At 50.9% G+C, this 57,454-nt stretch carries 56 protein-coding genes (1 of these 56 cut by a window edge); 35 read left to right on the top strand and 21 right to left on the bottom strand.

Features of this window, described 5'->3' with window-relative positions; all coding sequences use genetic code 11:
• Positions 1-24: 24 nt before the first annotated feature.
• Positions 25-1,239 carry an anhydro-N-acetylmuramic acid kinase gene (locus tag FN808_RS07705; protein WP_142713975.1) on the bottom strand — a complete coding sequence of 405 codons (1,215 nt, stop codon included), beginning with the start codon at positions 1,237-1,239 and terminating at the stop codon, positions 25-27.
• Positions 1,240-1,314: 75 nt separating this feature from the next.
• Here FN808_RS07705 and FN808_RS07700 point away from each other — a divergent pair, with 75 nt between their 5' ends.
• Positions 1,315-1,566 carry a hypothetical protein gene (locus FN808_RS07700; RefSeq protein ID WP_142713974.1) on the top strand — a complete coding sequence of 84 codons (252 nt, stop codon included), beginning with the start codon at positions 1,315-1,317 and terminating at the stop codon, positions 1,564-1,566.
• Between the two features lie 76 nt (positions 1,567-1,642).
• A complete protein-coding gene (locus tag FN808_RS07695; protein ID WP_142713973.1) occupies positions 1,643-3,346 on the top strand; it encodes a pyridoxal-phosphate dependent enzyme in 1,704 nt (567 codons plus the stop codon).
• 31 nt (positions 3,347-3,377) lie between these two features.
• On the opposite strand, the gene thrC is transcribed toward FN808_RS07695, so the two are convergent.
• Genes thrC through FN808_RS07665 form a run of 6 tightly spaced genes read right to left on the bottom strand, consistent with a single transcriptional unit; the run spans position 3,378 to position 10,539 of the window.
• Complete coding sequence (thrC, locus tag FN808_RS07690) at positions 3,378-4,682, bottom strand: threonine synthase (RefSeq protein WP_142713972.1); 1,305 nt, start codon at positions 4,680-4,682, stop codon at positions 3,378-3,380.
• On the bottom strand, positions 4,669-5,625 hold the full coding sequence (locus tag FN808_RS07685) for a homoserine kinase (protein WP_142713971.1): 957 nt from the start codon (positions 5,623-5,625) through the stop codon (positions 4,669-4,671). The genes thrC and FN808_RS07685 overlap by 14 nt, the downstream gene beginning before the upstream one ends.
• 4 nt (positions 5,626-5,629) lie before the next feature.
• Positions 5,630-8,101 (bottom strand): bifunctional aspartate kinase/homoserine dehydrogenase I, encoded by a 2,472-nt coding sequence (thrA, locus tag FN808_RS07680; protein WP_142713970.1) that lies wholly within the window; start codon positions 8,099-8,101, stop codon positions 5,630-5,632.
• A gap of 58 nt (positions 8,102-8,159) precedes the next feature.
• Entirely contained in the window at positions 8,160-9,002 is an 843-nt protein-coding gene (locus tag FN808_RS07675) for a 2,3,4,5-tetrahydropyridine-2,6-dicarboxylate N-succinyltransferase (RefSeq protein WP_281280765.1), read from the bottom strand.
• On the bottom strand, positions 8,981-9,865 hold the full coding sequence (gene dapA, locus FN808_RS07670) for a 4-hydroxy-tetrahydrodipicolinate synthase (protein ID WP_142713969.1): 885 nt from the start codon (positions 9,863-9,865) through the stop codon (positions 8,981-8,983). Before dapA ends, FN808_RS07675 begins: the two co-directional genes overlap by 22 nt.
• Entirely contained in the window at positions 9,862-10,539 is a 678-nt protein-coding gene (locus FN808_RS07665; RefSeq protein WP_142713968.1) for a dihydrodipicolinate reductase C-terminal domain-containing protein, read from the bottom strand. The genes dapA and FN808_RS07665 overlap by 4 nt, the downstream gene beginning before the upstream one ends.
• A 129-nt stretch (positions 10,540-10,668) precedes the next feature.
• On the opposite strand from FN808_RS07665, the gene FN808_RS07660 reads away from it, so the two are divergent.
• From FN808_RS07660 to FN808_RS07645, 4 genes are all read left to right on the top strand, one after another.
• Complete coding sequence (locus FN808_RS07660) at positions 10,669-11,922, top strand: DUF819 family protein (RefSeq protein ID WP_142713967.1); 1,254 nt, start codon at positions 10,669-10,671, stop codon at positions 11,920-11,922.
• A gap of 183 nt (positions 11,923-12,105) precedes the next feature.
• Positions 12,106-13,305, top strand: coding sequence for a serine hydrolase (locus FN808_RS07655; protein WP_142713966.1), 1,200 nt, complete (start codon positions 12,106-12,108; stop codon positions 13,303-13,305).
• Positions 13,306-13,465: 160 nt separating this feature from the next.
• A complete protein-coding gene (locus FN808_RS07650; protein ID WP_142713965.1) occupies positions 13,466-13,957 on the top strand; it encodes a hypothetical protein in 492 nt (163 codons plus the stop codon).
• Positions 13,954-14,679, top strand: a complete 726-nt coding sequence (locus FN808_RS07645; protein ID WP_142713964.1) for an SAM-dependent methyltransferase — start codon at positions 13,954-13,956, stop codon at positions 14,677-14,679. Before FN808_RS07650 ends, FN808_RS07645 begins: the two co-directional genes overlap by 4 nt.
• A gap of 59 nt (positions 14,680-14,738) precedes the next feature.
• Here FN808_RS07645 and FN808_RS07640 read toward each other — a convergent pair whose 3' ends face one another.
• Positions 14,739-15,119: an ankyrin repeat domain-containing protein gene (locus tag FN808_RS07640; RefSeq protein ID WP_142713963.1), complete on the bottom strand. Its 381-nt coding sequence runs from the start codon at positions 15,117-15,119 to the stop codon at positions 14,739-14,741.
• Between the two features lie 296 nt (positions 15,120-15,415).
• On the opposite strand from FN808_RS07640, the gene FN808_RS19095 reads away from it, so the two are divergent.
• The 4 genes from FN808_RS19095 (at position 15,416) to FN808_RS07620 (ending at position 18,496) form a co-directional block, all read left to right on the top strand.
• Positions 15,416-16,723 carry an N-acetylmuramoyl-L-alanine amidase family protein gene (locus FN808_RS19095; RefSeq protein WP_221929960.1) on the top strand — a complete coding sequence of 436 codons (1,308 nt, stop codon included), beginning with the start codon at positions 15,416-15,418 and terminating at the stop codon, positions 16,721-16,723.
• 8 nt (positions 16,724-16,731) lie between these two features.
• On the top strand, positions 16,732-17,346 hold the full coding sequence (udk, locus tag FN808_RS07630; protein WP_246068307.1) for a uridine kinase: 615 nt from the start codon (positions 16,732-16,734) through the stop codon (positions 17,344-17,346).
• 65 nt (positions 17,347-17,411) lie between these two features.
• A complete protein-coding gene (locus tag FN808_RS07625) occupies positions 17,412-18,134 on the top strand; it encodes an SDR family oxidoreductase (RefSeq protein ID WP_142713961.1) in 723 nt (240 codons plus the stop codon).
• Between the two features lie 11 nt (positions 18,135-18,145).
• A complete protein-coding gene (locus FN808_RS07620) occupies positions 18,146-18,496 on the top strand; it encodes a DUF4296 domain-containing protein (RefSeq protein WP_185958298.1) in 351 nt (116 codons plus the stop codon).
• A 2-nt stretch (positions 18,497-18,498) separates the two neighbouring features.
• Here FN808_RS07620 and FN808_RS07615 read toward each other — a convergent pair whose 3' ends face one another.
• The gene (locus FN808_RS07615) at positions 18,499-20,433 is read right to left on the bottom strand and encodes a RecQ family ATP-dependent DNA helicase (protein WP_246068306.1); all 1,935 of its coding nucleotides are present in this window, start codon (positions 20,431-20,433) and stop codon (positions 18,499-18,501) included.
• Between the two features lie 373 nt (positions 20,434-20,806).
• Between FN808_RS07615 and FN808_RS07610 the strand changes: the two genes are divergently transcribed.
• The 9 genes from FN808_RS07610 to proC all read left to right on the top strand — a co-directional run bounded on the left by FN808_RS07610 (position 20,807) and on the right by proC (position 29,776).
• Complete coding sequence (locus FN808_RS07610) at positions 20,807-21,478, top strand: GNAT family N-acetyltransferase (protein ID WP_142713959.1); 672 nt, start codon at positions 20,807-20,809, stop codon at positions 21,476-21,478.
• Positions 21,471-22,667: an argininosuccinate synthase gene (gene argG, locus FN808_RS07605; protein WP_142713958.1), complete on the top strand. Its 1,197-nt coding sequence runs from the start codon at positions 21,471-21,473 to the stop codon at positions 22,665-22,667. The genes FN808_RS07610 and argG overlap by 8 nt, the downstream gene beginning before the upstream one ends.
• Positions 22,660-23,637 carry an N-acetyl-gamma-glutamyl-phosphate reductase gene (argC, locus tag FN808_RS07600; protein WP_142713957.1) on the top strand — a complete coding sequence of 326 codons (978 nt, stop codon included), beginning with the start codon at positions 22,660-22,662 and terminating at the stop codon, positions 23,635-23,637. Before argG ends, argC begins: the two co-directional genes overlap by 8 nt.
• A 1-nt stretch (position 23,638) precedes the next feature.
• A complete protein-coding gene (locus tag FN808_RS07595) occupies positions 23,639-24,781 on the top strand; it encodes an aspartate aminotransferase family protein (protein WP_142713956.1) in 1,143 nt (380 codons plus the stop codon).
• Positions 24,778-25,713 carry an N-acetylornithine carbamoyltransferase gene (locus FN808_RS07590; RefSeq protein ID WP_142713955.1) on the top strand — a complete coding sequence of 312 codons (936 nt, stop codon included), beginning with the start codon at positions 24,778-24,780 and terminating at the stop codon, positions 25,711-25,713. The genes FN808_RS07595 and FN808_RS07590 overlap by 4 nt, the downstream gene beginning before the upstream one ends.
• Entirely contained in the window at positions 25,713-26,489 is a 777-nt protein-coding gene (gene argB, locus FN808_RS07585) for an acetylglutamate kinase (RefSeq protein WP_142713954.1), read from the top strand. Before FN808_RS07590 ends, argB begins: the two co-directional genes overlap by 1 nt.
• Positions 26,486-27,544, top strand: a complete 1,059-nt coding sequence (locus tag FN808_RS07580) for a M20 family metallo-hydrolase (RefSeq protein WP_142713953.1) — start codon at positions 26,486-26,488, stop codon at positions 27,542-27,544. Before argB ends, FN808_RS07580 begins: the two co-directional genes overlap by 4 nt.
• A 121-nt stretch (positions 27,545-27,665) precedes the next feature.
• On the top strand, positions 27,666-28,958 hold the full coding sequence (gene argH, locus FN808_RS07575) for an argininosuccinate lyase (RefSeq protein WP_142713952.1): 1,293 nt from the start codon (positions 27,666-27,668) through the stop codon (positions 28,956-28,958).
• A 17-nt stretch (positions 28,959-28,975) separates the two neighbouring features.
• The gene (gene proC / locus FN808_RS07570) at positions 28,976-29,776 is read left to right on the top strand and encodes a pyrroline-5-carboxylate reductase (protein WP_142713951.1); all 801 of its coding nucleotides are present in this window, start codon (positions 28,976-28,978) and stop codon (positions 29,774-29,776) included.
• A gap of 79 nt (positions 29,777-29,855) precedes the next feature.
• Here the strand turns inward: proC and FN808_RS07565 are convergent, their stop codons facing one another.
• The 3 genes from FN808_RS07565 to FN808_RS07555 form a co-directional block, all read right to left on the bottom strand.
• Positions 29,856-30,623: a succinate dehydrogenase/fumarate reductase iron-sulfur subunit gene (locus FN808_RS07565; protein ID WP_142713950.1), complete on the bottom strand. Its 768-nt coding sequence runs from the start codon at positions 30,621-30,623 to the stop codon at positions 29,856-29,858.
• A gap of 101 nt (positions 30,624-30,724) precedes the next feature.
• Positions 30,725-32,644 carry a fumarate reductase/succinate dehydrogenase flavoprotein subunit gene (locus FN808_RS07560; RefSeq protein ID WP_142713949.1) on the bottom strand — a complete coding sequence of 640 codons (1,920 nt, stop codon included), beginning with the start codon at positions 32,642-32,644 and terminating at the stop codon, positions 30,725-30,727.
• An 87-nt stretch (positions 32,645-32,731) separates the two neighbouring features.
• On the bottom strand, positions 32,732-33,430 hold the full coding sequence (locus tag FN808_RS07555; protein WP_142713948.1) for a succinate dehydrogenase cytochrome b subunit: 699 nt from the start codon (positions 33,428-33,430) through the stop codon (positions 32,732-32,734).
• Between the two features lie 207 nt (positions 33,431-33,637).
• Between FN808_RS07555 and FN808_RS07550 the strand changes: the two genes are divergently transcribed.
• The 7 genes from FN808_RS07550 (at position 33,638) to coaBC (ending at position 39,365) form a co-directional block, all read left to right on the top strand.
• On the top strand, positions 33,638-34,255 hold the full coding sequence (locus FN808_RS07550; RefSeq protein ID WP_142713947.1) for an IMPACT family protein: 618 nt from the start codon (positions 33,638-33,640) through the stop codon (positions 34,253-34,255).
• Positions 34,256-34,330: 75 nt separating this feature from the next.
• Positions 34,331-34,885: a cob(I)yrinic acid a,c-diamide adenosyltransferase gene (locus FN808_RS07545; protein WP_142713946.1), complete on the top strand. Its 555-nt coding sequence runs from the start codon at positions 34,331-34,333 to the stop codon at positions 34,883-34,885.
• Between the two features lie 107 nt (positions 34,886-34,992).
• Positions 34,993-36,336 (top strand): phosphoglucosamine mutase, encoded by a 1,344-nt coding sequence (glmM, locus tag FN808_RS07540; RefSeq protein WP_142713945.1) that lies wholly within the window; start codon positions 34,993-34,995, stop codon positions 36,334-36,336.
• A 73-nt stretch (positions 36,337-36,409) separates the two neighbouring features.
• The gene (locus FN808_RS07535; protein ID WP_246068305.1) at positions 36,410-37,291 is read left to right on the top strand and encodes a YicC/YloC family endoribonuclease; all 882 of its coding nucleotides are present in this window, start codon (positions 36,410-36,412) and stop codon (positions 37,289-37,291) included.
• Complete coding sequence (gmk, locus tag FN808_RS07530; protein WP_142713944.1) at positions 37,284-37,862, top strand: guanylate kinase; 579 nt, start codon at positions 37,284-37,286, stop codon at positions 37,860-37,862. The genes FN808_RS07535 and gmk overlap by 8 nt, the downstream gene beginning before the upstream one ends.
• Before the next feature lie 6 nt (positions 37,863-37,868).
• Positions 37,869-38,162: a DNA-directed RNA polymerase subunit omega gene (locus tag FN808_RS07525; RefSeq protein WP_142713943.1), complete on the top strand. Its 294-nt coding sequence runs from the start codon at positions 37,869-37,871 to the stop codon at positions 38,160-38,162.
• Between the two features lie 3 nt (positions 38,163-38,165).
• A complete protein-coding gene (coaBC, locus tag FN808_RS07520; protein ID WP_142713942.1) occupies positions 38,166-39,365 on the top strand; it encodes a bifunctional phosphopantothenoylcysteine decarboxylase/phosphopantothenate--cysteine ligase CoaBC in 1,200 nt (399 codons plus the stop codon).
• A gap of 64 nt (positions 39,366-39,429) precedes the next feature.
• Here the strand turns inward: coaBC and FN808_RS07515 are convergent, their stop codons facing one another.
• Positions 39,430-40,572 (bottom strand): hypothetical protein, encoded by a 1,143-nt coding sequence (locus tag FN808_RS07515; protein ID WP_142713941.1) that lies wholly within the window; start codon positions 40,570-40,572, stop codon positions 39,430-39,432.
• A 210-nt stretch (positions 40,573-40,782) separates the two neighbouring features.
• Here FN808_RS07515 and FN808_RS07510 point away from each other — a divergent pair, with 210 nt between their 5' ends.
• Together FN808_RS07510 and FN808_RS07505 are read left to right on the top strand one after the other, a co-directional pair.
• On the top strand, positions 40,783-41,679 hold the full coding sequence (locus FN808_RS07510; protein ID WP_142713940.1) for a hypothetical protein: 897 nt from the start codon (positions 40,783-40,785) through the stop codon (positions 41,677-41,679).
• Positions 41,680-41,687: 8 nt separating this feature from the next.
• Positions 41,688-42,548, top strand: coding sequence for an esterase/lipase family protein (locus FN808_RS07505; protein ID WP_142713939.1), 861 nt, complete (start codon positions 41,688-41,690; stop codon positions 42,546-42,548).
• Between the two features lie 25 nt (positions 42,549-42,573).
• Here FN808_RS07505 and FN808_RS07500 read toward each other — a convergent pair whose 3' ends face one another.
• Positions 42,574-43,449, bottom strand: coding sequence for an AraC family transcriptional regulator (locus FN808_RS07500; protein WP_142713938.1), 876 nt, complete (start codon positions 43,447-43,449; stop codon positions 42,574-42,576).
• 90 nt (positions 43,450-43,539) lie between these two features.
• On the opposite strand from FN808_RS07500, the gene FN808_RS07495 reads away from it, so the two are divergent.
• Entirely contained in the window at positions 43,540-44,319 is a 780-nt protein-coding gene (locus FN808_RS07495; RefSeq protein WP_142713937.1) for a phytanoyl-CoA dioxygenase family protein, read from the top strand.
• Between the two features lie 60 nt (positions 44,320-44,379).
• Here FN808_RS07495 and surE read toward each other — a convergent pair whose 3' ends face one another.
• The 7 genes from surE to FN808_RS07460 all read right to left on the bottom strand — a co-directional run bounded on the left by surE (position 44,380) and on the right by FN808_RS07460 (position 49,371).
• Entirely contained in the window at positions 44,380-45,144 is a 765-nt protein-coding gene (surE, locus tag FN808_RS07490; protein ID WP_142713936.1) for a 5'/3'-nucleotidase SurE, read from the bottom strand.
• Positions 45,145-45,243: 99 nt separating this feature from the next.
• Complete coding sequence (gene panB, locus FN808_RS07485; RefSeq protein ID WP_142713935.1) at positions 45,244-46,071, bottom strand: 3-methyl-2-oxobutanoate hydroxymethyltransferase; 828 nt, start codon at positions 46,069-46,071, stop codon at positions 45,244-45,246.
• Positions 46,068-46,514, bottom strand: coding sequence for a 3-hydroxyacyl-ACP dehydratase FabZ (fabZ, locus tag FN808_RS07480; protein ID WP_246068304.1), 447 nt, complete (start codon positions 46,512-46,514; stop codon positions 46,068-46,070). The genes panB and fabZ overlap by 4 nt, the downstream gene beginning before the upstream one ends.
• A 50-nt stretch (positions 46,515-46,564) precedes the next feature.
• The gene (gene ubiE, locus FN808_RS07475; protein ID WP_142713934.1) at positions 46,565-47,254 is read right to left on the bottom strand and encodes a bifunctional demethylmenaquinone methyltransferase/2-methoxy-6-polyprenyl-1,4-benzoquinol methylase UbiE; all 690 of its coding nucleotides are present in this window, start codon (positions 47,252-47,254) and stop codon (positions 46,565-46,567) included.
• A gap of 92 nt (positions 47,255-47,346) precedes the next feature.
• Positions 47,347-47,991, bottom strand: a complete 645-nt coding sequence (locus tag FN808_RS07470; RefSeq protein WP_142713933.1) for a histidine phosphatase family protein — start codon at positions 47,989-47,991, stop codon at positions 47,347-47,349.
• A gap of 1 nt (position 47,992) precedes the next feature.
• The gene (locus FN808_RS07465; RefSeq protein ID WP_142713932.1) at positions 47,993-48,628 is read right to left on the bottom strand and encodes a hypothetical protein; all 636 of its coding nucleotides are present in this window, start codon (positions 48,626-48,628) and stop codon (positions 47,993-47,995) included.
• 50 nt (positions 48,629-48,678) lie between these two features.
• Complete coding sequence (locus FN808_RS07460) at positions 48,679-49,371, bottom strand: ComF family protein (protein ID WP_246068303.1); 693 nt, start codon at positions 49,369-49,371, stop codon at positions 48,679-48,681.
• Positions 49,372-49,546: 175 nt separating this feature from the next.
• Here FN808_RS07460 and FN808_RS07455 point away from each other — a divergent pair, with 175 nt between their 5' ends.
• The 6 genes from FN808_RS07455 to ggt all read left to right on the top strand — a co-directional run.
• Positions 49,547-50,584 carry a helix-turn-helix domain-containing protein gene (locus FN808_RS07455; RefSeq protein WP_142713931.1) on the top strand — a complete coding sequence of 346 codons (1,038 nt, stop codon included), beginning with the start codon at positions 49,547-49,549 and terminating at the stop codon, positions 50,582-50,584.
• Positions 50,585-50,602: 18 nt separating this feature from the next.
• Positions 50,603-52,606, top strand: coding sequence for an NAD-dependent DNA ligase LigA (gene ligA / locus FN808_RS07450; RefSeq protein ID WP_142713930.1), 2,004 nt, complete (start codon positions 50,603-50,605; stop codon positions 52,604-52,606).
• Between the two features lie 138 nt (positions 52,607-52,744).
• A complete protein-coding gene (locus tag FN808_RS07445) occupies positions 52,745-55,210 on the top strand; it encodes an HD family phosphohydrolase (RefSeq protein WP_142713929.1) in 2,466 nt (821 codons plus the stop codon).
• A gap of 6 nt (positions 55,211-55,216) precedes the next feature.
• Positions 55,217-56,125 (top strand): site-specific tyrosine recombinase XerD, encoded by a 909-nt coding sequence (gene xerD / locus FN808_RS07440; protein WP_142713928.1) that lies wholly within the window; start codon positions 55,217-55,219, stop codon positions 56,123-56,125.
• Positions 56,126-56,244: 119 nt separating this feature from the next.
• Positions 56,245-56,433, top strand: coding sequence for a hypothetical protein (locus FN808_RS07435; protein ID WP_142713927.1), 189 nt, complete (start codon positions 56,245-56,247; stop codon positions 56,431-56,433).
• A 298-nt stretch (positions 56,434-56,731) separates the two neighbouring features.
• Positions 56,732-57,454 carry the 5' portion of a gamma-glutamyltransferase gene (ggt, locus tag FN808_RS07430; protein ID WP_246068302.1) on the top strand. 918 nt of this gene lie beyond the right edge of the window, so 723 of the gene's 1,641 nt are visible here — the first part of the coding sequence; its start codon is at positions 56,732-56,734; its stop codon lies beyond the right edge, outside the window.

The raw sequence follows: 57,454 nt of genomic DNA, 5'->3' as shown, positions 1-57,454 counted from the left end.
TTCTGCTTCGTCTACAACAATAAGTCAGTTTTCTTTACCAGTTTCACAGTCGGGAACAGAAATTTTACCAAAATGCAGCTTCCTTTCGGGCTGCTGGGGATCGATGTGGAACCCCTTACCCGACAGGGTTTCGTTGGCCAGCACGGCAAAACAGACCGCCTCCTTGGCATCGGCATTAAAATACTGTTCACTGAAGGAGGAAAAGGTAGTTTCCGGGAGTTTCTCCTCCAGATTATCCATCAAGAAATGGTTGTGGATGCCTCCACCACTGACCAGTACCTGCAGGGGTCCCGAGCGGGGAATAGCTGCCACAGCCTCAGCAATGGTATCGGCGGTAAGCAGCGTCAGTGTTGCCAGCAGATCTTCAGGCTTCAGGTCTGCCGTACCCGACTGCCGCTGGGCTTGGGAAACATATTCCCAGTTGAATCGCTCAGGCCCCGTCGTCTTCGGCAGTTCCAGATCAAAATAAGGATCGGCTTTCAACGCACTCAACAATGGCTCGTTCACGGTTCCCTCCCGGGCCACAGCACCTCCCTGGTCAAACGGGCGGCTGAGACAGCGCCGGGCTGCCTTGTCCATCAGCGTGTTGCCGGGACCGGTATCTCCACTCACTTCCACCGAAGATGAAGAAACCGCCGGAAGATACGTAAAGTTGGCAATCCCCCCGATATTAAGCAGCAGCCGATCCACCGCAGCATCGGTAAAAAGCACCCGGTCAACCGGGGCCACCATTGGCGCTCCCTCCCCCCCGGCGGCCGTATGTTTCTGGCGGAAATCACTGATCGTGGGGATACCGGTGACCTGTGCAATGTGATCACCATCGCCTATTTGAAGCGTGGCGTGGGGAAAGCCGGGACGCTCATGCTTGTTGACAGGGGCGTGATAGATCGTCTGCCCGTGACTGGCAACACAGTCAACATCCGCGGGCTCCCATTCCCATTTCTCCAGGGCCTCCAAAATTACCCGGCCTGTAAAATTGCCAATAACACTGTTCATCAGGCAGACATCCTCGAGGCTGCACTGGGATACAGAGACAATGTCTTGCAGCTGCTCTTTCATCTCAGGTGTATAAGGCCGGGTACTAAATGCCAGCAAATCCACCTCGGTATTGGCTCCGTGCCCCGTAATACGGCACAGCGCCAGGTCAAGGCCATCCATGGAGGTACCGGACATCAGGCCCAGCACCAGCTTTTCGTTCTTGGAACTGAGGCTGGCCAGGGTGCTTGTAAGAGAATTCATCAATTGATTGGCTATTCAGGATTACGTATTGTTCAGCTGAAAAATAACACGAACCATCGAACACACAACTTTTTTATGGACGAATTCAACGAATCCGATTATGAAGCCTATGAGCAGGACATCAAACTGCTGGTGGACACGCTGCGAAAGTGCTTTAATGCGGACAAGGCCCGTTACAATATTGTCGGTCACCAAAACGCGCTTTATATTGAAATAGCAGGCCTCGACATGCTGACATCCGAAGAAATTTCAGACGTTGCCGAACCCGTGCTGGATGAGCTGGATTTGGACTTCGATGAAATATCGCTCCTGCCCCTGAAAAATTAATACCGCTGCAGTTCAGATTAACGGATCTTTTCGTTAGCATTAGATATTACAAGCCACTAAACGAAGCACATTACCCATGCCTACAGCCACTACCGGCTATACCCTCACATGCGTTGCCAACGGTCACCTGAATTCCGAAAGGGAAACGACCACCTACTGCACCCGGTGCGGCAGTGTGCTGCGGGTTCATTACGACCAGCCTTCGGATGATCTCAAATACCCGTTGAAATCGATTGTGCCGGATCCCCTGAAAACACATCCCACGGCCCTGAAAAAGCTGGATCGCCTGTCGGAGACCTACGGTGCTGATCTCTGGGCGAAGCTGGAGTTTCAGCATCCCACCGGCTGCTTCAAAGACCGCGGAAGCTATATCGAAGTGCAGAAGGCCCTGGAGCTCAACGCCGATGCGATCTGCCTGGCCTCGACCGGCAACATGGCGGCATCAGTAGCCGCTTACGCCTGTTATTTTGAAATACCCTGCTTCGTCTTTGTACCGGAAAAGACCACCGAAGCAAAGCTGGCACAGGCCACGATCTTTGACGCCAACATCATCCGCATCAAGGGATCTTTCAGCACCTGTGAACAGCTCTGCCGCGAGTTTGCCAAGTCGGGCAACTATTACCTGGCCGGTGACTTTGTGTTCCGCGAGGAGGGACAAAAATCGTTTTCCTATGAGCTTTTTGAACAGGGCGGCAGCGAAATTGATTTTATCTTTGTCCCCATTGGCTGCGGCACCAACTTCAGTGCTATTTTCAAGGCATACAAGGAGATGAAGGAGGGTGGACTGGTAGATCAAATTCCCAGATTCGTGGCTATTCAGCCCGACCAGAGCTCGCCCGTGGTTGAAGGTATTTTTAAGAAAAAGAAAATTATCAAAGAACAGGTCCAGACCATGGCCAGTTCTGTGGCCGTACCCGACCCCGTGGATTTCGATAAAGTGTTTGAGGGTATCGACCAAACAGACGGCCTGGCAATGACGGTGACGGAAAACGAAATCCTGGATGCCCTCAAGGAGTTTGCGGTTGTAGAGGGCCATTTTGTAGAGCCGGCGGGGGCGCTTCCGCTGGCTGCCTTCAAAAAAAAGCAGGATCTATTCCGGCAAAAAAAATGCCTGCTCGTTGCCACCGGTACGGGATTCAAGGATACAAAAGTAGTTACCAAGCATTCCCTGAACTCACCCGTTCTCTCAGCCGACCTCCAGAAGGTCATCAATTACGTGAACTCCGGCTTTATTGAGATGCAGAAGGATTCATGGGGTAAATCGAGGGATACCTTCATGGCCAACCTCAAGATGGACAAGGAGCACGAACGGCTTTACAACAACTATGTATCCAAGATCAACAAGAAGGGCAAGACCCTCAGCAACAACGAGATTGAAGCCCTGCAGTCGCTGATCTTCGATGAAGACATCGACCTCGAATATCCGGTGGAAGTGCTGGACTACAAACTGATCATGCGCAAGCACGGGCTTGTTCATGCAACCGTAAAACTGGACCTGGAAGGACGCGAGGTAATTTCGGAGGCCAAGGGAGTGGGGCCGATTGATGCGATCCTTACGGCCATCCGTCTGGAAACAGATAATGTTTTCCCGCTGGAGGTGGAGAACCATGAAGTTGATATTCTGAGTCCCGACACCGACTCGCTGGTCATGGTTACCCTGACTTTGTCTCACGATAACCGCCAGTGGGTTTCCAAGGGCGCTTCTCCCGACACCCTGGAAGCGGTCATCCAGGCATTTACCAAAGGGCTGGCCATCGCCATGAAGAGTGCCACAGCCTGAAGCATGTTATCAGTCACACCGGCCGTGCAACTCAATACTGCCCGTTCAGAAATGTCTTGAGGGCCTGGAAGCTGGCTTCCAGCTCAATGCTCTGCTTCTCTTTTTCGAGGCAGGCTGCCAGTCGATCGGGCATGGTTACCGAATGCTCAATCACCGGTTCGATGATATCCCTGAATTTGGCCGGATGGGCCGTCGACAAAATCACAACCGGATGGTCGCTCTGCTTCTCCTTCCTGTACTTACGGGCCGCCAGGTAGCCTACCGCCGTATGGGGATCGAAAATATAATCGAACTCCCGGAATCCCTTCCGGATCGTCTTCTTCGTTGCCTCATCATCAAAAGAGGCGGCCCAAAGATGTTCATTCAATGTTGTCATCTCCGGGTAGAGCGCCCGAATGCGTTCCAGGTTGCTGGGATTGCCAACATCCATCGCGCTGGAAATCGTCCGCCGGGAAGGCCTCGGGACAAATGAACCACTGGTCAGGAAGCTGGGAACCACATCATTCACGTTGGTTCCTGCAATAAACTGATGCGCCGGCATCTTCGTCCTTGCAGCCATCATCCCCGCTGTCAGGTTCCCGAAATTACCGCTGGGTACACAAAAATGAACGGGGTCCTCGCCCTCATATTGGGCTAATGCCCGTCCATAGTAGAACATCTGGGGCAGCAGCCGGGCGATGTTAATGGAATTGGCGGAACTCAGCCTAAGATCTTCGCGAAGTTCTGCATCCAAAAAGGCATCCTTAACCATTTTCTGGCAGTCGTCAAAGGTCCCGTCAACCTCAAGTGCCGTGACGTTATTCCCAATGGTAGTCAACTGCTGTTCCTGAAGTTTGCTTACCTGGCCACTGGGATAAAGCAGGCATACATCAATGCCCTCAACCCCTTCAAAAGCCCGCCCCACTGCGCTGCCGGTATCCCCGGAAGTAGCCACAAGAATGACCATCCTCCGACCTTTGCGCCGGGCCTGGTAACTCATCATCCGGGCCATAAAGCGGGCGCCAAAGTCCTTAAACGCCAGCGTTGGCCCGTGAAAAAGCTCAAGCACATATGTGTTGTCATGCAGATGGACCAGCGGAGCATCAAAGGACAAGGCATCCTCAACGAGGGGGGTCAACTCATCGCCGGGCACTTCGGGAATGAATGCCTGAGAGAGCACCAGTCCGATATCCTGTATCGATTTTCCACGGATCTCATTCCACAGCTGCCCTAACAGTGAGGGCCAGTGGTCCGGCATATACAGCCCACCATCCGGGGCCAGACCTTGTTCCATAGCTTCCAAAAAACGAACTGACGGGGCCTTTCCCCGGGTGCTTACAAACTCAATCTTTGACATCAATTACCTGTGCTCCTTTTGTGTTAATCTGGGATATATATTCGTCGGACGGCAAGCCGATATCATCCAGCCTTGACTTCATGGCCCTGCATACGCGCCGGGCACTCTCCTCGCCCGGGGTCAGGGCAAAGATGGACGGCCCAGAGCCGGCAATGCCCGCTCCGATCGCTCCTTCGGCAAGAGCAGACTCCTTGACCGAATCGTAACCGGGGATAAGGACCGATCGGATAGGTTCAATGACCACATCCTCCATTGAGCGGGAAATGAGATCGATATCCTTGTTTATTAACCCCGCCACCAGTCCACCGACGTTGCCCCACTGCTTGACGGCCTGTCCCAGCTGAATATCGTTCCGCAGGATCTTGCGAGTATCCTCGGTCTTAATTTCGATATGGGGATGTACGACGACCCCATGCAGTGACTCCGGGAAGGGGAGGCCAAAAATATCAAGGGGTTCGGTGCTCCGAATAAAGACAAAGCCTCCCAGCAGCGACGGACCTACGTTATCGTAGTGGGCAGTCCCGCAGGCCACCCGTTCTCCTTCAGCCGCAAAAGGCAGCAGTTCCTTGCGACTGAACGGTTCGCCCAGCAGCCGGTTGATCGCCAGTACGGCACCGGCCGAACTGGCAGCACTGGATCCCAGTCCGCTACCCAGCGGCATTTGCTTGTGCACCTCGATTTCCACGCCGCTTTCAAAGCCCACGTGCTCAAGGAATTTCTGTACCGCGACACTGGCCGTATTCTTTCGGGCATCATGCGGCAACACCCCCTCGTCGCCCGTTATGGACTTAATAGTAACGGTATTTTTATCAGACCGACGCACCACAATTTCATCGCCGGGGGTTCCCATCGCAAAACCCATGACGTCAAAACCGCAGCTTACATTGGCAACACTGGCCGGGGCAAAAACCCGGACTTCCTTATGTTTAAATTTCAGGTTCATTGGCTTACACTATTTTATTACTGAAAGCTGGCACGTTGCTTATTCGCAGGATGTCAGCCAGGATACCGCCGGCCGTAACTTCAGCTCCGGCCCCGGGCCCTTTGACCACCAGCGGGGTATCACGGTAATGCATGGTATGGAAGGCAATAATATTATCGCTTCCCGAAAGCCCACTGAAGGGATGATCCGCATCAATCTCTTCCAGCCCCACCGTGGCTTCCCCCTTCTCATAACGAGCAATATAACACAGCCGATGCCCCTTCGAAGCCGCCTCATCATATTTCTTTTTAAAATCGTCATCAAAGTCAGCAAGCTTTTCAAAGAAGCTATCGATGCTGTCAGCTTCGCGCGCCGGTTCCGGCACAAGGTTCTCAATAACCAGGTCACTCATCTCTACTTCAAAACCGGCTTCTCTTGCCAAAATAAGCAGCTTCCGGGCTACATCCATGCCGTTCAGATCCTCGCGGGGATCGGGCTCGGTATACCCTTTCTGCAGGGCCCCCTTGACCACTTCACTGAAAGGGATTTCCCCGTTGTAGGTGTTGAAGATATAGCTGAGGGTTCCCGACAGCACGCCCTCGATCCTGGTAATCTCATCGCCGGCCAGGACCTGCTCCTTCAAGGTCTTCACGACGGGCAGCCCGGCGCCAACATTGGTTTCGTACAGGTACATCACATTATATTCAAGGGCCAGCTCCTGCAGTTCCTGGTATCTTTTAAGCGGACCTGAATTCGCCTTTTTATTGGCCGTCACCAGGGAGAAATTGGCCTTCATTACTTCCGGATAGAAGTCGGAGACTTCCTCACTGGCCGTACAGTCGATAAACAGGCTGTTGGGAAGGTTGAGCTCGTCGGCTTCCTCCAGAAATGCATTGAGACTCATCGGCGTACCCTCCGACTCCAGCCGGTCGGGCCAGCCGGTAAACGGCATACCCTCCTCCTTGATCATGTAATTTCTTGAGTTTGCAATACCGCATAATTTCAGCTCAATATTGTGTTTCTCATAAAGGAGATCGGCCTGTCTCTGAAACAGTTCCAGCAGCTTGCTTCCGATCAGCCCGATGCCGATCAAAAAGAGGTTGACGGATTTAATCTCACTCAGGAAAAAGGCATCATGGATGGTATTCAGCGTCTTGGCCAGGTCGTTGTTCTTCACGACCACCGAAATATTGCGTTCAGAAGAACCTTGAGCGATAGCCCGCACGTTGATGCCGTTGCGTCCCAGTGAGCGGAAAAAACGTCCGGATATGCCGGGTGTTCGTTTCATGCCCTCGCCTACGGCCGCTACAATTGAACAGTTCGGCTCCTCCTTGATCTCATCAATCACTCCTTCCTCAAGCTCGCGCCTGAAATGAGTTCCCAGTGCCTGCATGGCACGAGAGGCCTGATCCGGCAGCACGGCAAAGCAGACTGTATGCTCTGAGGAGGCCTGGGTAATCATGATTATATTCACCTTCGCATCAGCAAGTGCCGTAAAAATACGGGCGGCAAATCCGCTTACGCCGACCATGCCACTCCCCTTCAGCGTGATGAGGGTCACGTTATCGATCGAGGATATTCCCTTGACACTTGATTTGACGATCTGTGCCTCTTTCGTGATGACCGTTCCTTTTTCGCCGGGTTTAAAGGTATTCTTAATATAAATAGGGATTGCCATTTCCATAGCAGGGTGAATCGTCGGAGGATAAATAACCTCGGCTCCAAAATGGGAGAGCTCCATCGCTTCCTCGTAGGAAAGACTTCCGATGGGCAGATGCCGGCCCACTTTCCGCGGATCAGCCGTCATGATGCCTTCTACATCCGTCCATATCTCTATAGCTTCAGCATTAAGCGCCGCACCGACCAGCGAGGCCGTATAATCAGATCCTCCCCGCCCGAGCGTCGTAGTCTCCCCGTTCTCCGTAGAGGATATAAAGCCGGTAATCACTCCCACAGTATCGCTTTTTCCAAGCCGCCTGCGAATATTTTCATAGGTCTTCGCAATCAAAACCCGGGCGTTGCCAAAATCGTCGTTGGTGACAATCATCTCACGCGCATCGACATACTCTGCTTCCACGCCGCTGCTTTTCAGTGCCTTGCTGATGATATAGGCAGAGAGGCGCTCGCCAAATCCCAGCACAAAGTCGCGGGTACGTGCGGTAAGTTCATGCGTCAGGGAAACGCCGTGTAACACATCATCAAGCTCATTCAGCAATACCTTGAGTTCCGTCAGAACGGTACTCTGCTCCTTGACCCCGATGAGTTTGCGAACAATCTCGATGTGCCGGTCTTCAATGGCTTTGAGTTGATCGCGGTACGTCTGATTTCCGTCAGACGCCTCCTCGACCATCTGCTGCAAGGTGTTTGTTACGCCACGAAAAGCAGAAACGACAACCTGGATACGTCCTTCTTCCCTCTTCCGGGAAATAAGTTTTAGAACTTTTCTGATAGCATCTTCTGATCCTACAGAAGTACCGCCGAACTTTAGAATGCGCATGTTATGTTAGCAAATATAATTAGACTATAGCCATTAATAATGAAGGTTCACGCCGCCATCAGCGCAGAGCATCCTCCAGCTCAAGGGAAGCATCACTTTGAGCATCCCGGTATTTAACAATCATCGGGCACGCCATACTGAGCCCCTGTCCGGCCGCCCACTCGCTGCTCATGGGCCGCGTGCCCGGAATCACGACGGCTCGTTCCGGTATGGCTGCGCCTTTTTCCAGTATCTTCTCATTTACACAATCGTAGACCGGGATCGATTTTGACAGGGTGACTCCAGGTGCGATAACGGCTCCTTTCTTGACAAGTATGCCTTCAACGATGACGGCGCCGGCACCAATAAAACAGTCATCCTCGATCACCACCGGACTCAAACCCACCGGCTCGAGAACCCCCCCAAGCTGAACGCCGGCGGAAAGGTGCACATTTTTTCCCACTTGTGCACAGGAACCGACCAGGGCGTGGCTGTCGATCATTGAACCTTCATCTACATATGCACCTACATTGACATAAGCCGGCGGCATGATGATAACGCCGGGCGCAATATAGGCACCGCGCCGTACCGAAGACCCACCGGGTACCAGACGAACATTATCTGCAACCTTGAAGCGGCGCGGCGGCAGATTGTGTTTATCCACGAAACCGTCATAAATACCGGAATACTCGGTATTTTCACCTGCTCCAAAAGAATCCAGGATGGCCTCTTTTACATCCACGTTGGCCTCCCAGCCATCCCCTTTAGGTTCAGCAGCACGTGCTTCGCCATTCTCAAGCTGTTCCAATACCGTTTCCCAATTGCTCTTGCTCATTGTATTCAAAAAATTAGTTAAGATTAATTCTTTTCTTTCCTTCCAGGCCTTGGGAAAGGCCCGTATTAATTCGTTTTCTCGTACCAATTGCGAATCATCTGGTCCGCATTTTTCAACAAACTTATGTCTTTCACCTCATCTTCGGTTAACGGCGGACGCAGCCTGGATGATGAGATCCATCCCTTCTCCTCCAGCAGCACCTTGACCGGTACGGGGTTTGGTGCCTCAAAAAGTATGTCCGAACACTCCTGCCAGAGCGGAAGCAATTCAGGGCCGCGCCCGGCAAGGGCCCATTCCACGTAGCGGTGTACGGCCTCGGGCCAGACATTGGAAGCCACAGAAACCAACCCCTTGCAGCCGGCCATCGCAAAAAATGGCGTCAGCGCATCATCTCCGCTATAAAAGGCCAGTTCAGGAGCACTGGCACTGTATTTCTGGAAATCAGCAATACTTCCGCTGGCTTCTTTAACAACTTCAAAATTTGGATGGTCCTTGAGCTCTTTCAGCATTTCCACACTCATCTTCACCCCTGTCCGCGAGGGCACATTGTAGATCATGCATGGCTTGTCCGCAGCATCCAAAAGCGATTTAAACCACTGCGTCTGCCCTTTGGGACCCGGTTTGGAATAAAGCGGGGTGACCAGCAGAAAAGCGTCAATTTCAAACTGGTGGCAGTATTCGATCCACTCCAGCTGATCACGGAGGTTAAATCCGCCCACGCCCACCATGATCGGCACATCAACATTGAGGCTTGAGGCCGTTTTGACAACCTGCTTCTTATCCTCCAGTCCGAGGGCCAGGCCCTCTCCCGTACTGCCCAGTACCAGCACGCCGTTGCCGGCGGCGTCCTGTTTATGGATCAGCGATGCCAGGTCTTCCAGGTGGAGTTCCCCATTCTCATGCATCGGAGTGACTACCGCGGTCCAGGTCTGTGTGTCTGTAATCTTCATGTCTGTTCCATTATATAATCAAAAATAGTTGCAAAATCGTGAAAGCCGGGTTCAATATCCGGTTTCAAAAGCTGCTCGGCAGCCCATATCGCCCCCTGGGCAAATATTTTTCGATCATGGGCCTGATGCTCCATCCGAATCGATTCGGTCTCTGTTTTAACATCAAGCTGGTGAATCCCTTTGATGTCCCCTTTCCGTTCAGAGGTGATCTCTGCATCCTGTCCCAGCCATTCCCGCCATGAAAGGGCCGTGCCGCTGGGGGCATCCACTTTATGGACATGATGAATCTCATGAATATGAAACTCCGGATCGGTGAGTACCGAAGAGCTCTGGCCAATAACCTTCAGGCAGCGGCGGACGATGTTCATGCCCAGACTGAAGTTGGAGGCACGCAGCCATTTGATTCCCTTGTTCCTGAGCCGCTCATCCAGGTCTTCCGGCCATTTGTAGCCGGTCGTCCCCCAAGCAGCTGGAATCCCGGACTCCACCAGGGGCTCAAGCAGATCGTCAACCGCGGAAGCGGGCACAAAAAGTATCGCAGCATCCGCCTCCCTGAGTTTGTCGGCCGTTGGTTTGTTAAACTCATCAAACGGCCCAACAACCTGTTGGCCATCCAGTACTTCAACAACCTTTCCACCGGTCTTGCCGGCGCCAATCACTGCAAATTGTGTCATTTCTAATAATGGGTCAATTAAAAAATTGAATGGTAAGTATAACCTTTTAAAAGTCTATTTTCATACCATTTGCACAAATGCCCAAATATAATGTAGATTCAGGGCCTAATCACTTAAATTATTGAAACTATGCACACCTTTTTTGCCGCCCCGGTCTTTACCAATGATGCTGTTGTTTTAGGCCTCCTGCTGCTCACCCTGGCCCTGATATTCATCACCTCGAGCAGCGACAACCCAAAGTGGCAAAAGTTCTACACCTTTGTCCCCTCCCTGCTGCTGTGCTACTTCATCCCTTCCATTTTCAATTCTGCGGGACTCATTTCCGGCGAGGAATCCAATCTCTATTTTGTGGCATCGCGCTACCTGCTGCCGGCCAGCCTGGTGCTTTTGACCCTCAGCATTGACTTCAAAGGCATTATCGGGCTGGGACCCAAAGCGATCATCATGTTTCTGGCGGGAACGCTCGGAATTGTCATCGGAGGACCCCTGGCCGTGCTGACGGCCGGGTATTTTTCACCGGAGCTGGTGGGAGGCGAGGGACCGGAAGCCCTGTGGCGCGGCCTTTCGACTATTGCCGGCAGCTGGATCGGCGGCGGGGCCAACCAAACCGCAATGTACGAGGTCTTTGATCCCAGTGACAACCTGTTTTCGGCCATGGTCACCGTGGATATTATTGTCGCCAACATCTGGCTGGGATTCCTGCTTTACGGGGCCGGCATCTCCGGGCGCATCGACCGCTGGTTTAATGCCGATGCCACTCCCATCACCGAACTGCGCAAGAAGATCGAAAATTACAAGGCAAGCATCGCCAAAATACCAACCCTTGCTGACCTTACCAGCATCGTCGCGGTTGCTTTCGTTATCACTGCACTCGGACACCTCGGGGCAGATGCAATCGCCCCATGGATTGCAGAGAATGCGCCACAGTTAAGCCAGCTGAGCCTTGATTCACGATTTTTCTGGATTATTGTCATTGCCACCACCGGGGGGCTGCTACTCTCGTTCACCCGTGCACGCGAGCTGGAAGGGGCCGGTGCCTCCAAGATTGGAAGCTTATTCCTCTATGTGCTGGTAGCAACCATCGGTATGAAGATGAATGTACTTGCCATATTCGAAAATCCGGGCTTCTTCCTGATCGGCCTGATGTGGATCCTTGTTCATGTGCTTATCCTGTTCCTGGTAGCCAAGCTGATCAATGCTCCATTTTTCTTTATTGCAGTTGGAAGCCAGGCCAATGTGGGCGGAGCGGCCTCGGCTCCGATTGTAGCTTCGGCCTTTCATCCCGCTTTAGCTCCGGTGGGTGTTCTGCTGGCGGTCCTGGGATATGCCCTGGGCACCTACGCCGCCTACCTGTGCGCCCTGCTGATGCAGTTTGTAAGCTGACCAGTGTGAATTCTTACCGCCATTCTCAAGGCGACGGCTCATCTTGTCAGCGGGTGTACAGGCGGTACATGCTTCAGTTGGATGAGAGGAGATATCTCACCCTCATAATTTTCATTTTTCCTGATTTCTATTGTCAGTATCTTTATATTTTGAATTCACAATTCCAAGGTTCCATTATCATTCATGCGCATTTTAAAATTTATCGGTGTTACAGTCGGAACGCTCATTCTGGTTTTTTTAATCGTTTTTGGCTTTAATCTCGACGCCGTTATTACGCTCTTTGAGAACAGTGATGATCTCCAGGATGGGCAGGAATGGGTCTCTAAAACAACCTCCCTGAAAGGACTCACTGAATACATCGGCCAACACCCGCGCAATGTGGCTGTGGTGTCACGATCGGCAGTTAATCCTGATACCACGATTTCCTTTGGCGCCGATTCCGCACACACCATGGGGACGCTGTCAAACTTTTTCCTTCTGGCCACCTATGCCCGGCAAGTAGAAGACGGTACCCTTGATCGCGGTGAACTCATCCCGCTCAGGAAAACCGATCGTTATCAGCTTCCCTTCATCGATGCGTCCAGCCATGAAAACGCCAAGAACGCTCTTGAAAATAAAGGGGTTGTTACCCAAAACGGGAAGGTTCCTCTTCACGAGCTGGTACAGGCCGCCATTATCTACAACGATCTGGCTATCTCTGATTTTCTGTATTACAAGCTGGGGGCTGACAATATCCGCAGTACCTATGAGGTCATGGAGGTTCAGTCCACGGATCCTCCCCTGCCCTTTTCCGGCCTGTACATCACTATTAATCCCGCCACCAGCCAAACCACTTTCCAGCCCCATTACGAGAAACTGAGTGCGTTGCCCAAACAGGTCTTCCGGGATACGGTTCTGATTCACGCCCGAAAATACCAGGAGGATCCGGCATTTCGTGCCCGGATAAACGAGACGTTCGAGGCCGCACAGGGTCTCTCGATGCAGTTTTCCAGTCGCAGGGATGCCCTGGCGCTATTTCCCAAATCAACGGCCGGTGAACTTTCCCGGCTGATGCTGCAGCTTCAGCAGAACCAGCTTATTTCCCCCGCGGTGTCAAAACGTATTAAGGGCCTCATGGATTGGCTGTTTGAGCAGCAGAGCCTGAACAGTGATTTTAAGTTCTATGGCGGCCTGTACGACAACCGCATGGGGCTGCTGAATGGCATCGATTACGGGGCTTCAACCTATTCAGGGGAACCCTTCGGGCAGGCGGTCTTCTTTGATTCCCTGCAGGTAGCATTCTGGTTTCACATGAGCAGTAACCTTATGCATCAGGACTACCAGCAGCGGCTGATGTGGGACCCGGCGCTGCGTGAAACCACCCTCCAGCAAATCACCAACTAACACCAGACATGGCACAGGCAGGCAACACCGTAACAGAATCCGTCCACGGAGGAATCAAGTCACCATCTCATGGTCCATTAACAACGCTCTTATCCACGGCCTGTTACCCTGGATCTATGTTGTGTACTATGCCCTTTTCTATTAACTGAATGGATATTTTATGAAATCCTACAAATTTCTCTACCTCATCTGGCTGATCCCAGCCACCTTTCTTTTCCTGTGCATTCACCAGGCGATGGTTTGGTATGGCATCATTGAAACCTACGAAAATGGTGAGAGCTACACCGCAGAAGTCGTGGAGTTCGAGTTTAAACAGATAGCAGCCCAGACAAACGGCTATATCGTCTTGCGTTTTGAGACCAGCCGGGGAGACAACATTCAAAAGAAACTGTCCCTTCCGGTTGAAATGGCGGGGCAGCTTCAGCAGATACGCGTCGTGCCTGTCCGCTATCAACCCGGTGCATTTCAGGAGATTGTCCTCATGCCAACCTACGGCACCCAGAAAGGACTGGTGCTGACCAACCTGGCGATGGCTGTGGTTGCGCTTCTGATGACCCTCATCCTTGCGGTGGTTGTACACCGCTATGCCCACAAAAAACTGCGCAGCGGAACCGAAGAATTAGAGATCGAACGAATTGACCATTCCGTATGACCCATTCTACTTCTGATCGGGGAATCCTGTACCTTGTTCCCAACACGCTTGGAAAGACACCGGAAAACAACACCATCCCGGATTATGTACTTCGCATTATCCGCCGGCTGGATGTTCTTATCGTTGAGAATATTCAAACGGCAACACGCTACCTCCAGTGGGTGGGCGAGACCATCCCCGATTATGAAATTGATTTCCTGCTGCTCAACAAAAAAACACCCACCCATGAGATCGCTTCTTTCCTGGATCCCCTGAAAAAAGGACGGGATGCCGGTCTGCTTTCCGAAGCGGGATGTCCGGTCATTGCTGACCCGGGGGCGGAACTTATTAAAATGGCTCATGCCCGACATATCAGAGTATCACCGCTGGTTGGTCCCTCCTCCATACTTCTGGCACTGATGGGATCCGGCTTCAACGGCCAGGAATTTGCTTTTCACGGCTACCTTCCGATTGACCGGGACAAACGACGACGGGCCATCCGGAAGCTGGAAAAGAAGACTCGCAACAGCTCACAAACCCAGATTTTCATGGAGGCTCCCCACCGGAATGATGAAGTTGTCAAGGATGTCCTGGCCTGCTGTAAAAATAATACCCGTTTCTGTACAGCCACCAACCTGACGCTGCCTGACGAGCAGATCACCTCCGCCCCCATCAGCCAATGGAAACAGGCTTCGCTTCCAGCCATTCATAAAAAACCGACGATCTTCTTGCTATCGTCCTAAATAAAAAAGCCTGCTCATGACTGAACAGGCTTTTGGAAATTTTCTACTTGTAGAATCCGCTATCTTGCGCCGGCTTCTTCCAGCATATGTACAATTTTGTCGTGATGATGGTAATGGGCCTGGTCCTTGGCTGACCATCCCCGGTCATCGTGAACCTCCACATCACTGTGATGCTTAATCAGAAGTTGTACAATTTTATAATGGCCATTACTTGCAGCCCAGTAAAGAGCACTTGTCCCCCGGTTGTCCAGGATGTTAACATCAGCGCCTTTGTCGAGCAGATACTGCACGACATCCATGTGCCCATGCTTGGCAGCTTTCATCAGGGCGGTACGGTTATGTTCATCACTGGTGTTAACGTCGGCTCCTTCGGCGAGATACCTCTTTACTGCTTTAGTGTCTCCATTCTCGGCAGCTTCCAGAAAGGCATTTTCTTCCATAAATAAACCTCCGTTTCTAAATTTTAGGTAGGTATGTATTCGTATTGTAATTGATTAGTCATCCATAATCAACCCATTTAAGAGGGTACGGCATTTTTTACTGAAATAATATCTCCCAGCCGTTACCAGAGGCAATCCCAACCCAGCCGGTACAAGCATTCCCGCTATATTGCCGGGCCGAGTCGACCAGCTCTTCTCCCTCACCTCCGAAACCCTCTTTATCCTTTTTATTCTTGCATAAATATTACTTAATTTCAAACAGCAGTTTTATCAGTCTTTAACCAATACGAGGTAAGGTGACTCATCAAGCTACTGTCTCCAAAAATTACAGCCATATTTACGGCCAATTCCTGTTAGTAGTTGTTCTAAGTTGTCTTGTTTTAACGAGCTGCAATTCGCTTTCCAAAGCACAAAAAAGTTCTGACAATTCATTGACGCACCTTTCTACCGCTGTTCGCGGTGATGACAAGGGGCATGTTGTTCGATTTAACTTGCGTCAGGAAGCCGACTCTTTCCGGGTCTACCAGCCCGCTCCCCATCACATTCAGCTTGCTATTTTCAGTGATGCGATCAATACCGAAAATATATCCGTTCCCGACGGGTCTGCCTTGCTAAATGATGTTGCATTTCACAAGATCCCCCATGGCATTGGTGTAGACATCGAGCTCCAGCCGGACTATACCTACGACAGCGACCTGTACCGGGACGGTCAGAGCGACGATCTGCTGCTGGGTCTCACGGATACCGATCAGGAGAAGCTGGCTCAAAATACGCAGGAACGGGACCCCATACAGTGGTCCCAGTCTCCTTTCCCTCCTTCAAACGGCTCCTCCGCTGGTATGCAGCGAGCTTCCTTGCCGGAAGACACCGCCTATCAGAAAGTGAAGGACAAAATGAAGTTTGATGTTGTCGTTCTGGATCCGGGCCACGGGGGACACGACACCGGGGCGATCGGACATAACAATCTGCTCGAAAAAAAGATTGTACTCCAGATTGCCAAGAAAGTGGGCGGCTACATCAACGAATACCTGCCGGAGGTGGAAGTGGTCTACACCCGCGACGATGACCGCTTCATTGAGCTCGAAGAGCGCGGGCGCATAGCCAACCGCAAAGAGGGCGATCTTTTTGTATCCATCCACTGTAATGCCACCCGCTCCCGGCAACCTTATGGTTCGGAAGTCTACTTCCTTGGGCTGGAACGGAGCCAGACGGCCCTTGAGGTGATGAAGCGCGAAAACAGGGTAGTTCGTGCCAACAGCAACGTCGAGCAGAAGAAACTCAGTCAAAAGGATTTGCTTATCTATGAACTGGCCAACAGCGGGTATATTACAACCAGCGAACGTATTGCGGGCATGCTCGAACACCAGTTCAGCGAGCGTGCACAACGACGATCGCGCGGTGTCAAACAGGCTCGGTTTGTCGTCCTGTACCACGCCTCTATGCCTGCTGTGCTGGTTGAAACAGGATTTATCAGCAACCCCAACGAAGCCCAGTATCTTTCTTCAGACTACGGTCAAAGTATTATCGCATCGGCTATTTTCAGGGCTATCCGCAATTACAAGGAGCAGCAGGAGAACCCCCAACAGCAACCCCAGACCAAATAACACCTGTTTTGGAACCATTAATTATTGGCGTTGCGGGAGGTAGCGGATCCGGAAAAACGACGGTTGTTCGTCATCTCATCGATACCATCGGGGGAGACTGTATCCTGCTGCTTCAGCATGATTCCTATTATCGGGATCTGAAGCATCTTCCCTTTGAGGAACGAACCCGGCAAAATTTTGACCACCCCTCCTCGCTGGAAACGGAATTGATGATTCGACATATTAAGGCCCTGAAAGAGGGCTATCAAATCGAGATCCCGATCTATGATTTTACGAAGCACGTTCGAAAGGATGAAACACGGATCGCCGAACCCCGAGATATTATCCTGATCGATGGTATCCTTATTTTCAGTGAAGAGGAGCTCCGCGAACAGATGGACATCAAGCTCTATGTGGATACTGATGACGACATTCGCCTTCTTCGCCGCATCCAGCGTGATATCTTAGAGCGCGATCGCCGGCTTGAGCATGTACTTAAGCAGTATGAAAAGTATGTACGTCCCATGCACCTGGAGTTCGTGGAACCCAGCAAGCGCTATGCTGATATCATTATCCCGCACGGCGGTAAAAATGAGATTGCCCTGGATATGGTAAATGCCCTTATCCAGGAACACCTGACATAACCAGCAACGCAGCGGGGACCGGCTCCCCGCTGTCAGTTTGAAGATCAATCAAAATTTCGTTTTCTATGGATATAACATCAAAAATAGCAATTGTTACGGGAGCAAGCAGCGGCATCGGGGCGGCATTCAGCCAGGCCTTGGTCGACAAGGGAGCGACCGTATACGGTCTGGCCCGAAGCACAGACAAGCTGCAGCGGCTCCAGCAAAACCTGGGCAAGCAGTTTCACCCTGTGCCCCTGGATATCACGGACCACGAGGCCATCGATGCATGGATTCAACAGACCTTCAATGAGACCCTTGAACCGGATATTCTCATCAATAACGCGGGCCTTGGCCGCTTTGCCAATGTGGAGAACCTGCCTCTTGAAGACTGGGAAGCCATGATCAACACCAACCTGTCAGGAATTTTCTACATGTGCCGGAAGGTGGTGCCCCTGATGAAGGACAATGAAAACACCTGTCATATAATAAATATCGCCTCCATTGCCGGCAAAGTGGGCAATCCCCAGCTGTCGGGCTACAACGCCTCCAAGTTTGGGGTACGGGGATTCAGCGAGGCCCTGTTCAAGGAACTGCGCTATGACAAGATCAAAGTGAGTTGTTTTTATCCCGGCTCCATTCAAACCGGCTTTTTCAGCAATGCCAATGATTCGGAGTCACACGCCAACATGATGCAGCCCGAGGATGTGGCCCGCGTGCTCATCAACGTACTGGAGACCCCTGACAACTTCCTTATTAATGCCATCACCATGCGCCCGCTCAATCCCAAGCATCCCGAGGAACTGTAACGATGACCAGAATGGCTTGTATTCTGCTGATGCTGTTCCTCTTGGGGGCATGCGAGAATTCACCGGAACGCCCGGAGGCACTCATTGAAGAAGAGACCTATATCTCCCTGCTGGTCGAACTTCAGCTGGTTCGCACCTATTCGGAGGCGGGTCAGCTGGACAAGGGCGCTGCCGATTCTATTCGAAGCCGGATCTTCCGGGAATACGGGGTAGCCGACTCGGTCTTCTGGCAGAGCCATACCTACTATCAGCAATTTCCCGGGGAACAGAAAAAACGGGTGGAAAAAGCCATTGAACAGCTTAGGATGGATCGCATGGCACGCCCCAACAGCAGGAGCAGCCAGCCGGACTCCTCCCATTAGTTTCACATTTGATGATCACGCCAGAAATATTTTTCAGAACGTTCAACCACCTTTTCCTCCCGGATCAGGTGGCTGAGTGACTTCTTCACACGCTCCCGGCGCCATCCAAACTGCCGACAGAGCTGGGCCACGGTTTTTCCGCCCTTCTCCAGGGCCTGTCTGATGCTCAGCAGATCCGAATTTCCAAAATGATAGTCCGAAGTCTGCCCTTTCAGGCAGTTGTCGCAGTGCCCGCAGGGCTTCACGGCCTCTTCCCCGAAATATTGCCGGATATAGACCTCCCGGCAATGCTCGGTCTGGATGTACCCCCGCATATAGTCCAGTTTTTTCAAGAGCGTGTTCCGATGACGCTCCAGTTCAGCTTTACTTAATCCCAGCGACGACCGCCGCCCATCCACAATTTTTACCAGCGGCAGCGCCCCGGTAACCTCAAACTGCAACAGCTGTTCATGGTCCTGCAATATCTGAAGGCCTTTCTTAACGGCATTGGGCGATACGTTCAATTTCTGCTGCAGATAATCAAAATCAATAAATTTCATCTCGCCAAACGCCTCCCCGCCAAACTGACGGAGCAATGTATCCAGGAATATCGCTTTACGCTGGTTTTTAGCCTCGGTAATAACCGTTCGAATATAGTCTCGGCTGGCCACGAAATGGATTCCTATCTGAGGATTTATTCTTTCGACAAGCTGAATAATACTGAGATGACTGAGTACATTCAGTGCAGAACGGCTGATGCGTTTTGAAAAGCCGGACCGTGTTGCCAGCGCATCGAGAGAAACCTGTTGCATCTTCTCCATCTCGGCCCCCACCGCCAAATCGAGGCTGTCACAGAGGGCATCATACAAATGTTGCAGCTGTTTCTTCTCGGGGTAGGAATCTTTAATACGCTGTTCAGCCGTTATCAGATCAGAAGATTTGAACAAAAGAAGCGGGAAACTCTCAACTCCATCGCGGCCGGCACGTCCGGCCTGCTGGTAGTAAGCCTCCAGGGTGTAAGGCATCACATAATGAATGACATAGCGGCAGTCAGCCTTGTCAATTCCCATACCAAAGGCACTGGTCGCTACCACCAGCGGAAGCTCTCCGTCCACCCACTGCTGCTGTATGCGCTGCCGTTCCTCCGCCTCAATACCTGCGTGATAGGCTTCCGCTTTCAGCTCTAACCGGTTGCTGATCTCCCGGGCCAGTCGTTCACAATTTCTTCGTGTACCGCCATAGACCAGTCCCGATCCCCGTTCTCCCGCCTGGCTCACCGCCTCGAGCAATTTCTTATCCTTTTTGGGCGTAGCCGTAACCCACCACTTCAGGTTGGGCCGCTCAAAGCCCTTTGATACGATAACCGGATCTTCAAACCCAAGATTATCCTGGATATCGGCGCGCACCTCCGGCGTGGCTGTAGCAGTAAGGGCGATCCAGCTCACTGAACCGTCCACTGATTCGAAGGCCGGCCGGATTTCCCGGTAGCTCGGACGAAAATCATGCCCCCACTCTGAAATGCAATGGGCCTCGTCAACCGCAATAAAGCTGAGGTCGAGCTTCGGGAGTTCGGCCTGCCACAGCGGACTCTGTAGTCGCTCGGGAGCGCAATAGAGCAGTTTATACATGCCATTGCGTGCATTTGCCAGGCGCTGCTCGATCTCCCACGTAGAGAGCGTGCTGTTAATAAAGGTAGCGGCAATCCCGCGTTCTCTGAGCTGCTGGACCTGATCCTGCATCAGCGCAACCAGTGGAGAAATAACCACCGTCATTCCATCAAGCATTATGGCCGGCAGTTGATAGCAGAGAGACTTTCCCCCGCCGGTGGGAAAGAGCACGAGGGTATTCTTCCGTTCCAGGACAGCGTTGACTGCCTCCTCCTGGCCTTCCCGAAAGGCCGGGTATCCCCACCGGTTTTTGAGGATATGCCGGGCTTTTTCCATCTTGGATTTATTCATCAACCACAGGTCCTGTTCAGATAAAGAATGATCAGCTGAAAAGTCCAGATTATAGCCCAGCAGTTCAACTACTTTTTTTGGAGAAACCGTAAAATATTTTTTGTATTTTTTTACAGAAGATATTATCATACTCCATTATGAAAAAAGGCGGAACATACAACCATATTTTTTTCGACAGGCTAGCTGTTGAGGACCTTCCTGTATTTCCGCTCTATCCCATTCGGCGGCGGCCGCGGGCCCTTTCGGGCTCATAAACATCTTCTCTTGCGGAGGGTGCATCACGTCTTTCCTCATCCGCAAATTCATCCTCATAATACACTACTTTCAACAGCAACCAATCATTGCTGCCTGATATTACACCAACTGCTATAATATGAATATTCGACTATCTGTAGCCGATTCACAGCATTTTTCGCATGCCGAAGAAATCTGCAAGATAATGGAAGAGGCTGCCAAACAGCGCGGCACCGGTATTGCCAAGCGCAAGCCCGAATACATTCGAGCGAAAATGGAAGAGGGCAAAGCGGTTATTGCCATTGATACGGAAGGCAATAAATTTGCAGGATTCAGCTATATCGAAAGCTGGGACAACAAGAAATACATTGCCAATTCGGGTCTTATTGTTCATCCCCACTATCGCGGCATGGGACTTGGCAGAAAGATCAAGGAAAAGGTGTTTAACCTGTCCCGAACCAACTATCCGAATGCCAAAATTTTTGGTATCACCACCAGTATGGCTGTGATGAAGATTAATTCGGATATGGGATACCGGCCCGTAACCTTTTCGGAGCTGACCCAGGACGAAGCTTTCTGGAAAGGCTGCCAAAGCTGTCCCAACTATGATATTCTTACGAATGAGAATCGCAAGGACTGCCTGTGTACGGGTATGCTCTATGATCCCAAGGAACAGAAAGAAAAAAAGACTTCCGAAAAGGACAAACAGACCCGCTGGAAGAAATTCAAGCGGTTTGTCCGACTTCACCAGCGACATCTGCAACGAAAAACAAAACAGTTTCTAAATTTAACGACCAGTAAAAATGACTAAGAAAAAGAACATAGTTCTGGCCTTCAGCGGCGGACTTGATACCTCCTACTGCGTACCCTATCTCAAAGAGGAATACCAGGCGGAAATACATACCGTCCTGGTCAATACCGGGGGATTTGACCAGAAGGAGCTGGACCGTATTGAACAGCATGCCTACAGCCTGGGAAGTGATACCCACCAGACGCTTCATAGAACGGATGACTATTATAACAAGATTGTCCGGTTTATGATTTTCGGCAATGTCCTTAAAAACAACACCTACCCCCTCTCGGTCAGCTCGGAACGGGTTTTCCAGGCTATTGCCATAGCAAAGTACGCCCTCGAAGTGGGTGCTGATGCCATTGCCCACGGGAGTACCGGGGCGGGCAACGACCAGGTGCGTTTCGATCTTGTCTTCAATGTGGTAGCTCCCGACCTGGACATCATTACCCCCATCCGCGATCAGCAGCTGACGCGGGAAGAAGAAGTGGCTTTCCTGAAAGACCACAATGTCGACATGGACTGGAGCGAGGCCAAATACTCGATCAACAAGGGGCTCTGGGGCACCAGCGTCGGTGGGGCAGAAACCCTGACCTCCGACCAGCCGCTGCCCGGGGAGGCATACCCTAGTCCCCTGGAACGGGAAGACCCGCAGACCATCAGCCTGACGTTTAAAAACGGCGAGCCCGTGAGCATCGACGATGAAAGGCTGGATCCTGTTGAACTCATTCGCAGCCTGGATAAAATCGGTTCAGAATATGCCATAGGCCGCGATATTCATGTAGGAGACACCATCATCGGCATCAAGGGCCGCGTTGGGTTTGAAGCGGCTGCCGCCATGCTCATCATCAAAGCCCACGAACAACTGGAAAAACATGTCCTGACCAAGTGGCAACTGTACTGGAAGAACCAACTGTCTGAGTGGTATGGCATGATGCTTCACGAGGGGCAGTATCTGGATCCTGTGATGCGCAATATTGAAGCCTTTCTTTCCGATACCCAGTCGACCGTCAACGGGAGTGTCTCCATCAAATTGTCACCTTACCGATTTGAGATCGAAGGTATTACATCACCCAACGATCTGATGAATGCAAAATTCGGCGACTATGGCGAAATGAATAACGCCTGGAGCGGTGAAGATGTAAAAGGCTTTGCTAAAATTTTATCCAATCAGATTAATATTCACCAATCAGTAAACAACCATGATTAACGTAGGTATTGTCGGCGGCACCGGCTATGCTGCCGGAGAGCTCGTCCGAATTTTACTGCATCATCCTGAAACCGCTATTCGCTTTGTATACAGTACCAGCAAGGCCGGGGAACCAGTGGCATCCGTACACCAGGACCTTATCGGCGATACGGAAATGAACTTCAGCCATGAGCTGGATTCCGACATCGATCTCCTCTTTCTTTGCATGGGCCATGGAAATTCAGCAGCATTCCTGGAGGACCACCCGGTGGATGATGACATTCAGATTATCGATCTGAGCCGCGACTTCCGTCTGGCCCCGGAACAGACATACGACCGCCGCTCCTTTGTCTATGGATTACCGGAACTACAGAAAGATACGATCCGGGAAGCCCGGAATATTGCCAATCCCGGCTGTTTTGCCACCGCTATCCAGCTGGCATTACTTCCACTGGCCCACAGTGGCCATCTGGGGACGGATGTTCATATTCATGGAATTACCGGATCCACAGGCGCCGGCAGCTCGCTGAGAGCAACCTCTCATTTCAGCTGGCGCAACAACAATGTCTCCATCTATAAGCCACTGCGCCACCAGCATGTGGGGGAAGTCCGACAAAAACTACAGCAGGAATCACCCGATTTTGACAAGGAGCTTAATTTTATACCCGTACGGGGCGATTTTACCCGCGGTATTTTTATCTCTGCTTATATGGAATGCGCCCTGTCAGCGGATGATGCCCGGGTGCTCTACCGGGACTATTACCAGGACGCCCCCTTTGTGCACCTCAGCAACACCCCGCTACACCTGAAACAGGTCGTCAATACCAACAAGGGGCTTCTTCATCTGGAAAAAGAAGGAAACAAACTCCTTGTCACCAGCATTATTGACAACCTTCTCAAAGGGGCTTCCGGACAGGCGGTGGAGAATATGAATCTAATGTTTGGCTTTGACCAGGAAATGGGTCTGCAACTTAAACCCTCAAACTTCTAATATGGAACTTTTCGACGTTTACCCGCTACTCGACCTGGAACCTGTTAAAGCACAGGATCACTACATCTATACTGCAGATGGTGAACGATACCTGGATTTTTACAGTGGCCACGGTGTGATATCCATCGGGCATTCTCACCCGCACTATATCAACGAAATCAATAGTCAGCTTCGCGACATCGGCTTTTACTCGAATTCTGTTAAAAATCCGCTGCAGCAGCAGCTGGCAGAAAAGCTGGGAGAAATTTCCGGCTACGAAGGATACCAGCTTTTCCTGAGCAATTCCGGTGCCGAAGCCAATGAAAACGCTTTAAAAGCGGCTTCATTCCATAATAAGAATTCCAAGGTCATTGCTTTTAAAAAAGCCTTTCACGGGCGGACGTCGGCAGCCCTCAGCATCACCGACGGCGACAAGTATGTCTCCCCCATTAACCCGAAGGGGGAGGTAACCTTTCTCGAACTCAATGATCTGGAAGGACTCAGCAAAGAATTATCCCAAAACGACGTCTGTGCCGTTGTCATTGAAGGTATCCAGGGAATAGGCGGAATACACATTCCCGACGACGAATTCCTGCAAGAGGTACGCCAGCTGTGCACTGACACCAACACCCTGCTTGTCTGTGATGAAATTCAGTCGGGCTATGGCCGTACCGGGCATTTCTTTGCCCACCAGCATGCTGGCATCCAGGCCGATATCGTCACGGTTGCAAAAGGGATGGGCAACGGGTTTCCCGTAGCGGGTACCATCATCCATCCTGACATCAAACCTTTTCATGGTCAGCTTGGATCTACCTTCGGAGGTAACCATCTGGCTTGCGCCGCAGCTACGGCCGTACTGGATGTGATCAACAGTGAAAATCTCATGGAACGGGCGGCACAGCTGGGATCAACACTCATGAACAGCCTGGCTTCATTTCCTGAAGTCAATGAAGTCCGGGGGCGCGGGCTAATGATCGGCATCGAGTTTCCCTTTGCCATCAAGGAACTCCGCCAGGTACTGATCCAGGAAGAAAAAATTCTGACCGGGGTTTCGTCCAACCCAAATGTCCTTCGTCTTCTTCCACCACTGATTATTACTCAAAATGAAGTGGCCACCTTCATCAATGCAATGAAAAACGCACTCTCACTCTGTAACGTAACATGAAACATTTTACCTCTATCACGGATGTGGAACATCCGGACGCATTAATCCAGCAAGTCGTTAACCTGAAAGAACAGCCACAGTTTTCCAATATCGGAAAACACAAAACACTGGGGCTTGTTTTCTTCAATCCCAGCCTGCGAACCCGGCTCAGTACACAGAAAGCCGCTCAAAACCTGGGCATGGATGTCATTGTACTAAATATCAACAAAGATTCCTGGAAGGTCGAGTTTGAAGACGGCACTGTCATGAACGGGGCCACCCAGGAACACATAAAGGATGCCGTAAAAGTGATCAGTAGCTACTGTGATATCATGGGTGTCCGTTCTTTTGCCACCCTGGAGGACCGGGAGGAAGACTACAAGGAACGTGTACTGACCAACTTTGTACAGTACTCTTCCGTGCCGGTAATCAGCCTGGAGTCTGCAACCCTGCATCCCCTGCAGTCGCTCACGGATATGGCCACGATCACCGCCTCGGCCATTCAGCGCCCGAAGGTGGTGCTCAGCTGGGCGCCGCATCCCAAGGCCCTTCCACAGGCTGTAAGCAATTCATTTCTGCAGTGGTCGCCGGCCATAGATGCAGAAGTCGTTTGTGCCTGCCCCGAGGGATACGAGCTTTCCGATGCATTCACCGGCGGTATTACCACCATGCACAATCAGGAGGAAGCTTTTGCCGATGCCGATTTTATTTATGCCAAAAACTGGTCAAGTTATGACTCCTACGGGGCTACGCCGGCAGTAGAAAAAGACTGGACCATCACTGTTGAAAAGATGGCACTGACCAACGATGCCCGGTTTATGCACTGCCTTCCGATTCGCCGGAATGTTGTGGCCTCTGACCCGGTCATCGATCATTCACTGGTATATCAACAGGCTAAAAATCGTGAATACGCAGCACAAGCTGTGCTTCAAAACTTACTAGAGGATCTCTGATGCAGACACTTCATATTATTAAAATCGGCGGAAGTATTGCCAACAACGACGACCGACTGGCTACGTTTCTTGAAAATTTTGTCCAAATTGACACACCTAAAATTGTGGTTCACGGAGGAGGGACTGCCGCCACGGACCTGTGCAACAGGCTGAGTATTCCTGTTCAGATGAGGGACGGCCGGCGCATAACCGACAAGCCCGCACTTGAGGTGGCCGTGATGGTCTACGCGGGGCTGATCAATAAAACCATCGTGGCGCGGCTGCAGGCGCTTTCCTGCAATGCCCTCGGGCTTTCCGGGGCAGACCTCAACATGATTCCCGCCAAGAAACGAGAACATCCGGATATCGACTACGGCTACGTCGGCGACATCACGCCCGAAAATATCAACACCTATTTTATCCGGCGGCTGCTGGATGAACAGGTCGTTCCCGTTTTTCCGGCTATCACCCACGACGGAAACGGCCAGCTGTTGAATACCAACGCCGATGCCATTGCATCCGCCCTGACCATTGCCCTAACCAGCAAATATGACACTCATCTGACCTATTGTTTTGAAAAACCGGGCGTGCTGCTGGATGTTGAGGATGATGACTCCTGGATCGATCGCATCGATTCGGATAAATACATTCAGCTTAAAAAAGACGGAATCATTAACGAAGGCATGATTCCAAAGCTCGACACTGCTTTCGAAGCACTGCAACAAAATGTTGATCACGTGCATATCAAACACGCTGACAACCTGCTCAATAATATAGGAACCGAACTTACACTATGAACCAGCTATTTACAGAAGCCACCAGGCTTCTAGAACAACTTATCGCCTCTCCTTCTTTCTCGAAAGAGGAAGAAGCGACCGGGAATCTGATCCAGCAGTTTTTGGAAGAGAAAGGAATTCCCACCCACCGTCATGTCAATAACATCTGGTGCCTTAACAAGCATTTTGACGAATCAAAACCGACGATTCTGCTCAATTCACACCATGATACGGTAAAACCCAATGCCGGCTACAGCAGGGACCCTTTCACTCCGGTTGTGGAGGAAGGCAAACTCTTTGGACTGGGATCCAATGATGCGGGGGGACCTCTTACCTCACTTATTGCCGCTTTTATCCACTTTTATTCCAAAAAGGACCTGAACTACAACCTTGTCCTGGCCGCAACAGGCGAGGAAGAAATATCGGGCGACCAGGGCATCATTTCCATTCTTGACAAGATTCCGGATATTGATTGCGCTATCGTAGGTGAGCCGACGCAGATGCGCATGGCAGTAGCCGAAAAGGGACTGATGGTACTTGAATGCACGGCCAGAGGCGTCAGCGGGCATGCTGCGCGAGACGAGGGCAAAAACGCTATCTATATTGCCCTCAAGGATATTGAATGGCTCAAGACGTATCGGTTCAACAAGGTATCGGAGATGCTTGGCCCGGTCAAAATGACCACCACCGTCATAAAAGCGGGAAGTCAGCATAACGTGGTGCCCGATAGCTGTTCCTTCACCGTGGATGTCCGCAGCACCGATGCCCACGACAACGCGGAAATCCTGGAAGTTATCGACAAGCATATTGAATCGGATATCACGGCCCGGTCGATCCGCCTGAATCCCTCTTTCATACCACTTGACCACCCGATTGTACAATCGGGAGACCAGCTTGGCCTGGAGCAATACGGCTCACCGACACTTTCTGATCAATCAGTACTGCCCGTCCCCTCGCTGAAAATAGGTCCGGGAAAATCAGCCCGTTCACATACGGCCGATGAGTTTATCCGCCTTGCAGAGATTGAGGAGGGCATTGCAACCTATATCAAATTGCTGGAATCAGTCCTGCTGTAGTTGTCACACGTTACAGAACAGGCCGCCGCGGGACGAAAGCCCGATAAGCACGGACTGGCCATCACCAAAAATCTTTATCTGTCAAGAACCTGTTAACCCCTAATCAAGCACCAACGAAATCATGAAACTTTGGGACAAAGGAGAACAAGCAACCAGTGAGGTTATCGAACAGTTTACGGTCGGCAATGATCGCGTGCTGGATCTTGAAATTGCCGAATACGACCTGCGGGCTTCTAAAGCACATGCCCGGATGCTGAATAGCATCGGGATCCTGTCTGACGAGGAGTCGCATGACCTTCTCAGCGAGCTCGACAACCTGCTGGACGAGGTGGAGGAGGGATCTTTCACCATAGAGGAAGACTTTGAAGACATTCACTCAAAAATTGAATATGAGCTCACCCGGAAGCTGGGTCAGACGGGGAAAAAAATTCATGCCGGCCGTTCCCGAAACGACCAGGTTCTGGTATGCCTGCATTTGTATGTAAAAGACCAGATCCTTGAAATCAAAGAACTTGTCAAAGAGCTGTTCAAACGGCTCATATCGCTCAGTGAACAGCACAGGGACGTTATCATCCCCGGTTATACCCACATGCAGGTGGCCATGCCCTCCTCATTCGGACTGTGGTTTGGTGCTTATGCGGAGTCTCTTATCGACGACCTGCACCTGCTGAACGCAGCCTACCGCATTGCCGATCAAAATCCGCTGGGATCTGCAGCTGGTTACGGTACCTCCCTGCCGCTGGACCGGACCATGACCACCGATTTACTGGGCTTTGAAACCCTCAAATATAATTCGGTAGCCGCCCAAATGAGTCGTGGCAGGCTCGAAAAGAGCACAAGTTTTGCCCTGAGTTCTGTGGCCGCTACACTCTCGAAGATGGCTATGGATGTCTGCCTGTACATGAGCCAAAACTTTGGTTTTCTGTCTTTCCCGGATGAACTTACCACCGGTTCAAGCATTATGCCGCATAAAAAGAATCCGGACGTTTTTGAGCTGGTTCGAGCCAAATGCAACAGCATCCAGAACCTGCCCAACGAACTTATTTTGATCACCAATAACCTGCCCAACGGCTATCACCGTGATTTCCAGCTGCTGAAAGACACCTTCTTCCCTGCTGTGAAAATGCTCAAGTCGTGCCTTAACATCAGCCATTTTATGTTTGGACAGGTACAGGTTAATCCCAACGTCATCCATGATGAGAAATACGATTACCTCTTCAGCGTAGAAAAGGTAAACAAGAATGTTATGCGCAATGTCCCCTTTCGGGAAGCTTACCAGAAAGTGGGAGAAGCGATTGCAAAAGGAACCTTCAGGCCCGACAAAAAACTCAGACACACCCATGAGGGAAGTATTGGCAATCTCTGCAATAAGGAAATCAAAAAGAAATTCAATCAAGCATATAATCAATCTTAAACACAACTGATAGCCCAATGAAAACAAAAGTAGCAATTCTCGGCGGAGGAAATTTAGGAACCGCGCTGGCAGAAGGACTTGCCCGCACTGATGATGCCTCCTCAAAATACGATGTCACCATCACCCGGCGAAATACCAAGCACATCAGCTACCTGGAAGACAGCGGTATCACCGTCACCTCCGACAATGCCGCCGCGGTGGATGCCGCCCATCTGGTCATTTTTTCTGTTCAACCGACGCAGATTGAGGCCCTCATCAATGAAGTAAAATCCGATCTGGATCCCCAGAAACATATCCTCATATCCACTATGGCCGGGGTGACGGGAGAAGAGATTACCGAACTGACCGGCTCAGGCTTTCCTGTCATACGGGTTATGCCCAATACCGCAGCAGCCATCAACCAGGCTATGACCTGTATTGAGCAGACGCCCCACAAAGAGGCCGAACAGGAAGTAGTAGAACTGTTTGAAACCCTCGGTAAAACGCTGGTCATTAATTCGGAACTGATGGAAGCCTCGACCGTACTGGGGGCATGTGGTATCGCCTTTTTTCTGCGCTATATTCGGGCGGCTTCCCAGGGCGGTATTGAGGTCGGCTTTCATGCAGAAGAGGCCCAGCTTATCGCCGCGCAGACTGCACTTGGAGCTTCAGCCCTGCTGCTAAACTCCGACAGCCATCCCGAGCATGAAATCGACAAGGTCACTACGCCCAAAGGCTGTACCATCGCCGGTCTCAACGAGATGGAACATAACGGCTTGAGCTCTGCCCTGATCAAAGGAATTAAAATCTCCTACGAAAAGATCGAGAAAATCCGATAAGAGGAAGGAAAGAAAGAACACCAAACATCTCTCTGCCGGGATTGTGACCATCCCTGGCAGAGATTTCCGCTAAGGGGAATTAAAGTTCTTCGCCTGCAAAAGCTGCCTTCATATAATTTCGGCGCATCTCAGCAATGGCTGAGATCGAAATGCCTTTGGGGCATACCGCCTCACACTCTGCGTAGTTGGAGCAGTCGCCAAAACCCTCTTTCTCCATCTGCTCAACCATTGCGACCGTTCGCCTTTTACGCTCCGGTTCGCCCTGCGGCAATCGATTGAGATGTGCCAGCTTGGCCCCGGTAAACAGGGAAGCCGAAGAATTCGGGCAGGCAGCTACACAGGCCCCGCATCCAATACAGGTGGCATAATCAAAAGCCGTATCCGCAACCGATTTTTCGATTGGTATGGAATTGGCATCGGGTGCTGCCCCCGTCCTGACAGACACGTAGCCCCCCGCCTCAATGATGCGGTCAAAGGCGCTTCGGTCCACAACCAGGTCTTTGATCACCGGAAAGCCTTTCGCACGAAACGGTTCAATCACGATGGTATCCCCGTCGCTGTAGTTACGCATGTGCAGCTGACAGGTACAGGTCATCGCCTTGGGGCCGTGCGCCCGGCCGTTGATGACCAGGTCACAGGATCCACAGATGCCCTCGCGGCAGTCATAGTCAAATTCTATGGGCTCTTCCCGTCCTTCGGCGACAATCTGTTCATTGAGAACATCGAGCATCTCCAGAAATGACATATGCTCATTGACATTGTCTACCGTATAATCAACCAATTTTCCGTCCTGATCGGGACCGGCCTGGCGCCAAACTTTCAAATGAAGGGTAAATGTGTCAGCCATAATTCAATTGTTTTACCTAAAAATAAGAACACAACCTACCTGCGTCTGAATCGTGGAACTTCGCGGGGAAGCATCGATGCAGCCAACCTGTCCGTGTTCTGTTATTTGTAACTTCGTTGTTTCAATTCAACAAACTCAAACTCAAGATTCTCTTTGTGCAGTTCTTCCTGCAGCTGCCCGTTGACTCCCTGGAATTCCCAGGCAGCCACATACGAATACTCCTCATCATTACGGATCGCTTCTCCTTCTTCCGACTGGTGCTCCTCACGCAAGTGGCAGCCGGCAGATTCATCACGGTGCAGGGCATCCCGTGCCATCAGCTCACCCAGCTCAAGAAAATCGGCCACACGGCCGGCAAACTCCAGATACTTGTTATAGTTGGCAGCTTCGCCGGGCACACGTACATTTTGCCAAAACTCCTCACGAAGCTCCTGTATCTCACTGATAGCCTGCTTCAACCCTTCTTCATTGCGGGATATACCAACCTTATCCCACATGATTTGTCCGAGTTCACGGTGGAAATCAATGACGCTCTTGTCGCCCTGAACCCCCAGCAGCTTGTCAATATGTTGCTGGGCATTGGCCGCGGCTTCATCAAAAGCCTGGTGAGTAGTATCGATCTCATCAAGCTCTGCATCGGCCAGGTAGTTTCCAACGGTGTAGGGAATAATGAAATAGCCATCCGAAAGCCCCTGCATCAGGGCGCTTGCGCCCAGGCGATTGGCTCCGTGATCGGAGAAGTTGGCTTCGCCGGCCACAAACAGCCCCGGGACATTGCTCATTAAGTTATAGTCGACCCAAAGGCCACCCATCGTATAGTGTACGGCCGGGAAGATGCGCATGGGCACTTCATAGGGATTGTCGCCGGTAATATTTTCGTACATCTCAAAAAGATTGCCATACTTTTCGGAGATGGTCTTTCGTCCGTCCCGTTTGATGGCATCACGGAAATCCAGGTAGACGGCCCTTCCTGTCGGGCCCACACCCATTCCCTTGTCGCAGACGATCTTGGCATTACGTGAAGCTACATCACGCGGTACAAGGTTTCCAAAAGCAGGGTATTTTTCCTCGAGATAGTAATATCGTTCTTCTTCCGGGATATCATTCGGGGGGCGGTCATCCCCTTTCTTTTTGGGAACCCATACACGTCCGTCGTTCCGCAGGCTTTCACTCATCAGGGTCAGCTTGGACTGATAATCCCCGGAAACCGGAATACAGGTCGGGTGAATCTGCACATAACAGGGATTGGCAAAACCAGCACCCCGTTTGTGGCATCGCCATGCCGCGGTCACATTGGAATTCTTGGCATTGGTGGACAGATAAAAAACATTTCCATAGCCTCCGGTGGCCAGCACGACAGCATCCGCCATCCAGCGCTGAATTTCACCGGATACAAGGTCACGCGTCACAATACCACGGGCCTTTCCGCCAACCATCACCAGGTCAAGCATCTCATGGCGGGTATACATCTCGATCTTACCGTCATGCACCTGGCGCATCATAGCCTGGTAGGCCCCAAGCAAGAGCTGCTGTCCCGTTTGTCCACGGGCGTAGAAGGTCCGCGATACCTGGGCGCCTCCGAACGACCGGTTAGCAAGCAATCCACCGTATTCCCGGGCAAAAGGAACACCCTGCGCCACGGCCTGATCAATAATTTCGTTTGAAATCTGCGCAAGCCGATAGGTGTTGGATTCCCGGGACCGGTAATCGCCCCCTTTGATGGTATCGTAAAACAGCCGCCAGATGGTATCTCCATCGTTGGGGTAATTCTTGGCCGCATTGATCCCTCCCTGTGCGGCAATACTGTGGGCGCGACGCGCAGAATCCTGAATACAAAAGCTTTTCACATTATAGCCCAGTTCTGCCAGGCTCGCCGCTGCAGACCCCCCGGCCAGGCCGGTACCTACCACGATAACATCGTGCTTGCGCTTGTTGTTGGGTGCAACCAGTTTAATATCTTTCAGATGTTTGGACCATTTGTCTTCTAACGGCCCGGAAGGAACTTTGGAATCTAAGTTCATAATGTAATCCTAGTTAAATTTACAGAAACGGTATCGACAGTTGTAATATCAATCATTCCATTTGCCTGACCCGTGTTCCATGTCATATCAATACGAGATTAATGCTGCATCAGGCCCTGCGAAATAGATGTACAGCGGGATAAACAAAAATCCAACCGCCATCAGGATGGCAAACACGATCCCGACCGAATAAATGAGGGCGGAATACTGGGTATGCTTCATACTCAGAGAGGTAAAGGCGCTCCAAAATCCATGCCCCAGATGAAAGCCCAGCAACACCATCACCGCCGTGTATCCAAAAGCATAGAGCGGGTTTTGGAAGGTATTTATAACCAGTGTTTTCAGATCGCGGGCTTCATGCCCGTTAAGCATGATCGTCTCTGTAGCTCCGAATTTAAAGGTACTGATGTGGGTAACCAGGAAAATAAGAAGCACCGTCCCGGTAAAGATCATGGATCTCGATGCCCAGGTCTGGTGGCTCGGGCCGCCTTTGCTCTGGTATTTCTCATAACCGTTGGGACGCGATCGCCGCCGCTTTAGCCAGATGGAAATTCCCAAATAGGCATGCAGCAGAAATGCGACCACCAAACCGGCCTCCAGAATGTACAGGATCCATCCCAGGCTCTCCAGGGTATAAGTATACTCATTGAACGCCTGTGCATCCCCAAAGAGCTGGAGATTCCCCAGAAGATGAAAGATAATAAAGATGATAAGCCCAAGACCAGTAATTCCTGTTAATAGTTTCCGCCCGACTTGTGACTTAAGCGCTTTTAGAAATGATGCCATCACTGATGCCCATGGTTAAAAATGTCAGTTAATCCGTGGTATTAAGCCAACGCACGGATCCGTTTATCAAGGGTTGAAGATGAGGCGAAATGGATAAAAAGGCAAGGTTTGGTCTTATTGTTTTAATCTTTAAATCTTATTCAGAAATATTCTAAATTAGAGCGTAATTTTCACTGACAACCTCCGCAATCTAAGCCGTTATTACCTGTGCAGACTGTCCAGAAAACCTATCGTACCTCCTTCCGAGAAAAGGGGTCAAAATTTATTGGCTTTCTCTTCCCGGCCCTCTCTCAGGAGGATTTTAACAATCGACTCTCTGATATAAAATCTGACTTCCCGGACGCCACCCATCACTGCTATGGCTGGCGCATCGACCCAACCGACCTCAGGGAGTTTGCCCAAGACGACGGAGAACCCGGTGGCACCGCGGGCCTGCCCATCCTGAACCAGCTCAAGTCGTACCAGGCGGTGAATTGCGGATGTGTAGTCGTCCGGTACTACGGGGGAACCAACCTGGGAAAGTCGGGCCTCATCAATGCCTACGGGGCCGCCGCCGAACGGTGCCTTGCCCAGGCCACGTTTGTAAAAATAATTCCAACCCGGAACTTTATCGTCTCCTACAGCTATGAACTCCAAAACCATATTGAGCAGCTTAAAAATTCTTTTGATCTCAAAGAACTGAATGCCACCTACCTGGAAAAAGTCACGCTCACCCTGGCCTGCCGCGCCGAACAATCAGAGGCACTCCGGGACAGGCTCCAGCAGTTGAATCACCTCGGCATAGAGGTTCAGAGAAATGGACCGGGGTATATAAGGGGCTCATGACGGCCACCGACTTCGACCTGAAAATCTGCTCATCACTCCGTACTTTACTCGTGAAAACATCACCAAACACTATCTATGAAGATCTATACCAAAAGAGGAGACTCGGGACGCACTTCACTCTTCGGCGGGCAGCGTGTCTCCAAATCGGAGCAGCGCATCCAGGCCTACGGAACGGTGGATGAACTTAACTCATTCCTGGGCCTGGCAGCCAGCTATGAGCTTTCCGACCACGGGCGCCAGCGCATAAAGAAGATCCAGAGGATGCTGTTTGTGCTCGGAGCCGACCTGGCAACCCCCTCTTCCTCGCAGACAAGGATTGAGCGCACAAGCCAGGAGGATGTTGAATTCCTGGAAGAGGCCATTGATGAGATGGAGCAAGAGCTGGACCCGCTGAAAAATTTTATCCTTCCCGGAGGATCGCAGGCCGGGGCTACGCTTCACATCGCCCGAACCATCTGCAGGCGCGCCGAACGCGAGGTGGTTGCCTGCCAGCAGGCCGAAAACAGCAAGGTATCGGATCTTTCCATTAGGTTTCTGAACCGGCTGTCGGATTTTTTGTTTGTGATGGCCCGCTATGAAAACAAGCAGCAGGACACCCCGGAAGAGACCTGGAAGCCGGAACAATCCTAACCTCGATCCCGCTCATTGAGTGTATGCCGCCCTGCTTTGATTTTCGAGCAGAAAACAGTAAATACATAGTTCTTATCAATCAGAATTAAAACTTCATCCCATACAGTATGGCATTAATGATTTCAGTCTCGGGTATCCGGGGCATTTTTGGAACGGACCTAACCCCTGAAAACCTCAGCCGATTTACAGCGGCCTACGGGTCGTGGACCGGTGGCGGCAAGGTAATTGTCGGCCGGGATACCCGTGTCACCGGACAGATTTGTGAAAACATCGTCGTTGCAACGCTTCAATCCGTGGGTTGCGATGTTGTTCAGGTTGGGGTGTCCGCCACCCCCACGGTAGCCATGGCTGTTCATAAACACGATGCGGCAGGGGCCATCATCATTTCCGCCAGCCACAACCCCGCTGAGTGGAATGCCCTGAAACTCCTCAATGCCAAGAGTGAATTTCTCAACGCCGAAGAAGGCCGTGAAGTGATGAACATAAGCGAGGAGCAGTCTTACCGCTACAAAGGGTTTGATCAGACGGGCAGCGTAGAGACTGACACCGAAGCCCTGGACTACCACGTGCAGAAAATCCTCGAGCTTCCCTATATCAACCGGGATCTCATCGCCTCAAAAAACTTTTCCGTAGCACTCGACCCGGTGAACGGGACCGGGGCCATCGCCCTCCCTGCCATGCTTGAGGCACTCGGTGTGGAAGAGATCTATTCAATCAATGACACGCCCAACGGACTCTTTGCCCACAACCCCGAACCTCTGCCGGAACACCTGCAGGACATCTGTGCTCTTGTCAGGGAGAAAAACTGTGATCTCGGTGCGGTAACCGATCCCGATGCCGACCGTCTTGCACTCATTACAAACAAAGGCAACCTGTTCGGCGAGGAATACACCCAGGCCGCTGCTTTTGACTTCATACTTGACAAGAAGAAAGGAAACTGTGCTACCAACCTGTCCTCTTCGCGTGTGACCGAGGATATAGCCCGAAAACATGGACAAAAGTGCTATCGCTCAGCCGTCGGAGAAATTAATGTCGTTGAAAAGATGAAGGAAGTCGAAGCGGTTATCGGCGGTGAGGGCAATGGAGGAGTCATTAATCCCGACCTTCACTATGGCCGCGACTCGCTGGTGGGGGTAGCCATATTCCTGCAGCTGCTGGCCGAACGAGAGGTGACCTCCGACGAATACCGTAACACCCTGCCTGATTATGTCATGCGGAAAAGCAAGATTCCGCTGGCGGATATTGATGCCGATGCAATTCTTGAAAAAGCAGAGGATGTCTACCGGGATTTAGGTCCCGATACAACCGATGGCGTCAAAATTGATTTTGAGGACGGATGGGTTCATCTTCGAAAATCAAATACCGAGCCTATTATCCGGGTATATTCCGAAGGAATCTCTGCAGAAAAAGCCCGGGAACTCGCAGATGAGGTTGTTGATGCTGTACAATAACATTTTATTCCGGGCGCTACTTTATTATTTTAGTCCAAAATCAGCTTAATTTTCATCTATTCGGGATCTATATATGATAACATCCATGACCGGCTTTGGCCGCGGAGAAGCATCATCCAATGGTATTTCGATAACGGTAGAGCTAAAGACAGTAAACAGCCGCTATCTTGACATATCGCTCAGGCTTCCGCCGATTATCCAGGAAAAAGAGCTAACGCTGAAGGAGCAGCTCCAGCAGCACGTGGAGCGGGGCAAAATCAATGTTTCCGTCCGTGTGGATAAAGCCGATACCGGGCAGCCCGATGTCACATTCAATAAAAATCTGGTGCGGGGATATAAGGACCTGCTGAACGACCTTCGGGATGCGGCAGACATAAAACAGCCGGTCATTCTGAGTGATTTAATGGAGTTCAATGATATCTTTGAGGCCCGGGAAGAGGATGAGCAGACACGCAGCTTGATCTGGACGCTGACACAGGAAGCCGCTGAAAAAGCGACCGCCGGGCTGACGCAGATGCGCCGGCAGGAGGGCAGCCAGCTGGAGGAGGATTTACTGCAGCGGGTTGATCATATCGAGAGCATGTTGAATATCATCCAGGAGAAGACCGACGGGCGTTCGGCAGTAGCCAAGGAACAGCTTCTGGAGCGCATTGCAGAACTTATTGACAGCGATAAGATCGATGATGATCGCCTGGAGATGGAAGTGGCCGTACTGGTCGACAAGATGGACATCACAGAAGAGATCGTCCGCACCCAATCTCACCTTAAGTTTTTCCGTGAAGCCGTGAAAAACGACAATGCCGTCGGGCGCCGGCTGAATTTTCTGAGCCAGGAGATAAACCGTGAGATCAATACCATTGGGTCCAAAGCCAACAGTTCCGAAATATCACAGTATGTGGTACAGGCAAAAGAAAGCCTGGAACAGATAAGGGAACAGGTGCAGAACGTTGAGTAAAACCAGTAAAAGCGGAAAAGTCATCGTCATTGTCGCCCCAAGCGGAGCCGGTAAAACGACCCTGGCCAAACGATTGCTGGAGGAATATCCCAGCATCCGGTTTTCAATTTCCGCAACAACCCGCCCTCCCCGCAAAGACGAAGTGGATGGCGAGGACTACTATTTTCTAACCGACCAGGAATTCGACCGGAAGATCGAAAATCATGATTTTCTGGAGTGGGAGCGATATAGCAGCTACCGATATGGAACCCTCCGGTCCGAAGTTGATAAATTAGTTGAATCTGGGTATTTTCCACTGCTTGATATTGAAGTGAACGGTGCGCTGAACGTACAGAAAATTTACGGATCAGCGGCAGTATCCATATTCATTGAGCCTCCGTCGATGGAAGTCTTGCAGGAGCGTCTGCAAAAGCGCGGCAGCGAAACAACAGACTCCGTCGAAAAGCGTATGGAGCGAGCTGAAATGGAGATGCAGTATGCTCACCACTTCGACCATACGGTTGTAAATGATGATCTTGATACAGCCTATGTGCAAATACAGGCTATTGTTGAACCCTTTATTAATAAGTGAATTATTATGTCCATTAAGACGCTTGATGTTGAAAAACTGAACAAAAGCACCGGTAATCAGTATGAATTGATTACCATCATGTCCAAACGGGCGCGGCAAATTGCGGCGCAGGAGAAGCTTCAGCTGGATGAGAAACTCAAGTATTTTGAGGGTTTTGAGGATGAGGACGAATTCTCCTTTAATGAAGAGCAGGAGAATATCTCCAAAGAATTTGAAAAGCTTGATCATCCCACCCAGCGAGCTGTTGACGAAATGCGGCGCGGTGAAATTTATTTCCGATATCCACAAGACGAAGAATAACAGATGTTGTCCGGGAAACGGATCATTCTGGGTGTTACCGGGGGAATTGCAGCTTACAAGGCTGCTTTTCTTTTACGTGCCTTCCAACAGTCCGGTGCACAGGTGCGGGTCACCATGACACAGGGGGCCCGTCAATTTGTGGGTACCGAGACCTTCTCTTCTCTTTCCAAACATGCTGTTGCCGTTGATATCTTTCCGGATGTTCCTTCAACAGAAGACAGCTGGACCCGCCATATCTCCTGGGGTGAATGGGGCGACCTTTTTGTCATAGCCCCCTGTACCGCTAATACGCTGGCTAAAATAGCCGGTGGATATTCCGACAATATGCTGACGGCTACGGTCCTTTCAGCCCGGTGCCCGATGCTGATCTGCCCAACCATGGACGGCGAGATGTATCAGTCGCCGGCCGTACAGCGCAACCTTCAGACCCTGAAGGAGGATGGCTATCATATTCTTGAACCTCAACAGGGATACCTCGCCAGCGGGCTGCAGGGAAAAGGACGCCTGCCCGAAACTGAAACGATACTGGATGAATGCCGGTCTGTTCTCGGGCAACAACGTTCCGTCGGCCCCCTGGCAGGCAAAAAGGTTGTGGTAACAGCCGGCCCCACCCGGGAGTTTATCGACCCGGTTCGTTATATCTCCAATCCCAGCTCCGGCAAAATGGGTATCGCCATGGCCGAGGCTGCACGGGATCTGGGCGGTGAGGTGACCCTTGTCCACGGCCCCATTCAAATTCCCGCGCCCAACAAGATGAATGCCATCCAGATCACCTCTACAGATGATCTTTTTAAAGAAGTGCAAAAGCAATCCAGCGCTGATATCATCATCATGGCGGCGGCCGTAGCTGATTTCACACCCGAAACGCATGCTACAAGCAAGATCAAAAAAAACGGAAAGGCACCCAGCCTCAAACTTCGGCGCACGCCCGATATTCTTTCATGGCTCGGAGAACACAAAAAAAAGGGACAGACCCTTATAGGCTTTGCCATGGAAACAGAAAAATTGATTGAACATGCCGGGGAAAAAAGAACCCGAAAAAAGGCCGACTGGATCATCGCCAATTCCATTGCCGACGATAAGTCCGGCTTTGGAACCGATACCAATACCGTCACTCTGCTGGGTGATGCCGTGCAGGAAACCTACTCCGGACCAAAAAAAGTCGTTGCCCGGAAAGTGCTGGATCGGATTTTTAGCAGCTGATTACAATCAACGTGTATACCTCTTTCCCATTTGTTAAGGACGGTTCAACCGTCAGCCGAAAAGTCTAAAACTCCCATTTGTAAGTGCGATGGGTCTTGTGATGATGGCATCCGAGTGCTTCCAGGCTTCGCTGCATCAGCCAGTTCTTTTCACTTACCCAGGCCCCTTCAAGGTATTCCAGGCTGGGAGCCGCTTCTTTGGTAAACTGAATGCCGCGGGTGAAGGTCAGAGCTTCCAGCCCCATCTTTCTGAATTTGGGCTTGGTGCCGTAAACCAGCGACCGCAGGTGCTTGGCGCGCCGTTTAAACCACAGGAGCTTCGGGTAGTGCCACCACCGGAGCCGGCCGCCGGTCTCTTTGGAAATCTCGTTGAGATCAGGCACACATACAATAAAGGAGGCGGGCTCATCGTCAACAAAGGCAATAAGCACGCTTTCGGGAATCATTACCGGCTTTAGCTTTTTGACCATCTGGCGGACCGTATCCCGGGTCAGCTCCGTAAATTCCTCCTCGCGCTGGTCAATATCCTGGCTACTCCAGGCCTCATTGTAGATTTCGCGGATATACTCGGCATCGCGATGAATCTCGTTCATGTCTATCGGACGGAGCGAAACATTGGCCCGCCCTTCAATGCGATCTGTTATTCTTTTCATGCGTTCAGGCACAGGCTGGTCAAAGTTCCGTTTGTAGCTCCAGTGATCATCCAGCTTCTCGGCTCCGGTATGCTCAAGCAACTGTTTGTAGTAGGGCGGGTGATAAAACATCCCGTAGATGGGAGGTTCATCATAATTCTCAACCAGCAACCCCCAGTAGGTATCATTCTCGCCAAAATTAACAGGCCCCCGCATTGCCCGGTACCCGTGGTCGTAGTGCCAGGCCTCGGCAAAATCGATAATTGAACGGGCAAGCTGCTGATCATTCTCCAGTTCGAGGAATCCTATTCCACCCATGGTTGGTTCCAGTACCTCATCCCTGGGCGGATTGTTCATAACAGCAAAACGTGCCACAACGCGACCTTTATTTCGTACCAGATAGCGCTCACACTGTCCCTTCTCGAAGAACGGATTCTGTTCCCTGTTAAAGATATTTTCTATTTCAAATTGAAAGGGCGGTGCCCAGTTCGGATAATCTTCATATATTCGAAATGGAAGCTGATGAAAGGCTTTTACCTGTTCCCTGCTTTCAACACATTCAAAATCGTAACTCATATCATCTACGATGTAAAACTGTTATTTTGTGCTTGTTAATAGATTCTTCGGCTTCATACCACGACATTTAATTTAAGTTCATACATCGTTTACTTTTATTTTTAACCAGCATCAATTCTACGTTTAATATCTGCATCTGATTTGAAGGAACAAAAGAAAAAAAGGGTCATCGCCCTGTTACTGCTAATCTCCTGTATCATAAGCGGTTCTATGCTCGTAGTATCGTCCAAAACGCCCTCCCGGCAGCTTCAGTCCCTGGCCGAGGCAGACTCACTCATCGAATATGAACTGGCCAACTTCAGTATCAGCAGTAATCAGGTCAACCAGGTGTCCATCGACATTGACTCCAGCTTCAGCCGTAAAATATACAAGGTTGATTTGCCGCCCGGATTCTCCAAGACTCAGCTGCATGCTGAGCTGAACCGAACCTTTCACCCGCTGGGCATTTCCACTCCTGCGCTGGTTACATTTCCCGATCAGAAGATGCAGATTCATCTGCGGTATGAGGGTACTATCGTCCGAACTATTACGTTAAATACCAATCAGGACCTTGTTTACCGGCGGGACCATGCCAGTATCATTGTTGCCCTGAATGATTTTCCAGACGAAGAACTTACAACCATGCTGACCAGCTTTGGCGAACCAATTCCCATAGTACTGTCGGTGGAACACCCCATGCAGGCCAATGAACTTCAAAAGTCGCTTTCCGGGCGCTACCGACGCCTTCTCTATTGGCTGCAAAATGAAGAAAACGAAGATTTGATACGAAAGCATCCCTCCCTGGCCCTGCGCCGGCTCAAGCAGTTTGAAGACATTTTACCCAGTGCCCACCTGCTGCTCAGCAATGGCAGCAGTTCCGCCGATTCTGAAAACATCGTCAGCCAGACCGATCTGACCTATGTGGATGCCCGCGACGCTTTTATTCTTCATGAAGAGCTGGGTAAAGCTTCTTTTTTGTCAAAATTGGACAAACTTAAAGCAAGTCCCTCGTACCCCCTGGCAATCATTATGGGAAATGAAACAACCCTGCGCTGGCTCGATGAAAAATTACCTGAACTTAAAAAAGCCGGTGTTGAACTCATCCCGCCGCCAAAAATCACATTTTAGATCCAGATATGCTTGAGCAATTTGATGCCGATCGCTGGCTGCATAAACTGAAATTACAGGAATTTCCAGAGCCAAAAGCTATTCACCTGAAACACCCGGTGCTGCTCTGTCATGGCTACGGAGCCATTGCTTCGCTGGTCAAACCTTCTCCGCTTTATGATGTTGCCATGCTTTTGCGCTCTCATAATGTCCCGGCTTTTGCTCCCAATATCGTCCCCTATGCCAAAATAGAAACACGCGCCAAGGAATGGGTCCATTCCATCCACGAACTTACGGACAAACAGCCCTATGACAAGGTAAACATCATTGCCCACAGCATGGGCGGACTGGACATGCGTTATGCCCTCTCGGAACTGGCCATTGCACCCAAAGTAGCCTCTCTGACTACCATTTCCACGCCTCATCACGGAACCTCCCTGGCCGAACTCACACTGAGCACGCCGGATGCCATCCGCGACAAACTGGCTGATTTTTTAGACTGGATGGGCGACCGTGTTTATCCCAAGACCAAAAGCGATTCCGTGGGATCGGCTGTCCAGCTCACCCGGCGCTACATCACTGAAGAGTTCAATCCCAATATCAGTGATGCCACGGATATCCCCTACTATTCCTACAGTTCTGCTGTGGGCAAGGGCACCCCGGTTCCCATACGTGTCATCAGCCGCTACCAGAATAACCACATCTACGATCAGGAGGGCATCAATGACGGCATGGTATCCGTCGAGAGCTCCAAATGGGGCCAGCATATTAAGACCTCCACCCTTTCCCACCTTGAGCAGATGCATGTGAGCGTCAAAAACGACCGTGAAGCGATTTTTCGGTCTTTCTGGCGGGAGGTGATTGAAATGCTGGAAGCCCAGGGACATTAATACGGATCCCACTGAACTTCAGCCGTCAGCTTGCTCTGTACTCAGTAGGTGTGCAGCCTGTGTACCGCTTGAAAACCGTTGCAAAATACTGTGAAGAAGAAAATGCGAGGGAAAACGCCACATCGGTAATATTCATCTCCGTGGTGGCGAGATACTCCTTCGCCCTTTCAATCTTATGGCGCATCACATAGTCAGCGGGTGTAATGCCTGTCTCCTTTTTAAACTTTACCTTAAACCAACTGGTCGACAGGCCCGCTGCTCTGGCCAAGTCCTCAACCTCCACGGGTTCACCCCAATTCTGCTCCACGTGCGAAATCGCCTTCTGAATGGCAACAGACTTCTTATTTTGTGTTTTATTACGGGAACAGCGGATGATCGCCAGCAGAAAAGCCAGCACATTATGACCGGCAACAATCTCATCCATGATGTCATGATCATCCTCCCAGCATGCAATCACTATATCAAGGTATTGCTGAAGATCCGTAGTCCCCTCAAAATGCCTTGACGTCATATTCTGTAGTTCTTTCACGATTCGTCTTGCCCTTGCCCCCCGGTAATGCAGAAAACCGGCTTCCTCCTCCGGGATCCGGAATATCATCCAGTAAAGCACCCCCTTTTCTTCTGGAAAGCCGCCTGTACTGTGGACCTCCCCCGGGAAGGTTATAAATACATCATTGCCGGATAATCGGTATTCCTCCCCTTGCACATAATAAATCTGCTTGCCCCTCGCCAAATAGCAGATTTCGATCTGATCGGTATGTGCATGCGGAGCCAGTCCATCCCGGGCCCGGCTATAGTTGTAACGGCCCAGTTTGATAAAATTTGACAAACCGGAAGAGCTAAAATCAATGACGACACGGTGGGCTGACATGGGTCCCCGGGAATTTTCGTTTGAAATCATTTTGCAATACAAATTTAAAAGACCATTATATCAAACATTATATATATTACAGATCTAAAAGAACAATGACAGTTACCGAAACACACCGCTATGCCAAAGAAAAATATACTCGGGAAAGAACAGCTTGCCTTTTTCAATGACAACGGCTACCTGGCAATCGATCAACTGACCAGCCGAGAGGATGTCGCTTTTATTCGTGAAATCTTCGATACTCTGTTTTCCAGTGAAGCCGGCCGCAAAGAGGGCGACCAGTTTGATCTGGCCGGGCCGGGTGAGGCAGAAGAAGCTTCACTGCCCCAGATTATGAATCCTGCCAAGTATGCTCCCGAATTGAATAATTCAGAGCTCCTGAAAAATGCATCGGCCGCTTTGAGCCAGTTGTTCGGGGAACCTGTGGAAGCCACTTTTTTCCACGCCATCAACAAGCCCCCGCGGCATGGAGCCGAAACACCATGGCACCAGGATGCAGCCTACTGGGATCCGGTCAAGCTGCATAATAAAATAAGTGTGTGGGTTCCACTGCAGGAGGTGTTTGTAGACAATGGCTGCATGCAGTTTATCCCCAGAAGCCATTTAATGGACATTCTTCCGCATCAAAGCATTAACAATGATCCCCGCGTGCAGGGGCTGGAGCTCGTCCCCGAGGAGTGCGAAAAAATCAAGGGCAAGGCCGTCCCCTGTCCCCTGCCTCCGGGCGGTGCTACGTTCCATGGCGGATATACGCTTCATTATGCGGGTCCGAATAAAACCGACCGTCCGCGGCGGGCCATCATCCTCGAGGCAGAACTTCCCCCGTCGATCCGTGACAAGCCCATGCGGTTTCCATGGCTGGAACGACGTGACGCTGCGCGGAAACAGAAAAAACCATGACCTGCAGATGATTGTCCACGGTTGTTATCCGTTATTGGGGTGAATAATAACCGGCCCGCATTACAGCTCAATATCGTCCACATCCTTGAGCAGGTTGTAGTCAGTCATATCGTACTGGATGGGTGTGAGGGAGGCATACCCTTTTTTGAGTACGCTAATATCAAGGTCTTCCCCTTCATCCAGCAGCTCGAGCCGTCCGGTAAGCCAGTAGTAGGAGCGGTTATTGGGATCCACACGCCCCTCGAACTCCTCCACATAGCGGCTGTCGGCCTGACGGGCCCATTTAATGCCTTTAAGTTCCCCCGACGGCACATTCAGATTCAATGTTACGCCCCTGGGAAGACCCATATTCAGTACGTAGCGGATTACCTTCCGTGCAGCCTCCTTGGCACCGCTGAGATCGGCATCTTCGTCAAAATCCGTACAGCTTACAGCAATCGAAGGATAGCCCAGGATGGTCCCCTCCGTGGCAGCGCTCACTGTTCCGGAATATAAAATATTGACCCCGGCGTTGCTGCCGTGGTTGATACCGCTGACCACGAGGTCGGGTTTATGTTTCATCAGCTGATCGTGTGCCAGCTTTACGGCATCAGCCGGCGTGCCAGATACGGCCTGGCCGTGGAATCGACCATCAATCTGGAATGAACGCGATCGCAGGGGAGTATCTACCGTTACCGCATGCCCGGCCGCACTCTGCTGCCGGTCGGGAGCTATAATTTCGACCTCTCCAAATTCATCGGCCACCTCGGCCAGGGCACGGATACCCGGGGCAAAGATTCCGTCATCATTGCAAACCAGGATTACGGGGTGTTCAGCATTACTCATATTCTTTGACCTGTCGTTATAACTATAATTCAAACCCTTGACTACAGGCAGAAGGGAAACATTTTGTCCCTCGCTTTTCTGCCTGTTCCTCTTGCCCAATCAGCCGTATTGTTCATCCTCGCTGGGGAAATCGCCCGATTTTACATCACGGATATACGATTGAACAGCATCAGTCATATCGGCATGCATGTCAGCGTATCGACGCAGGAAACGGGGATTAAACTCCTTATTCAGTCCCAGCATATCGTGCACCACCAGTACCTGCCCGTCGCACTGAGCACCCGCACCGATGCCAATCGTGGGGATGGAGATCTCCTCCGTCACTCTCCTGGCAAGCTTTGCCGGAATCTTCTCCAACACAATAGAGAAGCATCCGGCCTCTTCCAGCCGGCGGGCGTCTTCAAGAAGCTGGCGAGCCTCCTCGTCTTCGGTTGCCCGCACTTTGTACGTCCCGAACTTGTAGATGCTCTGCGGGGTAAGGCCGAGATGTCCCATCACCGGGATCCCCGCCTCAACAATCTTCGAAATCGTTTTAATAACCGGCTTGCCTCCCTCCAGTTTCACCCCGTGCACACCGGCCTCTTTCATCATGCGGCCGGCACTGATGAGGGCCTCTTTGGAGGTTACCTGGTAGCTCATAAAAGGCAGATCCGCAATAACCAGGGCTGTTTCAACGCCGCGAACCACACAGGAGGCGTGATAAATCATCTGATCCAGGGTCATCGGCACCGTCGTTTCAAAACCGGCCATCACGTTGCTGGCCGAATCGCCCACCAGGATTACATCGATGCCGGCCTGATCGATAATTCGGGCCATCGTATAATCATAGGCCGTAAGCATGCTGATCTTTCGTCCTTCCGCCTTCATATCAACGATAGTCTGCGTTGTTATTTTAGCAGGACGATCTGTAGAGGATTGGGTGCTCATTCGTCTTTCTTTGGAACAATTGCAGAGGTCGCTTCCAGCTCGCAGACTACCTTGCCATCTACACGGGCCGTTCCTTCCATGGTCGTAAAATTGCGTCGCCGGTTCGTCAGAAACACTTCCATCATAAGCTGATCGCCGGGAACCACTGATTTACGGAACTTTGCCTGGTTGATATTGGTGAATACAATGAGACTGTTGTCAGGATCTTCAATATGCTTTTCAGTGAGCATAATACACCCGGTTTGTGCCAGGGCTTCGACCTGCAGCACACCCGGCATCAGCGGCTTACCGGGAAAATGACCATTAAAAAAATCTTCGTTGGCCGTAACATTTTTAAGTGCCAGGATCCGTTTCTCTTCCAGTTCCAGCACTCGGTCAACCAGTAAAAAGGGATAACGGTGAGGCAGTACCTTTTTGATGGCTTCAATTTCCATTAATGACATGTCAAAAGAGGTTTATTGGTAATAAAAAATGAATGGTTAATATACATTATTTATCGAACGGTACCCACATAAATATATGCGATACCACCGGTTAGCTTCTCATAGCTCTGTGACCCAAAGACGCCCGATTCTTTCATCAGTGCAACAAACTTATCGCCTGCCGGAAATTCTGCACTCGTACGCGGCAGATAGGTATAGGCTTCGCGATTACCGCTGATCCATCCCCCTACTGCAGGCATGATATATTGGCTATAGAGCTCATAGGGATACTTCAAGAGCCCTTTGGGCTGGCCAAATTCCAGCACCACTACCTTTCCGCCGGCTTTGACGACGCGTCCCATCTCTTTCAGAGCTTTGACCGGATCATCCACGTTTCGAATACCAAAAGCAATGCTTGCAATATCAAAACGGTCGTTCTCGTAGGGCAGATTCATCGCATCGGCCACCTCGAAATCAACGGCGAGGCCATTTGTTTGCGCTTTTTCGGGGGCGTGCTCAATCATCTCCTGGCAGAAATCTGTACCAAGTACATAGCCTTGTTCCCCCACTTTTTCTTTAAACTCCAGCGCCAGATCTCCCGTGCCGGTGGCACAATCCAACACATGATCGCCCTCACGAGCACCACTTAGCTGAACTGTTCGGCTGCGCCAGGCATGGTGCACCCCAAACGAAAGAATGGAGTTGACCCGATCATAGTCATCGGCTATGTCAGCAAACATGCTGCGAACTTTCTCACTCATAACTGTCTTCTACTCTTTTTGTTTCACTACTGTTCAGCGTCCGGATATGACCTGCATTACTCACCTCTCGAACCAGTCGCCACTTTCTTCCTTCAGCTTCCAACATTTGCCTGGTGCTGGTCATCCTGCAGATGATCCGTGTTGTTGAGGTACACGGCCTCAAACTGCTCACCATCCCACTGCAGGTGGTAGAGTGATGCATTACTGTGGGCAATCTGGTGCATCGACGAAAGTCCACGCTTCAGCCAGTGGGCCAGCAGTATACGTATCAGACGACCGTGCAGCACAAAAAGCATATTACTGTTTGTACGCTCACGGATAATCTGCTCCGCCCGCGTTGCAGCCCGCTTCAGCACAATCCGGGGACTCTCGGCTCTTTCGAAGGCAAAATCCACGTTTCCGGACTTCCAGTGATGCTGCAGCTGCTGCAGCTCAGTCTCTATCTCCGTGATGGACCGGCCTTCCAACACGCCGAAATCCATTTCATCAAGCTCGCCGTGAGGCTCAACAGTCAGGCTGCAGGCCTGTGCTATACATTCCGCTGTCTCCCGGGATCTTTTCAGGCTGCTGCTAAAAATATGGTGCAACTCCTGCTCTTTCAGATGCTGCGCCACGGCCCTGGCCTGCTGCCGCCCCCTATTGTTGAGCGGAGCATCAATCCCCCTTCCCTGAATCTGATTACGACGGTTGTATTCCGTCTCTCCGTGACGCACCAAAAACACATTTGTCAAACTCACTTCAGCTTGTACCTTGCTTTCTGTTCAATGCCAGTTCCTTGAATTTCTTCTCCATGCTCTGTACCTCTGAAGGAGCTTTATTAAAATGCATGGCATATTTCAGTAATATCATCTTAAAAACACGATCGTTGAGTGAAAGCTCCCCGGCCTTATCCTCATCAATTTTGTCCCACAGACGTTTAAGCAATCCCAGCTTCATGAGAAAGAAAAAGACCAGGCCCACTCCGGCAGCCAGGTATTGTCCATTCATACCGACAAGACTGATGATTACCAGGGATGTGATCAGCAGATATCCATCTTTGTTCATCATCTTGAGCAGCTTTCCCATGTAGATCGTCACAAAGCCACTTTTAAAACGATACCAGAAAAAATGGAATGTAATGGCAATAACCGCAGCAAAAACCGGGTGAATATAAATCAAAAGCACAAGCAGCAACGTAAGCGCCAGGCTGTCGGCACTCCGCACCCAGGCTACCGCCTCCTCTACAAGATGATCCAGGGAGCGCTCCTTGAGTAGGCCCGGCACAAACTGTTCAATATGATCGGAGGTCGTATGGAACCAGTCGCCGGTACGGGTAACAATCCCGAGCTGGGTTTCAAGATATAAATTCTGAGGTCGTGAAGTGTATTTATTCATAAGTCTAAAAATATCCTTCTTTTTGGAAAAAATGAATTATATACCAAAAATTATGCCTGTGCAACTGTCAGGATCACAACGGCATGAGCTTCAGCCTTCAAAACGGTTTGTGCAAGCTCAAAAGTGGTCGCCCCGGTCGTAAACACATCATCAATGATCACCACCAGCTGTCCGGCCAGCTGTGACGGGTCATTGAGCCTGAAGGCATTTTTCATATTCTTTAGTCTCTTTTCCAGGGAGAAACCGGTTTGCGTGCGTGTGTTCTTCCGTCTCACTACACATGTTCGCTCACAAAGAGCCAGGTCTGTCCAGACCTGCTGAAAGCCCCGCGCTATTTTAAAAGCCTGGTTAAACCCGCGATACCGGTATTTCAGATAGTGCAGTGGCACCGGAAGAATGACAGACGTCCGACGGCTCAGTTTTTTCTCCAGAAACGGATGCTTGCGGACCCGTTCACCCAGCTTGCGACCCAGGTCCAGGCCTATGGTGGTCAGCCGTTCGTATTTCAGCAAATGCATCAGGTCCTGCAGCTCCCCTCCCTTGTCGAAGGTCCACATCGCATGCTGGGCTATAACTCCGGCAGGCAGTAGGATATCGCTGGAAATACGGTTGTTTTGGGGATTGGCATCCGCAAAACGCTCCTGGAGGCAAAAGGAGCACAACTGGCGCTGGCACTCGGTATTCTCCCTGCCGCAACAGACACAGACCCGGGGGAAAACGATGTCGGATACCCCTTTTATCATATTTCTGATCAGCTCTTTCATCCCATAAGTAATTTGTTCTTACTAGTAAGACCCCGATAACACATTATCCTTACAAATATATTTAGTGGGTCAAAAAATTTTTGCCCACCATGATATTTGCTTAGATTTAGCGTTTACATAACGGCCTCTTTATGACACCAAACAGGAATCTTCTATGCCATCACTTGGAAATGATCTGGCGACCATCAGGAAAAGCCGGGGGATAAGTCTCGAGGAGATTTACCGATCCACCAAAATCCCGAAAGCGGTTTTAGCTTCCATTGAAGATGATACCATCTTTTCAGATATTGGCAGCAATCCCACCTATATTCGGAGTTATGTTCGCAGCTATGCCAAAGCACTGTCTATTGAAGAGCGAAAGATAGTGCACGCCCTCAATAAAGTTGAAAAAGGCAGTTACTCGGGCTCCCTTATTGAGGAGGAACAGCGCCAGAAGATGCCCGAAGAAGCCAACTCAAAGGAGGATGAGCCGTCAGCCAAAGGAGAGGCAAAGGAAGAAGTTGCCCATGAAGAGACCGAAAACCCGCTTCTAAAATCGCAGGAAGTCAGCAAGGTTGACTGGGCCAATATGGGGCGGCAGTTCCAGCCCACCCGGACGGCCCGATCCAACCGCTGGATTATTGCGTCTGTTGTCATCGTTCTGGCTGTCGCTGCTTTTTGGGGCTACTGGTACTATCTCAGGGGAGAAGGACCATCGGCCGGCAAGACCACACCGCAAGAATCTCCAGCACAAACCACGACTCCTGCAGATTCACCTGACCTCGACACGGGTACGGCGTTTGACGGGGACAGTGCACTGCGGCAAACCTCCCCACAGTTTACCGGGCCGAGAGAAACCCTTCCGGATACCCTTTCCATCGTGCTCTATGCAGCCTACGGTAAGCTCGAACCGGTACGGGTATATACTGATATTCTCGATGAACTCAATCCCTACTGGATAGAAACCGGGGAAGCCATCCGCTTTGATTTCGTCAATGACTTTCATTTCCGCAACGGCGAGGGAAATATCATCTTGCTGATGAATGGCCGGGTGATCTCTGATTTCAGGGAACGTTTTCTAAATCCCGAGACCAATCGTATCGAGATACATCGCTCTTTCTTTGAAGGAGATTCAAAGTGGCTGCAACCGCCGCCCGACACTCTCAATATCGATGTACCGCCTCCCTCCGTCATTCATACCCTGCAATATTAACTTTGTTTGATTTACACCATGGACAAGAAACAGGCCCAGAATCGCGTCAAGGAACTCCGTGAACTGCTTGACAAAGCGAACAAAGCCTACTACCAGGATGCCCAGCCCTTCATCTCGGATAAAAAATTTGACCGCTATCTTGCTGAGCTGGAGCGCCTTGAAGAAGAGTTTGGCCTTCACGATCCCACTTCTCCCACCCAACGCGTGGGAGGCGAGCCAAGCAGCGAGTTCGAAACTGTGCAGCACCCGGTGCCCATGCTCAGTCTCGACAATACCTACAACGAGGATGAGCTCAACGATTTTGACCGTCGGGTCCGGGACCGACTGGACCATACCGATTTTAGCTATATGTCTGAATTGAAATTTGACGGAGCGGCCATCCGTCTCCGCTATGAAGAGGGAGAACTGGTACTGGGAGCCACGCGTGGTGATGGCCAGCGGGGCGATAATATTACCCGAAACCTGAAAACAGTGCGGGATATCCCTCTTTCTTTGGATGGCGACTACCCGGAGGTTGTGGAAGTGCGGGGCGAGGCCTATATGGAGCGGGAAGCCTTTGCCCGCATGAACGAACATCGCGAACAGCAGGGGCTCAATACGTTTGCCAACCCCCGTAATTTAACCGCAGGATCACTGAAAATGCAGGATCCCCGGGAAGTGGCCCGAAGGCCGATTCGGTTCTTCAGTTTTGACCTGCTGTTTGAGGAAGAGAGGGGAGGGCTTACACAGCTGGAAAAGATGCAGCTGCTCCAGGACTATGGTCTCCCGGTATGTGAACACTACCGCAAGTGTTCCAATATTGACAATATACACCAGCAGATCGATGATTGGCAAGAGTTTCGGCACGAGCTACCCTACGAAACGGACGGGGTGGTTATCAAGGTGAACGAAGATAAATATCGATCTGAGCTGGGCACTACATCCAAGGCCCCGCGTTGGGCTATTGCCTTCAAATTTGAAGCGGAGCAGGCTACCACTACGCTGGAGAAAATTAAGCTGCAGGTTGGACGGCTGGGCAAGATCACTCCCGTTGCCCACCTTAGGGCTGTAGCGTTGGCCGGCACTACTGTCAAAAGGGCCTCTCTGCACAACGAAGATGAAATCCACCGCAAAGATATCAGGGAGGGAGACCGGGTTGTTGTTGAGAAGGCGGGCGAGATCATCCCCCAGGTGGTAAGTGTTGTCAATCCCGGCCGAGAGAATCGTTCGTCCCCCTTTAAAATGCCCGAAGACTGTCCAGCCTGTGGACACAAACTGACGAAACTGGGTAACGATGTTGACTGGCGGTGCACCAATGCCGAGTGCCCGCCCCAGGTTCGACAGCGCATCACTCATTTTGCTTCCCGCGATGCCATGGATATTGACGGGCTGGGTGAAGCCGTAGTAGACCAGCTGGTCTCCGAGGAGCTGATCCAAAATTATGCAGACCTGTATGACCTCGCGAAAGAAGAACTGCTCCCTTTGCAGCGAATGGCAGAAAAAAGTGCCCAGAATCTGATTTCCGCAATTCAGGATAGCAAAGATCAGCCTTTAGACCGCCTGATTTACGCTCTCGGCATTCGGTTCGTGGGAAAAACAGTGGCACGAGATCTCGCCCGTGCCTTTCAGACCATGGAGGCCCTGGCAGATGCCGGTGAAGAAACCATAGCCGAAGTAGAAGACATTGGTCCCACCATTGCCCAATCGGTAACCACCTTTTTTAGCGATGAGTCGAATCTGAAAATGCTTGATAAACTAAAAGCTGCAGGTTTGACGTTTAAGATGGGTGAAAAGGAGCAGACCTCCCAGAAACTGAATGGCAAAACCTTTGTACTCACGGGAGCACTGCCCGGGTTGACCCGAAAGGAAGCGACCGCTCTGATTGAAAAACACGGGGGCAAGGTTACGTCCTCGGTTAGTGGGAATACGGATTATCTGCTGGCCGGCGAATCGCCCGGGAGCAAATATGAGAAGGCTCAGGAGCGCGAGGTCTCCATTCTTGACCAGGATGCATTTTTGGAATTAATCGATGAACCATTATAACTGGATATCCTGAACAATCATGCCTCTCGGGCTGTAATAATTGCCGGTTGGTATAATTTGTTAATCGGAGTATCTTGTGAACACATATAAATATCTTGCCGGACTGCTTTTGTTCGGAAGGTCGATTAAACTGACATTATGAGTATTCTCGAAAAGTTGGGACTGGCTCCAAAGAAAGACAAGGGAGCACCCGTAATCGGAGAAAAGAAAAAAAAGCAGGAACAAGCCTCCTCCCTGCGCAACAATATCTATGTGCGCATACTGATTATTGCCGGATTCCTTGTTATCCTTGCGGCATCCGTTCCCCATACTTCCTACCAGGAACCTGTCAACTACCGCGTGGGCGAACCCTGGAGAGCCGATAATCTGACGGCACCGTTCACCTTTCCCATCCAAAAAGATCAGGAAACCATAGAACAGGAGCGGGAGGAGATCAGGACATCAACCCCACCAATTTATAATGTTAACCATGATGCCGAAATTCGCTCCCAAAGCAACATAGACTCCCTGTTTCAAAAACTCCAGCCGGTATTAAACAGCTATGAGCAATGGCAGAAGGCCCGGCAGTCGAATGCAGAGTCAGCTTCAAAAGACAGTCTTCGATTTGTACGTTTCAGGAACAACAGCCCCGTTCAGCTGACAAACAGGGCCTGGAACACGCTGCTGGAAAATTACCGGCAGACAGAAATTATCAATCAGCCGGCCAATACCAAATCGGCACCGGTTAACGAATTCATCGGTGCCTACCTGAAAAGCCAGCTTGAAAACATTACCGCTGAACTGTTCAATGACGGTATCATAAATGTTGTAAAAAACAATTTTTCCAGTGAAGAAATTATCGTCCGCGACCTGAAAGAGTATACCGAACGAACCCGGAATATGGCAACCCTCCGGGATCTCAGTGAAGCGAAGGAATACGCCCAACATCAGTTTTCGAATACGTTCAATGAGGAGATGAGCGAGGTGGCCTCCCAGCTTTTCAACCAGGTCATCCAGCCTAACATTATTTTTGATGAAAAGGAAACCCAGGCTCACATCAACAAAGCGCTCTCGAGTATTTCACTGAGCAAGGGGGCCGTGGCACAGGGACAGGTTATCATTCGCCGGGGCGACATCGTGACCGAACAAAAACTCAACATGCTTCAAAGCCTGGCCGATGCCCGGGTCCAGAATGCCAGCGATGTAGAACGCTGGCTGCGATACGGGGGAGATATTCTCGCTGTCATAGCCATTGTCACCATCTTTTTCTTCTACCTTTTCCTCTACCGGCGGCATATTTTCATGAATAACTCCATGCTCCTGCTGGTGCTCCTCGCCATGGCAATCATTGCTGTTGGGAGTTCCATTGTGTACGAGCTCGAGAGCATCTCATCATACATCGTGCCGGTAGCCATCGCTCCCATCATCCTGACCATTATTTTTGACTCGCGGGTCGGACTGCTGGCCACCATTACCCTGGCGCTGATTACCGGACTGATCGACGGCAATAACTTTGAATATGTCACTGCAACAACTGTTGCCTGCAGCCTGGGCCTTTTTTCTGTGCGGGATATTAAAAAACGCTCGCAATTCTTCTTTACCACCCCCGGCATTGTTTTCCTTTCCTATACCGTTGTGATCCTGGCTTTCAGCATGACCTCCTTCAATGGATGGAGCACCCTTGGGAACGAGCTTTTCTTTGTGGCCATCAATGCAATTTTCATACTCTTCACATACCCGCTTATCCTGCTTTTTGAAAAAGCTTTTAAGGTTACCACCGATTTCACTTTGCTGGAGCTCAGTGACACCAACCTCCCCCTGCTCAAAAAGCTCATGACAGACGCCCCCGGTACTTTCCATCACAGTCTGCAGGTTTCCAACCTGGCAGAAGCGGCCGCCGGGGCTATCGGGGCCAACAGCCTTCTTTGCAGGGTAGGCGGGCTCTACCATGATATCGGAAAAATGGAGAACCCCGGCTATTTTACGGAAAATCAGACTGAGGGTAACGAGCATGACAAACTGAAACCCCGCATGAGTGCCCTTGTCATCAAAGCCCACGTATCGAACGGCGTGAAGATAGCCCGGGAGCATAAGCTGCCTGAGGTAGTCATCGATTTCATTGAAACACATCACGGCACCTCTCTTATCAAGTTTTTCTGGGACAAGGCAAAAGAGCAGGCCGACGCTGACAAAAAGGAGATCCGGGAAGAAGACTTCCGATATGACGGTCCGCTGCCACAAACCAAGGAAACAGGCATCCTCCTCCTGGCCGATTGTGTGGAAGCCTCATCACGCGCCATGAAAGATCCGAACTACCAGAAAATCGAGAATCTCATCGACAAAATGATTGATGCCCGCGTCAATGAAGGACAGCTCAGCAACACCCCGCTTACCTTCCAGGATCTGACAGCGATCAAAGAGACTTTCCTGAACATTCTGGTGGGCATTTATCACAGCCGTGTCGAATACCCGGAAGACAAAGAATCAAAACAGAAAGAGGAACCTTCCAAAGCCAAAGAGTCCAAGCGGGATTCCCAGGCTGCCCCGGCACCATCGCCGACTGAAGAACAGGAGGAAAAAGAGTCCGAGTCTTCCCCGCCGGTAGATAAATATTACAATTCCTGAGACCGGATGCATTATCAGCAAGAGCTACAGCGGTACCTGCAATTTATTAAGCTGGAAAAAAACCTGTCAGAAAATTCCGTTTTTTCCTACAAAAATGATTTGGAGCGCTACCTGCAGTTTGTAGCTGAGGATCTGCGTATCCATAAGCTCAACGGCATAACCCTCCAGCATATCGAACAGTATCTTGAAGAGCTCTCAGCCATGGATCTCTCGGCGAGTTCCATTGCCCGCAACATATCGAGTATCCGGGGCTTCCACGAGTTTGCCGTTGTGGAAGACCTCGCTGAGGCGAATCCGGCCGAGCTCATTGAACTGCCCAAGAGAGCCAAGAACCTTCCCGAGGTGTTGAATCCGGACGAAGTAGCTGCTCTCATTGACATTCCCAGCCGCGAAAGCGATGCCGGCATTCGCAATGCGGCCATTCTGGAGACGCTCTATGCCACTGGCATGCGGGTAAGTGAGCTCACCAACCTTGAGCTCGATAACCTGTACTTCGAAATCGGATTTATTCGCGTGATAGGCAAGGGAAACAAGGAGCGCCTGGTTCCGGTGGGAGAGATCGCACAATCAGCCATTGAACATTACATTGAAACCGTCCGGCCGAAATTTCAAAGCAACAACGATCCCCAGAAGGCAAAGAACAAGATCTTTCTGAGCCAGCGAGGGAATCCGCTCTCACGCATGAGTATCTGGAACATCGTAAATGATGCCGCCGAACGAGCCGGCATTAAAAAAAATGTCTATCCACATATTTTCCGACATTCCTTTGCGACGCATCTTCTGGAAGGAGGGGCTGACCTGCGTGCCGTACAAGAGATGTTGGGGCACTCTTCCATCATCACCACTGAGATTTATACCCACGTTGATCGAACGCTGCTGCACCAGGTGCACAAAGAATTCCATCCCAGGGGATGACCCCACAGCTTGCCTCTTAAACCAAATGACCTCTTTTTACCGAAGGTTACGCATATACTATATAATACGCATATACTATATAAAAGGAAGGATAAGCGTATAGACGTGAAGAGAGGGGCATGCAACGCAGCCACTGGCAAAAAATTGAAAAAATACTCGATCGCGCACTAGCATTCGACAGCCTGAATGAACAGGAAAAATATCTCGAGGAGGCATGCGGAGACGATCCAGTCCTCTTCTTCGAGATTCGGCTGCTGGTTCGTTCCATTCATGATGCGCAGCGCACTGGTTATCTTGAAGAGGAATAAACTGTACAGGCTGATCACGAGGTCCCTGCTCCCATTGCAACAGCCTACTGCAGCATGCCGGAGCATCCTCCGGGCTCTGATTCCTGTTTACCAATCCCCCCATTGAAATAATTTCTTACTATAATCTGCTTTATATATCTTTCATCCCTCGTGAATTCCGGGCTGTTTGCACAGCCTGTCAGAGGTAATGTATTATTTTCGCTAATGCTGAAATTCACAACTCATTTATAACGGCATGCCACTTATTTACCGATTTTCCAGATTCGTCTTTTCATTATTTCTCTTATTCTTTCTGCCCTTGGAAAGTTCAGGCCAGACAAGCTGGTCGAAGTCCTACGAACACGCTGTGGTTGTGACTGCTGAAGAACAGGCCTCGCAGGTAGGAAGCAAAATTCTACAGCAGGGTGGCAATGCCGTGGATGCTGCCATCGCCGTTCAGTTTGCCCTGGCTGTAACCCTCCCCCGCGCCGGGAATATCGGGGGAGGAGGATTCATGGTTCTTCACCTCTCCGACGGAACCAATGTCGCCCTTGACTTTCGCGAACAGGCCCCGCTGGAGGCCGATGCCGACATGTACCTGCGCGAAGGCGAATATGTGCCTAAACTCAGCCGCACGGGCGGGCTCGCCTCGGGAGTGCCCGGTGTTGTTGATGGTATGGTCAACGCTCACCGGAAATATGGAAGTCTTCCCTTCAAAGAACTTGTCGAGCCGGCCATTGAGCTGGCTCAGCAGGGATATCGACTCTCGTACAAACAGGCACAATACCTGAATCATTACGCCAAACAGTTCAGGAACTACCGGGGATCAACCAATTACTTTATCCCCGAACATAACGAAGACTGGCAGGAGGGCGAGCTGTTCCAGCAGGCCGATCTGGCCCGTACCTTACAGCGTATCGCGGACCATGGACGGGCTGGATTCTATGAAGGAACGACAGCCGACCTGCTTGTTCGGGAAATACAGCAGCAAGGCGGAATTATGTCGCACAAGGATCTTAAAAACTACAAAAGTGTCTGGCGG

Source organism: Fodinibius sediminis (assembly GCF_900182555.1).
Taxonomy (GTDB): Bacteria; Bacteroidota; Rhodothermia; order Balneolales; family Balneolaceae; genus Fodinibius; species Fodinibius sediminis.
This window is presented reverse-complemented; position numbering and strand designations above follow the sequence as displayed.

What these genes read in the sequence shown, in the direction of transcription:
- FN808_RS07700 (WP_142713974.1), top strand. Translation starts at nt 1,315, where the DNA reads ATGGACGAATTCAACGAATCCGATTATGAAGCCTATGAGCAGGACATC.
- FN808_RS07505 (WP_142713939.1), top strand. Translation starts at nt 41,688, where the DNA reads ATGCTTGAGCAATTTGATGCCGATCGCTGGCTGCATAAACTGAAATTA.
- FN808_RS07595 (WP_142713956.1), top strand. Translation starts at nt 23,639, where the DNA reads ATGGAACTTTTCGACGTTTACCCGCTACTCGACCTGGAACCTGTTAAA.
- FN808_RS07660 (WP_142713967.1), top strand. Translation starts at nt 10,669, where the DNA reads ATGCACACCTTTTTTGCCGCCCCGGTCTTTACCAATGATGCTGTTGTT.
- FN808_RS07515 (WP_142713941.1), bottom strand. Translation starts at nt 40,572, where the DNA reads ATGAGTTACGATTTTGAATGTGTTGAAAGCAGGGAACAGGTAAAAGCC.
- FN808_RS07500 (WP_142713938.1), bottom strand. Translation starts at nt 43,449, where the DNA reads ATGATTTCAAACGAAAATTCCCGGGGACCCATGTCAGCCCACCGTGTC.
- FN808_RS07560 (WP_142713949.1), bottom strand. Translation starts at nt 32,644, where the DNA reads ATGAACTTAGATTCCAAAGTTCCTTCCGGGCCGTTAGAAGACAAATGG.
- FN808_RS07640 (WP_142713963.1), bottom strand. Translation starts at nt 15,119, where the DNA reads ATGGAAGAAAATGCCTTTCTGGAAGCTGCCGAGAATGGAGACACTAAA.
- FN808_RS07510 (WP_142713940.1), top strand. Translation starts at nt 40,783, where the DNA reads ATGCTCGTAGTATCGTCCAAAACGCCCTCCCGGCAGCTTCAGTCCCTG.
- proC (WP_142713951.1), top strand. Translation starts at nt 28,976, where the DNA reads ATGAAAACAAAAGTAGCAATTCTCGGCGGAGGAAATTTAGGAACCGCG.
- FN808_RS07435 (WP_142713927.1), top strand. Translation starts at nt 56,245, where the DNA reads ATGCAACGCAGCCACTGGCAAAAAATTGAAAAAATACTCGATCGCGCA.
- argG (WP_142713958.1), top strand. Translation starts at nt 21,471, where the DNA reads ATGACTAAGAAAAAGAACATAGTTCTGGCCTTCAGCGGCGGACTTGAT.
- xerD (WP_142713928.1), top strand. Translation starts at nt 55,217, where the DNA reads ATGCATTATCAGCAAGAGCTACAGCGGTACCTGCAATTTATTAAGCTG.
- FN808_RS07555 (WP_142713948.1), bottom strand. Translation starts at nt 33,430, where the DNA reads ATGGCATCATTTCTAAAAGCGCTTAAGTCACAAGTCGGGCGGAAACTA.
- FN808_RS07495 (WP_142713937.1), top strand. Translation starts at nt 43,540, where the DNA reads ATGCCAAAGAAAAATATACTCGGGAAAGAACAGCTTGCCTTTTTCAAT.
- FN808_RS07590 (WP_142713955.1), top strand. Translation starts at nt 24,778, where the DNA reads ATGAAACATTTTACCTCTATCACGGATGTGGAACATCCGGACGCATTA.
- surE (WP_142713936.1), bottom strand. Translation starts at nt 45,144, where the DNA reads ATGAGTAATGCTGAACACCCCGTAATCCTGGTTTGCAATGATGACGGA.
- FN808_RS07615 (WP_246068306.1), bottom strand. Translation starts at nt 20,433, where the DNA reads ATGAATAAATCCAAGATGGAAAAAGCCCGGCATATCCTCAAAAACCGG.
- thrA (WP_142713970.1), bottom strand. Translation starts at nt 8,101, where the DNA reads ATGCGCATTCTAAAGTTCGGCGGTACTTCTGTAGGATCAGAAGATGCT.
- coaBC (WP_142713942.1), top strand. Translation starts at nt 38,166, where the DNA reads ATGTTGTCCGGGAAACGGATCATTCTGGGTGTTACCGGGGGAATTGCA.
- argB (WP_142713954.1), top strand. Translation starts at nt 25,713, where the DNA reads ATGCAGACACTTCATATTATTAAAATCGGCGGAAGTATTGCCAACAAC.
- FN808_RS07610 (WP_142713959.1), top strand. Translation starts at nt 20,807, where the DNA reads ATGAATATTCGACTATCTGTAGCCGATTCACAGCATTTTTCGCATGCC.
- FN808_RS07695 (WP_142713973.1), top strand. Translation starts at nt 1,643, where the DNA reads ATGCCTACAGCCACTACCGGCTATACCCTCACATGCGTTGCCAACGGT.
- FN808_RS07650 (WP_142713965.1), top strand. Translation starts at nt 13,466, where the DNA reads ATGAAATCCTACAAATTTCTCTACCTCATCTGGCTGATCCCAGCCACC.
- FN808_RS07465 (WP_142713932.1), bottom strand. Translation starts at nt 48,628, where the DNA reads ATGAATAAATACACTTCACGACCTCAGAATTTATATCTTGAAACCCAG.
- dapA (WP_142713969.1), bottom strand. Translation starts at nt 9,865, where the DNA reads ATGAAGATTACAGACACACAGACCTGGACCGCGGTAGTCACTCCGATG.
- FN808_RS07580 (WP_142713953.1), top strand. Translation starts at nt 26,486, where the DNA reads ATGAACCAGCTATTTACAGAAGCCACCAGGCTTCTAGAACAACTTATC.
- argC (WP_142713957.1), top strand. Translation starts at nt 22,660, where the DNA reads ATGATTAACGTAGGTATTGTCGGCGGCACCGGCTATGCTGCCGGAGAG.
- ligA (WP_142713930.1), top strand. Translation starts at nt 50,603, where the DNA reads ATGGACAAGAAACAGGCCCAGAATCGCGTCAAGGAACTCCGTGAACTG.
- FN808_RS07705 (WP_142713975.1), bottom strand. Translation starts at nt 1,239, where the DNA reads ATGAATTCTCTTACAAGCACCCTGGCCAGCCTCAGTTCCAAGAACGAA.
- FN808_RS07545 (WP_142713946.1), top strand. Translation starts at nt 34,331, where the DNA reads ATGAAGATCTATACCAAAAGAGGAGACTCGGGACGCACTTCACTCTTC.
- ubiE (WP_142713934.1), bottom strand. Translation starts at nt 47,254, where the DNA reads ATGAGTGAGAAAGTTCGCAGCATGTTTGCTGACATAGCCGATGACTAT.
- thrC (WP_142713972.1), bottom strand. Translation starts at nt 4,682, where the DNA reads ATGTCAAAGATTGAGTTTGTAAGCACCCGGGGAAAGGCCCCGTCAGTT.
- FN808_RS07620 (WP_185958298.1), top strand. Translation starts at nt 18,146, where the DNA reads ATGGCTTGTATTCTGCTGATGCTGTTCCTCTTGGGGGCATGCGAGAAT.
- argH (WP_142713952.1), top strand. Translation starts at nt 27,666, where the DNA reads ATGAAACTTTGGGACAAAGGAGAACAAGCAACCAGTGAGGTTATCGAA.
- FN808_RS07625 (WP_142713961.1), top strand. Translation starts at nt 17,412, where the DNA reads ATGGATATAACATCAAAAATAGCAATTGTTACGGGAGCAAGCAGCGGC.
- FN808_RS07685 (WP_142713971.1), bottom strand. Translation starts at nt 5,625, where the DNA reads ATGAACCTGAAATTTAAACATAAGGAAGTCCGGGTTTTTGCCCCGGCC.
- FN808_RS07535 (WP_246068305.1), top strand. Translation starts at nt 36,410, where the DNA reads ATGATAACATCCATGACCGGCTTTGGCCGCGGAGAAGCATCATCCAAT.
- panB (WP_142713935.1), bottom strand. Translation starts at nt 46,071, where the DNA reads ATGAGCACCCAATCCTCTACAGATCGTCCTGCTAAAATAACAACGCAG.
- FN808_RS07460 (WP_246068303.1), bottom strand. Translation starts at nt 49,371, where the DNA reads ATGATAAAAGGGGTATCCGACATCGTTTTCCCCCGGGTCTGTGTCTGT.
- FN808_RS07445 (WP_142713929.1), top strand. Translation starts at nt 52,745, where the DNA reads ATGAGTATTCTCGAAAAGTTGGGACTGGCTCCAAAGAAAGACAAGGGA.
- fabZ (WP_246068304.1), bottom strand. Translation starts at nt 46,514, where the DNA reads ATGTCATTAATGGAAATTGAAGCCATCAAAAAGGTACTGCCTCACCGT.
- glmM (WP_142713945.1), top strand. Translation starts at nt 34,993, where the DNA reads ATGGCATTAATGATTTCAGTCTCGGGTATCCGGGGCATTTTTGGAACG.
- FN808_RS07525 (WP_142713943.1), top strand. Translation starts at nt 37,869, where the DNA reads ATGTCCATTAAGACGCTTGATGTTGAAAAACTGAACAAAAGCACCGGT.
- FN808_RS07655 (WP_142713966.1), top strand. Translation starts at nt 12,106, where the DNA reads ATGCGCATTTTAAAATTTATCGGTGTTACAGTCGGAACGCTCATTCTG.
- FN808_RS07565 (WP_142713950.1), bottom strand. Translation starts at nt 30,623, where the DNA reads ATGGCTGACACATTTACCCTTCATTTGAAAGTTTGGCGCCAGGCCGGT.
- FN808_RS07665 (WP_142713968.1), bottom strand. Translation starts at nt 10,539, where the DNA reads ATGACACAATTTGCAGTGATTGGCGCCGGCAAGACCGGTGGAAAGGTT.
- FN808_RS07455 (WP_142713931.1), top strand. Translation starts at nt 49,547, where the DNA reads ATGCCATCACTTGGAAATGATCTGGCGACCATCAGGAAAAGCCGGGGG.
- FN808_RS07645 (WP_142713964.1), top strand. Translation starts at nt 13,954, where the DNA reads ATGACCCATTCTACTTCTGATCGGGGAATCCTGTACCTTGTTCCCAAC.